The 57,671-nt window shown below is 39.3% G+C and carries 60 protein-coding genes (1 of these 60 cut by a window edge); 5 read left to right on the top strand and 55 right to left on the bottom strand.

The window, feature by feature from the left end; genetic code table 11:
- Positions 1-18 precede the first annotated feature (18 nt).
- The 21 genes from K7887_RS11375 to K7887_RS11475 all read right to left on the bottom strand — a co-directional run bounded on the left by K7887_RS11375 (position 19) and on the right by K7887_RS11475 (position 19,364).
- Positions 19-693 carry a hypothetical protein gene (locus K7887_RS11375; RefSeq protein ID WP_223489283.1) on the bottom strand — a complete coding sequence of 225 codons (675 nt, stop codon included), beginning with the start codon at positions 691-693 and terminating at the stop codon, positions 19-21.
- Positions 694-931: 238 nt separating this feature from the next.
- Entirely contained in the window at positions 932-1,639 is a 708-nt protein-coding gene (locus K7887_RS11380; protein WP_223489285.1) for an MBL fold metallo-hydrolase, read from the bottom strand.
- A 109-nt stretch (positions 1,640-1,748) separates the two neighbouring features.
- Positions 1,749-1,910, bottom strand: coding sequence for a hypothetical protein (locus K7887_RS11385; protein WP_223489286.1), 162 nt, complete (start codon positions 1,908-1,910; stop codon positions 1,749-1,751).
- Between the two features lie 173 nt (positions 1,911-2,083).
- Positions 2,084-2,635: a nucleoside/nucleotide kinase family protein gene (locus K7887_RS11390; protein ID WP_223489287.1), complete on the bottom strand. Its 552-nt coding sequence runs from the start codon at positions 2,633-2,635 to the stop codon at positions 2,084-2,086.
- A 14-nt stretch (positions 2,636-2,649) separates the two neighbouring features.
- Positions 2,650-3,432 carry an alpha/beta hydrolase gene (locus K7887_RS11395; protein ID WP_223489288.1) on the bottom strand — a complete coding sequence of 261 codons (783 nt, stop codon included), beginning with the start codon at positions 3,430-3,432 and terminating at the stop codon, positions 2,650-2,652.
- 82 nt (positions 3,433-3,514) lie between these two features.
- On the bottom strand, positions 3,515-4,273 hold the full coding sequence (locus tag K7887_RS11400; protein WP_223489289.1) for a serine hydrolase: 759 nt from the start codon (positions 4,271-4,273) through the stop codon (positions 3,515-3,517).
- Positions 4,266-4,913, bottom strand: coding sequence for a nucleotidyltransferase domain-containing protein (locus K7887_RS11405; protein WP_223489290.1), 648 nt, complete (start codon positions 4,911-4,913; stop codon positions 4,266-4,268). The genes K7887_RS11400 and K7887_RS11405 overlap by 8 nt, the downstream gene beginning before the upstream one ends.
- A 148-nt stretch (positions 4,914-5,061) precedes the next feature.
- The gene (locus tag K7887_RS11410; RefSeq protein WP_223489291.1) at positions 5,062-5,928 is read right to left on the bottom strand and encodes a protein kinase family protein; all 867 of its coding nucleotides are present in this window, start codon (positions 5,926-5,928) and stop codon (positions 5,062-5,064) included.
- Between the two features lie 73 nt (positions 5,929-6,001).
- Positions 6,002-6,559 carry a GNAT family N-acetyltransferase gene (locus tag K7887_RS11415; RefSeq protein ID WP_223489292.1) on the bottom strand — a complete coding sequence of 186 codons (558 nt, stop codon included), beginning with the start codon at positions 6,557-6,559 and terminating at the stop codon, positions 6,002-6,004.
- Positions 6,560-6,685: 126 nt separating this feature from the next.
- Positions 6,686-7,120, bottom strand: a complete 435-nt coding sequence (locus K7887_RS11420) for an NUDIX hydrolase (RefSeq protein ID WP_223489293.1) — start codon at positions 7,118-7,120, stop codon at positions 6,686-6,688.
- 249 nt (positions 7,121-7,369) lie between these two features.
- Entirely contained in the window at positions 7,370-8,386 is a 1,017-nt protein-coding gene (locus tag K7887_RS11425; protein ID WP_223489294.1) for an RES family NAD+ phosphorylase, read from the bottom strand.
- Positions 8,387-8,601: 215 nt separating this feature from the next.
- Complete coding sequence (locus K7887_RS11430) at positions 8,602-9,054, bottom strand: hypothetical protein (RefSeq protein WP_223489296.1); 453 nt, start codon at positions 9,052-9,054, stop codon at positions 8,602-8,604.
- Positions 9,055-9,299: 245 nt separating this feature from the next.
- Positions 9,300-10,502 (bottom strand): toxic anion resistance protein, encoded by a 1,203-nt coding sequence (locus K7887_RS11435; protein WP_223489298.1) that lies wholly within the window; start codon positions 10,500-10,502, stop codon positions 9,300-9,302.
- An 18-nt stretch (positions 10,503-10,520) separates the two neighbouring features.
- Positions 10,521-11,159, bottom strand: a complete 639-nt coding sequence (locus tag K7887_RS11440) for a 5-bromo-4-chloroindolyl phosphate hydrolysis family protein (protein ID WP_223489300.1) — start codon at positions 11,157-11,159, stop codon at positions 10,521-10,523.
- A 195-nt stretch (positions 11,160-11,354) separates the two neighbouring features.
- Positions 11,355-12,770 (bottom strand): NAD-dependent succinate-semialdehyde dehydrogenase, encoded by a 1,416-nt coding sequence (locus tag K7887_RS11445; RefSeq protein WP_223489301.1) that lies wholly within the window; start codon positions 12,768-12,770, stop codon positions 11,355-11,357.
- Positions 12,771-12,865: 95 nt separating this feature from the next.
- Entirely contained in the window at positions 12,866-14,071 is a 1,206-nt protein-coding gene (locus tag K7887_RS11450; protein WP_223489302.1) for an MFS transporter, read from the bottom strand.
- 309 nt (positions 14,072-14,380) lie between these two features.
- Positions 14,381-14,851, bottom strand: a complete 471-nt coding sequence (locus tag K7887_RS11455) for a YusW family protein (RefSeq protein WP_223489303.1) — start codon at positions 14,849-14,851, stop codon at positions 14,381-14,383.
- A 59-nt stretch (positions 14,852-14,910) separates the two neighbouring features.
- A complete protein-coding gene (locus K7887_RS11460) occupies positions 14,911-15,558 on the bottom strand; it encodes a phosphatase PAP2 family protein (protein ID WP_223489304.1) in 648 nt (215 codons plus the stop codon).
- 64 nt (positions 15,559-15,622) lie between these two features.
- Positions 15,623-17,548, bottom strand: coding sequence for a vWA domain-containing protein (locus tag K7887_RS11465; protein WP_223489305.1), 1,926 nt, complete (start codon positions 17,546-17,548; stop codon positions 15,623-15,625).
- A 10-nt stretch (positions 17,549-17,558) separates the two neighbouring features.
- Positions 17,559-18,431, bottom strand: coding sequence for an ATP-binding protein (locus K7887_RS11470; RefSeq protein WP_223489306.1), 873 nt, complete (start codon positions 18,429-18,431; stop codon positions 17,559-17,561).
- A gap of 150 nt (positions 18,432-18,581) precedes the next feature.
- Entirely contained in the window at positions 18,582-19,364 is a 783-nt protein-coding gene (locus K7887_RS11475) for a TerC family protein (protein ID WP_223489307.1), read from the bottom strand.
- Positions 19,365-19,785: 421 nt separating this feature from the next.
- Between K7887_RS11475 and K7887_RS11480 the strand changes: the two genes are divergently transcribed.
- Both K7887_RS11480 and K7887_RS11485 read left to right on the top strand, forming a co-directional pair.
- Entirely contained in the window at positions 19,786-21,150 is a 1,365-nt protein-coding gene (locus tag K7887_RS11480) for an MATE family efflux transporter (protein ID WP_223489308.1), read from the top strand.
- Between the two features lie 90 nt (positions 21,151-21,240).
- On the top strand, positions 21,241-21,618 hold the full coding sequence (locus K7887_RS11485) for a hypothetical protein (protein ID WP_223489309.1): 378 nt from the start codon (positions 21,241-21,243) through the stop codon (positions 21,616-21,618).
- Positions 21,619-21,659: 41 nt separating this feature from the next.
- Here K7887_RS11485 and K7887_RS11490 read toward each other — a convergent pair whose 3' ends face one another.
- The 16 genes from K7887_RS11490 to K7887_RS11565 form a co-directional block, all read right to left on the bottom strand.
- Positions 21,660-22,580 (bottom strand): CAP domain-containing protein, encoded by a 921-nt coding sequence (locus tag K7887_RS11490; RefSeq protein WP_223489311.1) that lies wholly within the window; start codon positions 22,578-22,580, stop codon positions 21,660-21,662.
- A gap of 379 nt (positions 22,581-22,959) precedes the next feature.
- Positions 22,960-24,111 (bottom strand): homogentisate 1,2-dioxygenase, encoded by a 1,152-nt coding sequence (locus K7887_RS11495; protein WP_223489312.1) that lies wholly within the window; start codon positions 24,109-24,111, stop codon positions 22,960-22,962.
- Between the two features lie 23 nt (positions 24,112-24,134).
- Complete coding sequence (locus tag K7887_RS11500; protein WP_223489313.1) at positions 24,135-25,046, bottom strand: fumarylacetoacetate hydrolase family protein; 912 nt, start codon at positions 25,044-25,046, stop codon at positions 24,135-24,137.
- A gap of 19 nt (positions 25,047-25,065) precedes the next feature.
- A complete protein-coding gene (locus K7887_RS11505) occupies positions 25,066-25,674 on the bottom strand; it encodes a flavin reductase family protein (RefSeq protein WP_223489314.1) in 609 nt (202 codons plus the stop codon).
- A 19-nt stretch (positions 25,675-25,693) separates the two neighbouring features.
- Entirely contained in the window at positions 25,694-26,782 is a 1,089-nt protein-coding gene (gene hisC / locus K7887_RS11510; protein WP_223489315.1) for a histidinol-phosphate transaminase, read from the bottom strand.
- Positions 26,783-26,840: 58 nt separating this feature from the next.
- Positions 26,841-27,959, bottom strand: a complete 1,119-nt coding sequence (hppD, locus tag K7887_RS11515; RefSeq protein ID WP_223489316.1) for a 4-hydroxyphenylpyruvate dioxygenase — start codon at positions 27,957-27,959, stop codon at positions 26,841-26,843.
- 118 nt (positions 27,960-28,077) lie between these two features.
- Positions 28,078-29,514, bottom strand: a complete 1,437-nt coding sequence (gene lpdA, locus K7887_RS11520) for a dihydrolipoyl dehydrogenase (RefSeq protein ID WP_223489317.1) — start codon at positions 29,512-29,514, stop codon at positions 28,078-28,080.
- Positions 29,515-30,765, bottom strand: coding sequence for a dihydrolipoamide acetyltransferase family protein (locus tag K7887_RS11525; protein ID WP_399209697.1), 1,251 nt, complete (start codon positions 30,763-30,765; stop codon positions 29,515-29,517). It abuts the gene before it with no gap.
- A gap of 21 nt (positions 30,766-30,786) precedes the next feature.
- Positions 30,787-31,749 (bottom strand): alpha-ketoacid dehydrogenase subunit beta, encoded by a 963-nt coding sequence (locus tag K7887_RS11530; protein ID WP_399209699.1) that lies wholly within the window; start codon positions 31,747-31,749, stop codon positions 30,787-30,789.
- A 32-nt stretch (positions 31,750-31,781) separates the two neighbouring features.
- Positions 31,782-32,846, bottom strand: coding sequence for a pyruvate dehydrogenase (acetyl-transferring) E1 component subunit alpha (gene pdhA / locus K7887_RS11535; protein ID WP_223489322.1), 1,065 nt, complete (start codon positions 32,844-32,846; stop codon positions 31,782-31,784).
- 16 nt (positions 32,847-32,862) lie between these two features.
- Complete coding sequence (locus tag K7887_RS11540; protein ID WP_010193997.1) at positions 32,863-33,999, bottom strand: Leu/Phe/Val dehydrogenase; 1,137 nt, start codon at positions 33,997-33,999, stop codon at positions 32,863-32,865.
- A gap of 36 nt (positions 34,000-34,035) precedes the next feature.
- Positions 34,036-34,419 (bottom strand): thioesterase family protein, encoded by a 384-nt coding sequence (locus K7887_RS11545; RefSeq protein ID WP_223489324.1) that lies wholly within the window; start codon positions 34,417-34,419, stop codon positions 34,036-34,038.
- A 508-nt stretch (positions 34,420-34,927) separates the two neighbouring features.
- A complete protein-coding gene (locus K7887_RS11550; RefSeq protein ID WP_223489326.1) occupies positions 34,928-35,722 on the bottom strand; it encodes an ABC transporter ATP-binding protein in 795 nt (264 codons plus the stop codon).
- Positions 35,700-36,722: an ABC transporter permease gene (locus K7887_RS11555; RefSeq protein WP_223489328.1), complete on the bottom strand. Its 1,023-nt coding sequence runs from the start codon at positions 36,720-36,722 to the stop codon at positions 35,700-35,702. Before K7887_RS11555 ends, K7887_RS11550 begins: the two co-directional genes overlap by 23 nt.
- Positions 36,723-36,755: 33 nt before the next feature.
- A complete protein-coding gene (locus tag K7887_RS11560; protein ID WP_223489330.1) occupies positions 36,756-37,754 on the bottom strand; it encodes an ABC transporter substrate-binding protein in 999 nt (332 codons plus the stop codon).
- 267 nt (positions 37,755-38,021) lie between these two features.
- Positions 38,022-38,969: an NAD(P)H-dependent flavin oxidoreductase gene (locus tag K7887_RS11565; RefSeq protein ID WP_223489332.1), complete on the bottom strand. Its 948-nt coding sequence runs from the start codon at positions 38,967-38,969 to the stop codon at positions 38,022-38,024.
- A 79-nt stretch (positions 38,970-39,048) separates the two neighbouring features.
- Between K7887_RS11565 and K7887_RS11570 the strand changes: the two genes are divergently transcribed.
- Positions 39,049-39,564, top strand: coding sequence for a gamma carbonic anhydrase family protein (locus K7887_RS11570; protein WP_223489334.1), 516 nt, complete (start codon positions 39,049-39,051; stop codon positions 39,562-39,564).
- A 482-nt stretch (positions 39,565-40,046) separates the two neighbouring features.
- Here K7887_RS11570 and paaX read toward each other — a convergent pair whose 3' ends face one another.
- From paaX to K7887_RS11650, 16 genes are all read right to left on the bottom strand, one after another.
- On the bottom strand, positions 40,047-40,922 hold the full coding sequence (paaX, locus tag K7887_RS11575) for a phenylacetic acid degradation operon negative regulatory protein PaaX (protein WP_223489336.1): 876 nt from the start codon (positions 40,920-40,922) through the stop codon (positions 40,047-40,049).
- Positions 40,923-41,073: 151 nt separating this feature from the next.
- Positions 41,074-42,285 (bottom strand): 3-oxoadipyl-CoA thiolase, encoded by a 1,212-nt coding sequence (pcaF, locus tag K7887_RS11580; RefSeq protein ID WP_223489338.1) that lies wholly within the window; start codon positions 42,283-42,285, stop codon positions 41,074-41,076.
- A gap of 21 nt (positions 42,286-42,306) precedes the next feature.
- Entirely contained in the window at positions 42,307-43,152 is an 846-nt protein-coding gene (locus K7887_RS11585; protein ID WP_223489340.1) for a 3-hydroxyacyl-CoA dehydrogenase, read from the bottom strand.
- Between the two features lie 81 nt (positions 43,153-43,233).
- Positions 43,234-44,751 (bottom strand): aldehyde dehydrogenase family protein, encoded by a 1,518-nt coding sequence (locus K7887_RS11590; RefSeq protein ID WP_223489342.1) that lies wholly within the window; start codon positions 44,749-44,751, stop codon positions 43,234-43,236.
- Between the two features lie 24 nt (positions 44,752-44,775).
- Entirely contained in the window at positions 44,776-45,549 is a 774-nt protein-coding gene (locus tag K7887_RS11595; protein WP_223489344.1) for an enoyl-CoA hydratase-related protein, read from the bottom strand.
- Between the two features lie 12 nt (positions 45,550-45,561).
- Positions 45,562-46,341, bottom strand: a complete 780-nt coding sequence (locus K7887_RS11600; protein WP_223489346.1) for an enoyl-CoA hydratase/isomerase family protein — start codon at positions 46,339-46,341, stop codon at positions 45,562-45,564.
- On the bottom strand, positions 46,334-46,642 hold the full coding sequence (locus K7887_RS11605) for an EthD family reductase (protein WP_010193977.1): 309 nt from the start codon (positions 46,640-46,642) through the stop codon (positions 46,334-46,336). The genes K7887_RS11600 and K7887_RS11605 overlap by 8 nt, the downstream gene beginning before the upstream one ends.
- Positions 46,643-46,734: 92 nt before the next feature.
- A complete protein-coding gene (gene paaD, locus K7887_RS11610; protein ID WP_223489348.1) occupies positions 46,735-47,226 on the bottom strand; it encodes a 1,2-phenylacetyl-CoA epoxidase subunit PaaD in 492 nt (163 codons plus the stop codon).
- 42 nt (positions 47,227-47,268) lie between these two features.
- Complete coding sequence (paaC, locus tag K7887_RS11615) at positions 47,269-48,090, bottom strand: 1,2-phenylacetyl-CoA epoxidase subunit PaaC (RefSeq protein WP_223489350.1); 822 nt, start codon at positions 48,088-48,090, stop codon at positions 47,269-47,271.
- A complete protein-coding gene (paaB, locus tag K7887_RS11620) occupies positions 48,087-48,434 on the bottom strand; it encodes a 1,2-phenylacetyl-CoA epoxidase subunit PaaB (RefSeq protein WP_223489351.1) in 348 nt (115 codons plus the stop codon). Before paaB ends, paaC begins: the two co-directional genes overlap by 4 nt.
- Before the next feature lie 17 nt (positions 48,435-48,451).
- Positions 48,452-49,420 carry a 1,2-phenylacetyl-CoA epoxidase subunit PaaA gene (gene paaA / locus K7887_RS11625; RefSeq protein ID WP_223489352.1) on the bottom strand — a complete coding sequence of 323 codons (969 nt, stop codon included), beginning with the start codon at positions 49,418-49,420 and terminating at the stop codon, positions 48,452-48,454.
- A gap of 88 nt (positions 49,421-49,508) precedes the next feature.
- Positions 49,509-50,828, bottom strand: coding sequence for a phenylacetate--CoA ligase family protein (locus K7887_RS11630; protein WP_223489353.1), 1,320 nt, complete (start codon positions 50,826-50,828; stop codon positions 49,509-49,511).
- A 155-nt stretch (positions 50,829-50,983) separates the two neighbouring features.
- Complete coding sequence (locus tag K7887_RS11635; RefSeq protein ID WP_223489354.1) at positions 50,984-52,165, bottom strand: DUF2812 domain-containing protein; 1,182 nt, start codon at positions 52,163-52,165, stop codon at positions 50,984-50,986.
- A gap of 401 nt (positions 52,166-52,566) precedes the next feature.
- Entirely contained in the window at positions 52,567-53,232 is a 666-nt protein-coding gene (gene bshB2 / locus K7887_RS11640; protein WP_223489355.1) for a bacillithiol biosynthesis deacetylase BshB2, read from the bottom strand.
- Between the two features lie 18 nt (positions 53,233-53,250).
- Positions 53,251-53,592, bottom strand: coding sequence for a YojF family protein (locus K7887_RS11645; protein ID WP_223489356.1), 342 nt, complete (start codon positions 53,590-53,592; stop codon positions 53,251-53,253).
- 129 nt (positions 53,593-53,721) lie between these two features.
- Complete coding sequence (locus K7887_RS11650) at positions 53,722-54,315, bottom strand: alpha/beta hydrolase (protein WP_223489358.1); 594 nt, start codon at positions 54,313-54,315, stop codon at positions 53,722-53,724.
- A gap of 149 nt (positions 54,316-54,464) precedes the next feature.
- Here K7887_RS11650 and K7887_RS11655 point away from each other — a divergent pair, with 149 nt between their 5' ends.
- The gene (locus K7887_RS11655; RefSeq protein WP_223489360.1) at positions 54,465-54,968 is read left to right on the top strand and encodes a hypothetical protein; all 504 of its coding nucleotides are present in this window, start codon (positions 54,465-54,467) and stop codon (positions 54,966-54,968) included.
- A gap of 41 nt (positions 54,969-55,009) precedes the next feature.
- On the opposite strand, the gene K7887_RS11660 is transcribed toward K7887_RS11655, so the two are convergent.
- A complete protein-coding gene (locus tag K7887_RS11660; RefSeq protein WP_223489362.1) occupies positions 55,010-56,137 on the bottom strand; it encodes a hypothetical protein in 1,128 nt (375 codons plus the stop codon).
- A 127-nt stretch (positions 56,138-56,264) separates the two neighbouring features.
- Between K7887_RS11660 and K7887_RS11665 the strand changes: the two genes are divergently transcribed.
- Positions 56,265-56,996, top strand: coding sequence for a ZIP family metal transporter (locus K7887_RS11665; RefSeq protein ID WP_223489364.1), 732 nt, complete (start codon positions 56,265-56,267; stop codon positions 56,994-56,996).
- 256 nt (positions 56,997-57,252) lie between these two features.
- On the opposite strand, the gene K7887_RS11670 is transcribed toward K7887_RS11665, so the two are convergent.
- A protein-coding gene (locus K7887_RS11670) for a M15 family metallopeptidase (RefSeq protein WP_223489366.1) crosses the window boundary here: on the bottom strand, positions 57,253-57,671 show its final stretch. The gene runs 436 nt beyond the window's last position; only the last 419 of its 855 coding nucleotides appear in the window; the start codon falls outside the window, past its right edge; it ends in the stop codon at positions 57,253-57,255.

The following is a 57,671-nucleotide window of genomic DNA, read 5'->3' on the forward strand; positions in this document are numbered from 1 at the left end:
GCCCGTTAGTTGAACAAATCATAAATTTGCTGGTTGAAATTCAATTGAATTGGCTTGAAACATGTTATCTAGATATTCATAAACAATAACAATTTCACCAATATAACCAGCTGGAGAAATTCGACAATCAACCCTCACAATAAGTTTATTGTCTTTTACTTCGTATTTAGTAATACTGCCAAACGCTACATTATCAAATAAGTTTGTCGGTGGTATTTCTAAAGGGGCAATATCAACTGTATATACCTTTTCTCCCACACTAATTTCGGCTCTTTCAGTCGACAGCTTTGTTTTTACGTTTTTATATATAATTGCCAAAGGATTATCAACAAGAACATCAATCAATCCATTTGTATTTCTATATACGTAAACCTCTTCCTGTACCACACTAGTACCATAACCTTTCGTCAAGATTATAATTAACTCTTTCTTTTCATCTTTGTTGATGTCTTCGTAATACATCTCCGGGGCGTATGTAGGGTTAGTAACGTTCCTCCAAAAAGGTCTTGAGTAAACTTCCCCCTTGAAATTAATTTTGAAGTCTTGATATAAGCCGTTCATTTTTTTAGCATACAAGGTTATGTTATCTTTGCTTAACTCAGAAACAACATCATATCCCTCAATCGTAGAAGCTGCTTTATTAGGGGCAATCATAAGAACAAATGCCAATATAAAAATAATGTATTTTTTCATTAGTTGAACACCTCATTTTTAGTGTTCCCTAAGATAATTTCTTATTATGCTAATCAGACATGTTACTTTTAAGTACACTCTTTTCACAATTTTTATTTTTTTAGCTAAATATCAAATTAACTATCCCAGTGTTATTCAATTATCTGGCCCTAAAATACAAAATGAGCACCGATTCTTCTTCAAGAATGGCGCCCGATTGTTGAAGACTCGATTTCAAGAAAATTATACATTTCTTCAACTATACAAACTGGCCCTGGATGAGGTCTGATAAGAAAGAATCCACATCATCCCTAATCACAACCCCATGCCCTGTACAAAGGATACTTGGTCTAATCTCCCTAAGTTTCTTAAGCCCTTCCATAAACAACTCAAAATGGTGCTTTCTTCTCATCTCCTCGTTTTTTGCCCACTCCGAGATGAACTTTACATATTTATCCTTCATTTCTTTCCCATTGCCCGCAACTTTTTCATTTGGCAAAGGCTCACCAAAGAAACAAAGGTGGTCCCCACAAAACAAAACACCACTTTCTTGATGAAAAAGAGCAACAGAGCCTGGAGTATGATGACCTAGGAAGATACACTCCAACCCGTTGATAGCCGCACCATTATCAGGGAGCGTTCCTGTAAGAGTGGTTTTCAGATTTTCCGGCACCAGGCTGAGATCTTCACTATGAATATAACTTTTTATGTTTTCTAAAAAGGAAAGTCCACCGATGTGGTCTTTATGACCATGCGTAGCTATGAATGCGAAAATCTCGTCTTTATTTAGATTGATTTCTGTCAAGGAGGCTTCTAGGTAATCAAAGTGCTCCTCTTTACCCGAATCAATAAGTGTGTAGCCATTATCTCCCTTCACTAAATAACAGTTATTATAGGAATTCCACGATTCATCCCATAAGAGAAAGCCATACACATGATCCGATATTTTTTCAAAGTAGTATTTCAAAAAAATCCCCTCCCTGTTTACACTCCGGAAAACTCCTATTTCAACAAAGAATACATTTATCGCTCCAGTTACCTAAAGATGAATTTCATGGATTAATATTTTCATTAACTTATAACCTATCTAAAAGTCGGTCTATTTTCTTTGAAATTCTTATTGGTAATACGATTATATGAATTAAAAAACCCACTACAATTCCAATTAAAGGTGCGAAAAATCCAATAAAAAATGCTGCTACTATTGTTGGTACTATGTACCCCAAAAGTACTATCATTTTGTTTATCCCCCCCTTTTAATTTAGTGCATTCTTTATATTGATTGCTGCCATATTGTTTTAATACCAATTATTTCATATTCTAAAAATTCCTACAATAAGTTATTTTTCATCCTCGAAAAAAAAAAGAGCTCTAATCCTTGTTACAGGATTGCGCCTGATTGTTGAGGATGTTATAAACCCCTATATCTTATTTCTTTGATTATAAGTTCAACTATTTTATCTGGAGGTAGAGTTCCGTCAATCACTATATCTGAATTCGTTTTAATACTATTTTCCATTTCTAGATAAGCCACTCTTCCATATTGCAAATAAAATTTTACGTCATTATGAACATCGTTAATGTTGCTTTTTGTGTGATCTCTAAGTATTCGTCTGGCCATTGCAACGTCTAAAGGAGTATCTATATAGATAGTTAGGCCAATGTATTTTTTCATCTTTTCGTTCATATATGAAAACGGATAGTCTAGTAATATGTATGTAGGTACTTCGCTAGAGGATTTTATCCTCTCAATATCTGAAACCATTGGGTCTAAATTCCAAAGATTATAATCAGCTCCCTGATCCACCCATCGAACAATGTTATCTGGTGCGTTTTCAAAGTCATAATCATCAAAAAACAATTCTTTTGCATCATCTAATTCTAAACCCAACTTTTGGGTTATAGTAGTTTTTCCTCCACCTGAAACAGCTGCAATTGAAATTATCATTGGTTTAACACTCATATATATAAAGCTCCTTATTTATCACTTTTTTGTAATGAGAGAAATAATTCTCGCTTTCTTCTTTTGAAAAATCTATAAGAATGTTCAGCATATGGAATAACCACAAAATTTGTATTTAGGATTTTATCTTTTAATTTCCTATAGATGATTTGATTAGACTTAATAAATTCATCACTTAATTGGGTGCCTTCACCAGCCTCATTTGTTCCACAGTCTAAATATATGGATTCAATGAGAGTAAGATCACTATCATCAATAAGTTTTTCTATTTCCTCCTGATTGGACCAAAATGAAGAAGATAAGCAAATAATAGTACGGAATAAATGGGGATATTTACAGGCAGCGTAAATCGTGATTAATCCACCAAGTGATATCCCTGCCATCAAGCTATTATCGCTAATAGTGCGGTAATTACTATCAATGGTTGGTTTCAGTTCATGGACTATAAATTCGATATATTGCTTACCTTTTCCACCATAAGAATCCCTATTACCGGTTAACTTTCTTACAAATTCTCCACTCTCCCATGGACAATACTCATTTTTACGTTCGTCAACAACTTGGTCAATGGCGACTATAATTACATCGATCTCATTTTTTTCTGCATATTCTTCTAGACCTAACGAAACACCGCCAATTGCATCCTTATCTTGAAACACATTTTGACCATCGTGCATATATAAAACTGGATATCGCTTGCTTTCTGATTTTGAATAACTCTTAGGAAGATATACCCGAACAAATCTATTGTTCTTTAATATTGAACTAACCATCTTAAAACTTTCCAGTTCAATCACCCCTTTTCACCATATTTTACATAATCCTGTACGATTCTTAAACATGTTAAAAGCTTCTCTCTTTATAATTAAGTACGGCTTTCTATTGCTTTAGGTATTCCTCATAAAGCAAATTCATAGCTTCCATTATTTTGTTGTCAGCAGCCTGATTTGTAAATCTATTAGGTAAATTAATAGCCCCTACTGCAAAAATGAAAGGGTCTTCATTGAAGTCACCGATTATGCCAATATCAATCACAACATTGTCTAAGCCACCTGTCATATGATTTAGATGGTGTGTTGGAATGTGGTTTATATCTCCTTTTTGTCTAATCAGTCCATTAATGATTGGTGTCCAAAGGAGAGGTTGTGTTTTGTAGCCTTGAAAGATATGTATCATTATTTCAAGCATTTGGTTTAGTTGACCCTTGTTTTCAACATCTCTTGGGTTTTCAGCAATACTTATTGTCGGAAAATAAGATTGGATAGAATTGTTTAACTCTTCCCATCCACCACAATAATTTACAATACATTTAGCAACATAGCTATCATGGCAAGCAATCATTACTTCAACCGCCTCCCTTAAAGGAAGTGATTTTCTATTATGTAGATGAGGATAAAGTTCCTTGCTATCTTCTTCTGGATTAAATGAAATCTTATTAACTAGGTCTTCCCAATTATATGTATTTTCCTCTACCCATTTTGCTACACAAAATGCTATTGCTACTTTTGCTGCTGATGCAAGGGGGACTGTGAGTTCACTATTTAAAGCAGTATCATATCTTTGTTCTTTGCTGGAAAATAATATGATACCTATTTCTCCGTTATCTATTTCTTTAAGTTTATCAATAATTTTATTCAAGCATATTCACCTTACCTAATTCTTTGGCATAAGAATCTATTAGTTCAATCCATTTATGTCCATGAGGGTACTGTATTTTCAAGGCTTTTTTTAACCAATCACGGTTGCTAACATTTAATTTAGGTAATATATTTCCTAAATCAATAACGTCTTTCTCTCTAATGACAGAACTTCCACCTTTATAAAGAAGTTGTATTTCTGGTTTTAAAAATGGTATTCCGGATAAAGATTCTAACCCAATATCTTCAATAGGCATTCTTATTGTGTTGTTTCGTTTGTAGATCCAATTCTTCTCCTCTATATCCAATAACATTACTTGGAAAGCCCATGTTGATTCATCTTTTTTCTTTACCCAGATATTATCAAAATGAGAGTCTAGCAATTGATTCTTGTTCCAGGGTATTAACTGACCTTTAAATGCTATAAACATTTCCCAATCTCTACCCAGATGTCTTTGTAAAATTAAGTGGTCTGGTCTTAATATAACAATGTCAATATCCTCGTGAGCCCTTGTGATTTTTTGTAAATAAATATCTAAAGCCCACCCACCAGCAATCCACCATTGGATAGGAATTATGCTGAAGATACTTTGAATTTCAGTAATAGAAAGAGGTTTCCAGACTTCTTCATTTTCTCCCAACTTTTCACCCCATTTTTATTTTCGATCTATCCGTCACAGACTTTTATCTTAGTACCAATTTATAATATATAAATTCCTACAATAAGCTATTTTTCATCCAGTCTCATAAAAATGAGCGCTAATCCTGATTAATGTATTGAGTTATTGATTAATAAAGATACTCTCTCCATTCACTCCAAGCTTTCATATAGCTACTTAAGTCCTGAGGGTGTACTTTAATGCATACACCAATACGGGTATAAAGTTGAAAAATCACTTCATCTATAAGGCGTTCTTCAGTGAAGGGTGTATTATCTTTCCATATTGCGAATATTGGCAACAGCGTTTCTAAATTAAGGCTATCTGGAGATGAGCAGAATGCATACGTAAAATCATAAATCCTTGGACCAATTAAAGGTGACGGATCTATAACCCCGACTAGTTTGTTTGAATTATAGACGAAATTGTGGACCCCTGTATCTCCGTGAAGATAATATCTTTCTTCTTTATTATGAAAATCTCTAAGTTTCTCTACTAACTCTTTGACTTTTCTATGGTCTTCATTAGGTAGATGGTTTCCTATGCTTTCATAAGCAAGCTGAAAACTAATATTGTTAAAATCTGACCAGGTACTTCTATGTATGCCATTAACCCTTCCCCATGATGTATCATTATTTATCTTGTTGTATTTAGTAAATAATTCTCGAATTAAAATGGTCATCCACTCTAATTTAGAACCACGATTATTGTGAGTTTCTCCGGGGATATATGTATAAGCTATGTAGTTATCATTTTCATCCGCATAAATAACATCAGGTATTACACTTATTTCTTTGTACGCCAGCAGGAAATCTTTAGTTGAACTTATTATTTTCGAATCATCTATTTTGATAACATAGGTAGGGTTTTTATCTACTAAAAGAGTATATAAGACTCCATTGGTAGTACCACTATTCATGCGTTTTAACTCTATTTCAGCATTCCTTAACAATCCTTTACTTTCTAAAACATCAATGATTTTATCATTTTCTTTCATACAGCAGCTCCAATAGATTAATTAAACTTAACTACATTTATTTTTAAACTACCGCTCCCTGATAGTGGGAGAATCAACTTTTAAATCCTTTCCATTCCTTTGCTAAGATTGAATAAATGATATGATCTACATAACGGTCATATAGCCATTCTGCTTCTCTTAATTTTCCTTCCTCTACAAAACCTACCCTTTCAGCTAATAATCGACTCTTTTTGTTTTCAACTGCTATACTAACCTCAATTCTATTTAACCCAAGTTCTCTAAATCCGTAATCAACAATTGCATTTAATGCTTTTGTCATTATGCCCTTCCCTTGAAAACCTTCTCCTAGCCAATACCCAATTATACCAATCTTATTTCCTTTGTTTATTTCATTAAAGCCAATAGTTCCTGCAATTTGACCTTTATAAATTATTGCTACTGACTTTGGATAACCCCCATTTTCCACTAATGCACTTAATCGTGCTTTAATGGTTTCGATAGTATCCTCTACCGTTTCAACGTAATCAAGCCACCCAAGCCATTCCTTTAAATAAGGCTTTGAACAAATAATTAAGTTAAAAAACTCTTCAGCATCACCTACATTGAACAACCTCAGTGATGTTTCGTCATCCAACCTATGTATAAACATATCTCCACCAAGCCTTTACTTAGATATTGGTACCACTCTTTTTTCAAAATACCTGTACTATTCTTATATAAAGAGAAAGAGCAATCCATTGTGCTACAATCGCTTACAGTTTGCTGAAGAAAAAAACTAAATTTCCTCTTTCAATAACTCTGTTAACCCATATGGGTAAAGCACCTTTTTCCCAGAAAAAATTTCTTCTTTAGAAATCCATTTAGCATAAGTAATTTTATTTCCTTCAGATACTGTAAAATATTCTTGCTGATATAAATTCCTATCTTTAAAATCCACTAAGTATATCTGTGTTATTTCGTGTCCTACCACTTCGTCAATTTTAAATATATTTTCTATGCAGGAAATATATCCTTTGACTACAACATCAACGCCTAATTCCTCAGTAAACTCTCTCACCAATGTCTCATTTGACCTTTCGCCGAATTCGATTGTACCGCCTATGGGACGGTAATAAGAACCTATTCCTTTTGAATGCTTTCCTTCCTGTTCTTCCAAAAGGATATAGTTGTCCTTCACAATTATTCCTAGTGTATTTGCTCTTGGATACATCAATGAACCTCCCCTGAAAATAATGCTATCTAGTAGTTTCTAATGAGAGTATAAAAATCTTTTCTTCTCATACCTGCCTGTTTGCTTGATTCCAATTATTTCATAATCTAAAAATTCCTTCAATAAGATATTTTCTTTGGCCAAAAAAAACGAGCGCTGATTCCTGTTACAGGAAAGCGCCCTTTAATTGAAATAATAGTTACCAAAAAATCAACCTATAGGCATTGTTCTAATTGTTGGTTAAACCTACTAAAAAGTAAGTGTTATATCATTCATGTCCTCTATTAAACCTTTTTTAGGTTCATAAATATATACTTTTGGGTTTTCTACAGGTTTTACTGCCGGTTCATTGGGATTGAATAGAATAAGATTACTTCCAATAGACCTACTTGAGGAGTATATAATTCCTTTAAACCCGGCTTGTCTTGCACAATCAGCTATAAATGTAGTTAGGAAATATTGTGGTCTCCATTTACTTGATCTATCTACTACTTTATCGAATATATAACGTGAAGCTAGAAGGGCCTGAATCACTTCGTTTTCTGAGTAACCTAAACCTGACCACTCATGCCTTAAATCTAAAATCCCTGTTAACTCCCTTTTCTGAGAGTACTTCTGTATCCAAATAAGAGAAGAAATATCTGGATTATCAAGTGTTTCAATCATTGCGAGTTCATCGGTTTCTGCTAGATACAAAACGCTTTGTCCCTGGTGATGAAACCTTCCACCTGAGGATAATCCAACCTGAGGTGCAGTCATATCTGTTTGTTCAAACACCTTAGACTGGGAAACAAGTCTAGCCCTTGCCCACATCTTGTGTTTTACTTTTATTGAATCTAGATTGCTATTTGTTATCTCCTTGTATATTTTCTTTCCCATCGGATGTGCAAGCGCCAAGGATGGGTATTTTTCTATATGTGAACGAAAATTGTCTAGTTTATCAGCAAATCGAGTAATTATATATTGATATTTTCTTTCTTCTGCCAAAACAGCAACATCCTCTGTGCCTGCCACATCAAATTGTTCAAAACCAGATTTACCACAATTAGGACAAATTAGGTGTGCAGCAATATCCACCCGGTAATGTTCTGGACATTTAACGCTTTCAAGAATTTCATCGATGGTAGTTTCGTTTCCAGCTATCCAAATATAATCACCACCATCATAAGGCTGACAAGTTATACAATATTTTAATTCTTGTTGTGCTTTATCTTTATATTTCTCTGCTGTCTTATTAAGTTTAGGCAAATAATCTTGATATTCCATTTCTATCTCCTTTTAACGATGTTTATTAGAAAAAATTCACCCACATGCTTCAATTAATTTCTTAACAAGAGTAATTATCCAGTAATTTCTAAATCTCTTCAACACTCTAATTCATTAAGGTGCCCTCAAAAAATGAGCGCTTATCCTTGTTCTAGGACCGCGCCAGATTTTTAAGTAAATATAATTCTCGATATTTACTTATGTATCACTCGGTTTTATTGACTGTAGTAATCAATTTCCTGTTCTTTTCGTAGCTTTATTCCATTAGTTTCCTCTCTGGTTGATAGGAAATGTTCTACCTCTTCAATATTTGATGAACTAAAAACTAATTGCTCTGAATCAAAAATAACAAATGCTGGATAATCGTCAAATTCAAGTGTTTCTATATATTTATAAGTCTTATAATTATCCACTGGCATTAACCAAAGATAAGTACCAAAATAAAGTGTATCTAAACTGTCGTTACTTAATAATTTATTAAAGTCTAAATTATAATAATCTTGCACTTCTTGTACGTCTATAAACTCTTTATCTATTTCTGGAACTGCATAAAGCATATAAAAATCAGGATCTTTAGAAACTAAGTTCTCCAAAAGCTCTTTCTCCGATTTAGAATCGCAACCAGTTATTACTAACAACAAAAACAATACTGTTATTATTAATCTCAAATAAAGTGCCTCCTAATAACTCGCTAAACGGAGCCAATAGTTTATATACATTATTTCATAATATTACCAAAAAATATATAGATTTCTTAAAGACATTGTTCAACAATCTGGCCCGTTTGTTGAATAAGCCATTTAAGTTTACAAATGTACAGACTAATGAACTAAATGAAGTTAAACTATGCCGTCCATTAAAAAACAGGTCTAATCCATCAAAGGATCAAACCTGTTTTTTTGATATGTTTCAATCAGTCCCGTTTCGCTTTGGAACGGACTTCTAGTAGTTTGTTTTTGAGGTCGTTTTCCATTTGGACGAGTTCTAGTTCTACTTGATGGCGTTTTTCTCGTCCTTCTTGTTGAATTTGTAAGGTTTCTTCTAGTGTTTCGATTAGGTTTTCTTGTGTTTTCTTCAGCGTTTCGATGTCGACAAGACCTCGTTCGTTTTCACGTGCTGCCGAAATCGTGTTTTGTTTAAGCATTTCTGAGTTTCGCAATAACAGTTCATTGGTAGTCTCAGAAACATTTTTCTGTGTATCCACTGCCTTTTGTTGATTGTATAAGGAAACTGCAATAACCAGTTGGTTCTTCCATAGTGGAATTGCTGTAAGAATGGAAGATTGAATTCGTTCCACCAGAGTCTGGTTCGTATGCTGAATCATCCTTATTTGGGGTGCCATTTGCAGGGTGATTTGACGGCTGATTTTCAGGTCATGGGTACGCTTTTGAAGGCGGTCTGCAAACTGCATCATATCACTAACGGCCTGTACATCCATTTGATTATTCGTTTGCCTTGCTTTTTGTTCTAGCTCTGGAATGATGGTTGCTTGAATTTCATCAAATTTATGTTCCGCTGCTGCGATATAGATATTTAATGCCTGGAAGTAATCTTTATTTTTGTCGTATAAAGATTCAAGCATGATATTGTCACGCTGTAACACTTTTTTAAAGCTTTCCAGTTGATCAGAAATTTTATCGATTTCAAAACCAATTTTACGGTATTTTGCAAAAAGTTGTTGTACTGAATTATTGACACTTCCAAAAAATTTACCAAAGAAACTTTTTTTCTGAGGTTCCAGTTCTCCAGGTTTCACTTCTTTGATTTTTTTCATTAATTCAGAAACCACTTCTCCTACAGGGCCTGCGTCCTTTGCCTGAACATGGGACAATATGGAATTAGAAAAAGTGGACAGTTCGTTTTGAGCCGTAACACCGTAGGATGATATAGCGTGTTGATCATTTGGATCAATTTGTTTTGCAATATCGATGGCTTTCGCTTTGTACTCTTCAGAAAGGGTATCCATTACTTTTTCTTTCTTTGGTTCTGATTGAACCTCATTTGGATCTTGCGTCACCATTTCATTTTCCATTTTCGGCGTCGCGAATGGATTGCTTAATAAGTCATTCAGTGTATCTTCTTTTACTTGGTTTTTTACCCGGTCATTGTTTTTCATTGTCACTCACCCCATAAGCTACTTCTTCTCAATTATTCTTTTATCTGTATCAAGCTGTTGATAATTCATTAGTTTAATTTCTGTCGTAAGATTATTCATATCCCCTGACAGCACTGCCATCATCTCTTTTTCCATATTGCGTTCTAATTGTTTTAAAGCACTTTCTGTTTCTCGAAGCGCTTGAGAAACTTCATGAGTCCGCACTGGTTGATTTAATAGGTGCACATATTTTTCAGTAATGATAGCAGAGGAATCGAGATGATGGTGAAAGAAATTTTGAGCTGTACGATACCGTACCGGTTCCTTTTCCACCATTTTAATGATCTTTGTCGAGATCTTTGATAATTTTGTTATCGTTTGATAAACAAAAATCGAGCGCACGCGAAACCTTGAACTATTAATCTTCTTTGCTTTTTCTTTCGCTTCCTTTAATTGAGCAGTAACATATTTTTTCTCTTTTCGTTCTATCTTTTCCAAGTCGTTATTAGGTAGCAATTTTCTCTTCAATGCCCAATAGCTTCCAAGAAAGCCACCAAAAGCGCCAAGGATACCAAGTTGAATTTGATTACCTGTTAAAAGGAATACTATTAAAAAACCGATGGCAGCTAAATTAAACGATAGTATGATAATAAAACTTTGCAGTAAAAACCGTTTCATAACTTCACTCCTCACCTTTTTAAAGGCTTAAGATAAACTATACCTTTCTTACGTAATCAACAAGAGAAAGGTTTCAATTATTTATAGTTTTATTATAAGGGATAGAAGTCGGAATACGAAATACTTTATGTATCAGCCAATAGAATAAATGAAAATAGCCCTTGATTATGTTGATATCAAGGGCATTAAAGTATATTAAATTCCTATGGAAACGTATTTCACTTCCAAATATTCTTCCATTCCGTGATGTCCGCCTTCTCTCCCGATACCACTTTCTTTCAAACCGCCAAATGGGGCCTGAGCCACAGATGGTGCCCCATCATTAACACCAATAATGCCATAATCCAGTCCTTCTGTAACTCGATAAATTCTTGACATTTTCTCCGTGAATACATACGCTGCCAATCCGTACGGAGAATTATTAGCCCTCTTGATTGCCTCTTCTTCCTCTTTGAATGTGGTGATTGGGGCAAGAGGACCAAATGTTTCTTCATTCATGCAAAGCATTTCATCTGTTACACCCGTGATTACTGTCGGTTCCATAAACGTTTTATCCTTCACTTCACCTCCAAAAGCAACAGCTGCACCTTTCTCTTTGGCATCACTTAAATGCTCTTTCACTTTTTCTAATGCATCTTCATCAATCAGTGGTCCAAGATCCACTCCGCGCTCCATCCCGTTTCCAACTTTAAGTTTAGAAACCTCTTTGACGAAAAGTGAAGTGAATTCTTCAGCCACACTCTCCTGCACATATATTCTATTGGCACAAATACATGTCTGGCCGGCATTTCGAAATTTGGACTGAACAAGTCCTTTCGCTGCTTTCTCAAGGTCAGCATCCTCAAATATGATAAACGGAGCATGCCCGCCAAGCTCTAATGATAGTTTCTTGACTGTATGGGATGCTTGTTCCATTAATTTCTTACCAATTTCCGTAGATCCTGTAAAGGTAAGCTTTTTCACATTTTTATGTTTCATTAATGACTCGCCAATAACGGAAGATTTTCCGGTGATGACTTGCAGAACACCTTTAGGTACCCCTGCTTCGTCTGCATATTTTGCCAGGAGTAAGGCAGTCAGTGGAGTCTGTCCGGCGGGTTTAACGATTACCGTACATCCTGCAGCTAGGGCTGGAGCAACTTTCCTTGTAATCATTGCGGCTGGGAAATTCCATGGCGTAATGGCTGCAACAACACCAACCGGCTGCTTTTGGATCAGTACTCTTTTGTCCTTGGAGGAAGATGGAATGGTCTCTCCGTAGATTCTCTTGCCTTCCTCTTTATACCAATCTACAAAACTATTCGCATAGCCAACCTCTCCCAATGCTTCTCGGAACGGCTTGCCTTGCTCCTTTGTAAGAGTTTCTGCAATAAGCTTTTTATTTTCCTCCAATAAAAGGAACCATTTATTTAAAATATCTGCACGCTCATATGCCGTATAGTTCCTCCATGTTTGAAACGCTTCTTCTGCATGTTGGACCACTTTTTCCAGCTGGTCCTCGGAAATGCTTGGTACCGTACCGATCACTTCTCCTGTTGCTGGATTTGTCACTTCAATTACTTCTTCTGTATTCACCCATTCACCGTTTATGTACATCGAATATTTTTCCATTGTGTTCCCTCCATTTAAAAAGTTTTCAGGACATTCTCTTTAATATATTCACTCTTTATGGGACATTCCCTTTATTGAATACAAAAAAACACCAGTTAAGGTGTTTTTTGTTCGGCAACTGCAACTGGGTGGCGAAATAGTCTTAAACCATATATCAAAATTAACGTCAAAGAGAGCATTCCAAAAACGATTGCCATCATTTGAAGTCCTATCGTATCAAGGAACAACCCAGTTCCAAGAAGAACTACCTGGAATAACACGCGATCAAGCATATTTCGGAATGAGAAAAAGCGCCCGTGGTACTCTTTCGGTATTTTCGTTTGAAAAATGGTTGCTGCAATCGGGAAGAAACACCCAACCGCCAAGCCGAATAAACCAAAAGAGAATAATGTCATCCATTTAATGTCTGCAAAATACAAACTCAAATGGGAAATGGCTATTAATGTTACAAATAAAAACATTAGCGGAACCATATTGTTATCGTTAGATATACGTTTTACGGCAAATGCTCCAATCATGAAGCAGACACCTTCAATCGTGTAAATCCAGCTTTTAATCGCTTGATCATCTTGAATTTCACTGATGTTAATGACCATCAGGTTGAAGCCCCCAATGAATAGAAATGGGATAAACGTAAGAATCAATACGGTAAGAGCAATCGGCGTTTCCTTTAATACCGGCAGGACCTCTTTGAAGTCTCCGGATTTTTTGTTTTTGCCATCTAGTTCATTGTTATGATTTGGTTCTTCAAAGTTCAATAAAAAAGTAAGTAAGAATAAAATTCCATAAGCAACCATGGATGCCATATACAATGAAGATAAACTCATGATCACAAGCATGGCTCCTGCAAGTGCTGTCCCTGCAATTCTAGATACAGTGGATACATTCATATGTACCCCGTTCATTTCTAATAAATCTTTGTCTTTTACAATCAAAGGAATGGATGATTGCAACGCCGGAAAATAAAATGCAGCAGACAACTGAATGGCAATCATGAAGATAATCATGAAAAGAATAGATTGATATTCAATCGCTAGAAACATAAATACTACACTGATCATCCGACCGAATCCTGAAATTAACATTACTCGCTTTTTACTTGTTGAGTCGATGATTTTACCGGCTAACGGTCCTACCATCACACCTGCAAGGAGGCCTGCAAATAGAATAAGAGACTTGGCAAAATCTGAAGGCACCAATGCCTGCATAAACTCTAAGTTTCCTATAATACCAGTCCATAACCCTAAACCTGCAATAAATTCACCTATTAAAATAATCCATACATTCCGGTTTTTCCACATGATAGTTTCTCCGATCACTTGTGTTGTTGTAAGAAAACTATACCATGGAATGAATTAATTCGCCACTCGAAATTTCTTTTTATAAGCTTTCACTTTAGTCCTCATTCCGGCGATGAGGACTTCCCTTCTCCTTTCTCCTTGTCACTAAGGTCTTCATCACGCTGATGAGGACCTCTCTCCTTCTTTTTTCTAGTAACTGAGGTCTTCATACAATCCATTAGGCCCCCGTCCTTCGGAAAAGCGGAGAGTCTGAAAAAGAAAGCAATAAAAAATTGGCATAGGGAGTCCCTTTGCCAATTTTTTAATGGATTATTTCTTCTCTTCATATTTCTTAACAGTACCATCCTCAAACGTTACTTCAAGTTCAAATTCTTTGTAGTCATCTTTTAATTCGAATATTTCCAACACCTGCGTCATTACTTCTTGCTGATCTGCGTTGCTGTCGAATTTCAATTGTTCCAATCGAGGAGAAAGCTCCGTATATGCCTCGTCACCTTTAAGAGAAACTTCATTAACATTGTCCTCAATCTCTGCTTCTCCATTACCTTCTGCTTCATACTCAGCCTCATATTTCACTCTGTTTTCGTACTCCACTTCTAGGTCAAACTTGGTAAACTTATGACCAGTGGTACTTTGTTCGTTTTCTACATCTGTTGTTGTCCCCTCATTTTGAGGAGCATTTTCCGGAGGAGCAGATAAATTATCATTATCCGTTCCACAACCTACCGCTAATCCCGTAGTTAAGGTCATTACAATAGCTGTCATAATCCATTTATTCATATAAATCATCTCCTTAATAATTAGTAAGAGTATTTTTTCCTATTGGAAATTATTTACCCTCAATTATGAAAAGAATTCATTTTCTTGTTATGTACAACTTTTAAATACATCCCACTCAAAAATAGTAACCAAGAAGCACCCATTGCAAATCCGCCCAATACATCCAGTGGGTAGTGAACTCCTAAGTAAACTCTGCTAAATCCTATTAGTCCTATCAGAACATAACAAACAGCCATCAGTGTATTTCTTAGCCAGCTTTGCTTAATTATTAGGTAACACAAGAATGCAATAGCCCCGAAGAATGCCATGGAATTCATCGAGTGTCCACTAGGGTAACTATAAAATCCTGCCTCTACTACATGATCCAAGCTTGGTCTGTCTCTTGAAAAAATTGTTTTTAACAATGTATTTAGAAATCGCACGCCTATAAGATTAGCCCAAAGAAATAATGCCAAATACCAGTTCCGTTTGAATAGAATGAAGATTGTCAAGACAACAAGTGCCGGGTAGAAAAACAGCTTTGACCCTATATAGGATAAAAAGATAAAAAAACCATCAATTTCACCTATTCTATAAAGGCTTTCACCAATCATCCTGTCCCATGTTTCAGTTACTTCTACATTAATCAATAATGCTACAATGAGAAATACCAAAAAAAGAATACCGCTTGCTTTAAACATGGTGTTTGTTTTTATGTACACATTCATGATGTCACTCCCAACGAAAAAAAGGCTAACTCCCTGTATCTTAGAGTTAGCCTTAATCCTTGTTTTATAAGCTTTTTAACAGTAATTTTTTTAATAGTGGAAAGAGCACGTCTGGTAACTCTTCAATATCTGGAACTAAAATACTATACTTGCCATACATATTTTGAATGGTTTTCACTTGTCCTTCATCAATTTCACCGTTAGCTAAGAATACGTTGATTACTTCAAGTCCATTTTTTCGTGCTTCCATAACGGCTTGATGTGTATCTACTATCCCGTTCTTTTCGTAGTCCATCGCTGCAGGTTCCCCGTCGGAGAATACGAGTAGAAATTTTTGTTTTTCACTGCGGTGTACAAGTCTTTTAGTCATATGTCTGATCGCATAACCATCCCTGTTATCTTCTTCAGGTTCAAGCTGAAGAATCTCTGGCCCAGCAGCAGGTCTGAGACTTGAGTTGAAATCTATCACAGTTTTAAAATAGTTCGGTTGGCTTGTCTTTGTTGCATCATTGGTATCTTCCCAGAATCCTACCACTTCGTGAGGAACAAATACAGATTTTAACGCTTCATGAAAAAGAGTGATTCCATATTTGGTCTGTTCCATTTTATCAAACATGGACGCCGAGCAATCAACCAATAGGGAAAAAACAGCATCGATTTCGATAGATGGATTATCCTTTTTATAAAATACTCTTGGGTTTTCTTCTGTAAACCAAGGTAAAAGCTTTTTACTTAATCTGCCGAATGGAAGATCACTTCTTGGCATGATTTTTTTGTGCTCCAATGTTTTTTGAATTAACTGTTTTAATTTCTTTTGATAAGAGGAGACAAACAGCTTATATTCGTCATATCCAGCATAATGTTCTGCTGATATATTCTCAGGCTTTAAGAAGACAGGATAGGCGTATTTGTTCTCTTTCCCAAACTCCGCGCCGCTTCCCCCTTCTTTTTTTGTATCATTTAAAACATCCAACGCTTCAAGCTTGGAATAATCATTTTTATTTGTCTGTTGACTCTCGCCTTGGACAAAGCCCATTGCCTGGTCTCCATCTTCCCCTTCTCGTACGCCTTCCCCCATTAGATCGGTTTTTGTACCTTGTTCCATATCAAATTGAAGGAAGCTTTTATTGTTGCTTTCTGATTCACGGTGCCAAGTTGGGAGCTTGTCTTCATGAACGTCTTCTTCGTCGTCTTCATTATCCTTTTGTTTTATATCGTCATTTTTCAGTTCGCTTTTTCTTTTCATCTCATCGAAGGTTGGAGTTTCGTCTTCTTCGGGCGTATCTGAAAAGTCCGGCAGGAAAAAATACGTATTAAGCATATCTTTCTCTAAGAGATCTTCTAGTACTTCTACGATGGTTGTAACACTTCGAAAAATATCTTTCGTAGTTTTTGCTTCATAAGATTTAGCAATTTCGTCCCGAAGGAATGGGAGTGCAAGGTCTAACTCCTCATTTAATGAAGGTACATCCTCCAAAGGATTATCTGTGGTCAATAGTAGATACAACAGATTGTAAAGCGCATCTGTCATAATATTTCTTTCTATATTGACTGTAAGTTGGCTTCTGAAATATTTGCGATACTCCACTCTTCTCACCATAAAAGTTGTAGTGGTGCCTGGCCGCTCTCGTTTGCAAAGTTCCTCAAGTCTTATGTCTTCCATCAGGATGAACAGTTGTCTGCTTAAGCTAGATAAGTGTGTTCTTTTCATAAAAGCAAAAAGTTGTTTAATCACTTTATAGTCTGTATGCACAACAGATCCGACGCTACGCAAATACACATCGCTTTTCATACCATGAAGTTTTTCGAAAGTAGGATGGTTATCCCAGAATAAACTGATATACATCTTATTCATATATGGGTCATAGTAGGACTTGAACGCATATTCCACTTCAAGGTCTTTCTTTTTAGAAAGGGAAGTCGCTAAGTCCGATAGCTCCATAAATAGAAAGGAATCAATTTTTTTATCATTAAAAACGATAGGTCTCAAGTTAATCTCCTCATTCAAACAAAGTTTGTGCGATGTTTAAGATAGCCGCTTTTTCTCTATCATCTTCCAACTTTTCTATAATACCGCGCTTAATCGCTCTAAGCGGTGGCAAGTAAACACTAAGATCACATGTGTCTAATAGGGCGCGCACAGATGCAGCCTCTTCGGATAGATTTCCGTTTTCAACTAAAGCTATAAGGTCAGAAGATAAAGTTACATATTTACTAAGCAGTTTTTCGTCTTCCAATTTGGATTGATTTTTCAGGACTTGAAGTAAAACCTCTCCCTGCACATATGGCACATCGATGACAACAAATCGATTTTTCAGTGCTTCATTTAATGGTACCGTTCCCACATACCCTTCATTGATGGCAGCAATCACACCAAAGTCCTGATTTGCTCTCACTACTTCACCTGTAAAAGGATTCGTAATGGTTTTACGGTAGTCTAGTACACCGTTTAGAATTGGCAAGGTTTCAGGTTTTGCCATGTTTATTTCATCTATATATAGAAGGTTTCCTTGTTTCATTGCATTAATAACTGGACCTGGTACAAATTCTATCGTCGCTTTTCCATCATTATTGTGAATCGTTTTAAAGCCAAGTAATGCCTCAGCATCTAAGTCTACGGAGCAGTTAATACTATGCATCGGCTGATGAAAAATAGAAGATAACGTTTCTGCCAACTTCGTTTTTCCTGAGCCGGTTGGCCCTTTTAATAGGACGTTCTTCCCCATAGATAAAGCAATAATACAATCAAACAAAACATCATCGTCTGCTGATGTATATCCTGCCGACCCAATAAGGGAGCTGGTACCTTCTTTTTCTTTATTTCTTTTTATCTTTTCTTGAATAGCTGTAGGTAATTGATCTATAGCAAACATCTTTCAGTCTCCTTTTATCTTATTCCATGTAGTATCCCACAATATGGGCGTAGATATCGTTTTATTGAAAAAGGCTGCTGACAATAGATTGTCAACAGCCTAGTACATTATATCAACTATTTTGTTTTACTTGAAGTAAAAAGAGTTACTTTACTTAATGCTGTCCACTTCTTGAACTACTTTGTTCTTTCCGGAAACAATCCAGCCACCAACAGCGATTCCAATCAAGACGATCCAGAACATCGCTTTAAAGAGCGGACTGTGTGGGAAGTGGTATGGAAGCACGCCAACACTTGGGTGTGCCAATGTGTACATAGCAAGTTTGAAACCTACCCAACCAACAATTAAAAATGCGGCTGTTTCCAAACTTGGTCTTTCTTTTAACAGTTTCACGAAAAGCGTAGCAGCAAAACGCATGATAACTACCCCGATAAATCCACCAAGGAAAATGATGATGAATTGTCCTCCATCTATTCCTCCTATTTGAGGCAGATTAGTTTTTGGCAACGTCATGGCCAATGCAAAAGCCGCTAAAATAGAGTCCACTGCAAACGCAATGTCTGCAACTTCTACTTTGAAAACTGTCATCCAAAAACCGGACTGTTTTTTGGGCTTGTCAACGGTCGCAGCATGTTCCACTTTCGCCACTGCAAACCTTCGCCATATATGGTTAAGTGCGATAAACAGCAAGTAAGCAGCTCCAATCGCCTGTACTTGCCAAATAGTTACTAGGTATGAAATTGCAAATAAAGATCCAAGCCTGAAGACGAGTGCCCCTGCCAGACCGTAAAATAAAGCCTTTTTACGTGCCTCTTCCGGTAGGTGCTTAACCATAATTGCTAGTACTAGTGCGTTGTCAGCCGCTAAAATACCTTCAAGTGCAATCAAGACAAGAAGAACCCAGCCGTATTCCAATAATAATGATAATTCCATGGTTTCCTCTCCTTTTTACATAACAAAAGCCTTTCCTAGAAACAGGTAAAGGCTTTTATGAACACATAAAAGACCTTTACCTAGAACTGTCCAATTTCCAGTTTAGGCAAAGGTCTTGCTAACAACATCAAGGTTGCCGATAAAGCCGGTGCTGAATATATCAGTCACGTCATGACGGCAATATCGTTCTCATAGCTACTCCCCTTTGATTGGGCTTGTGCATATGTAGTTTTAATATAAACCTATTCTAGTAGCTTTATAGAAATGTGTCAACAAAATATTTCATCCACCTCTTGAAGCTTTAGGACATTCATTGTCGTAAATTTCAAATAGTTTATTTCTACACTCTAAATAAATGTTTTATGATATAATCCATACCATTATTACATAATTACTTCAACTAAAAGGTCGTGGCATTGTTATGCATCAGGTATTTTCCTATAAAGATCGTCTTCAGCTTTTCATTAAAATTGTCGTTCCCATTCTTATCACCCAACTCGGTTTATTTTCCATGAATCTCTTTGACATCATGATGACCGGAAACGTAGGGGCAAGCGACTTAGCCGGTGTGGCAATCGGTTCTGGACTTTGGGTCCCAGTCTACACTGGTCTGAGTGGAATACTACTCTCCATTACTCCTATCGTGGCACAATTGGTTGGCGCGAAAAAAACGGAAGGTGTCCCGTTTTCAATCACACAAGGCGTGTATGTCGCATTTGCCATGAGTATACTTGTTATCTTAATGGGTGCTTTGTTGATTAACCCGATACTTTCTGGAATGAATTTGGAAGAGGGAGTTAGACATGTAGCTAAGTATTACTTGGTTGCACTTGGATTTGGAATTATTCCATTGTTTGTCTACACCGTAATTCGATGTTTTATTGATGCGTTAGGACATACAAGAACTTCTATGATCATCACATTGCTCTCCTTACCTATTAACGTCTTACTTAACTACCTATTGATCTTTGGAAAACTTGGACTCCCTGCCCTTGGGGGAATCGGTTCTGGAGTGGCATCTGCGTTGACCTACTGGCTTATCATGATCATTTCTTTATATATAGTCCTGAAGAAAAAGCCTTTTACCAAGTATCCACTTTTCAAGAAGCTATATCCCGTTTCCTTCTCAAAGTGGAAAGAGATCCTACTAATCGGAGTTCCGATAGGACTTTCGATTTTCTTTGAAACCAGTATTTTTTCAGCAGTGACGCTCTTGATGAGTTCTTTTGATACAGTGACGATCGCTTCCCATCAAGTAGCACTGAATTTTGCTTCCCTGCTTTATATGATTCCGCTCAGCATTTCAATGGCCTTAACCATATTGGTCGGGTTTGAAGTTGGAGCAGGACGCATTCATGATGCCAAACAATACACCATCATGGGCGTAGTTTCGGCAGTCTTACTATCTTCCATTTGTGCAGTCTTCCTATATTTCTTTAGAGCAGAAGTTGCTTATCTTTATACAAAGGATCCAGAAGTGATTGCACTGACTACCGCTTTTCTCTTGTACGCAATTTTCTTCCAGCTTTCTGACGCGATTGCTGCACCGATACAAGGGGCTTTAAGAGGATATAAGGATGTCAACGTTACGTTTATGCTAGCTTTTGTATCCTATTGGATCATCGGTTTGCCGATTGGATATCTACTCGCTAACTTTACTGAATTTGGAGCATTTGGCTATTGGATTGGCCTAATATGTGGGTTAGCCGCAGGAGCAGTAGGACTTTCTTTCCGTTTAAGCATTCTTCAAAAAAGATATATGAGAACAAATGTACCTATAAAATAAATATAACTATTCTTATAGGAATAAAAAAAGGACTTATGTAGTAAATTGTCGAAAAAAGTCATATTATAATTCTTAAGTGAGGTATTACCTATGAATGATTATGATATGGAAAAAGTCCGTGCTTCTTTACACTATTTTCGCCATGAGCTAAAAGTCCTTCTTGATTTACTTGAAAGCTATGAAATATCAGACTATGAACAGAAAGCAAAATTGCAGGAAGATCTGATTATACGGTTCAAAAGATACAAAGAAAAATTGAAAAGAGAAATCAAAATTTTGATTGAATACGATGCTAATCTTCTGAGTTCAGACTTCCTATTACCCTCCTTGGCTGTTGCGTTTGCCTATCTGCAAGATATTGGAGTTAATCGCATTAATCCAAACAGCATTCAAAAGGTTGTCCAACAAATTAAAAAGGCCTACTTTTTTATGGAACGTTGTGACCAAAACATAAATACAGGAACATAGTAAAAGGCAGCCGAGCGGCTGCCTTTTATTTACTGCCTATATTATTTTCCGATAAACATTTGAGTCCAGTAGTTACCTTCTTCCACATGACCTACACCAATGTGAGTGAAGTTCTCATTCATGATGTTTGCACGGTGACCTTCAGAGTTCATCCAAGCATTCACAACTTCTTCAGGGCTTTGTTGACCTTGTGCAATGTTCTCCCCTGCAGTGTTGTATTGAATTCCGTATTTCTTCATCATATCAAATGGAGATCCGTGTGTCGGGCTGTTATGAGAGAAATAATTGTTTTGTTGCATGTCTTTAGACTTGTCTTTCGCTACTTTGCTTAATTCTACATCTAATTCAAGTGGTGCTAAACCTTGTTTTTCACGCTCAGCGTTAGTTAATTCTACAACTTTCTTTTCAAACTCACTTACAGCGCCAGCAGTTTGTTCAGTTGCTGGTTTTTCAGCATTTTGTTGTGGTGCTTGTTGTTGTGGTGCTTGAGTTTCTTGCTTTGGTGCTTCCTGTTTAGGTGCTGGAGCTTCTTGCTTTGGTGCTTCCTGTTTAGGTGCTGTAGCTTCTTGCTTTGGTGCTTCCTGTTTCGGTGCTTCAGCAGGAGCTTCAGCAGGAGCTTCCGCTTTTTCTTCCTTAGGAGCTTCTACTTTTTCAGCAGGTTTCTGCTCAGCTTGTTTTGGAGCTTCTTTTTCAGCTGCTTCAGCAGATGGTGCGCCATTTAGGTTTACTTTTACGCCATATTTTTCTTCAAGTTCCTTTACATAACCATCTAAGAATGCTTTTGCATCTTCTTGGTTTGTGAATGCTTTATTACTATTAAATGAAGTGACTTTGTTTGTTAAGTCACATGTTGGTTTTGTTGGTGCGTTTGATTCTGCCTTTGCATTCATTCCGAATGGTGCCGCAGTTAATACAGCTGCAGTAGTTACAGCAGTGATGATTGACTTTTTGTTGATTTTCATAGGTGTGTTTCCCCCTTGAAAGTTTTTTATGTTGCTTTCTTGCTACACGAAAATCATATCATGGGTTTTGTGTAATATTAGAGGAATAATGTGGATAAAAAAAATGTATGTTTTCTATAATTATCCATATACTCCGAAAATCTATATGTATCAACGGATTTCAATCAATGGTTAGTTCTATCGCATTTGAAGCATTTTTCCAGTAAAATGAAACACATTAAAATTATACTAAAAAAATGGTGTTGACAAGTTTTGATACAGTCCTTTTTATTACAGAATTGTACTGTTATGTTACATACTTTACAGGAAATCTTACTTTTTTGGATAAAAAAACCATAAAAACACCAAACTTTTTGAAAGCCTGGTGTTTCACATAGATTTATTTTTCTATCCAAGTAAACATATACTTTTTATCTTCTATACTGTGAGCTTTTTTAACCACCTTCAATGGCTTGAATGTATCTATCATGACTGCTAGCTCCAAGGTCTCCTTCTTTCCGATACTAGCTTCTGTGGTACCAGGATGCGGACCGTGCGGAATCCCGGATGGGTGTAACGTGATAGATCCCTCCTCAATTCCTTTGCGGCTCATGAAGTTTCCTGCCACATAATACAGCAGTTCATCACTGTTCACGTTACTATGATAATAAGGAGCCGGTATTGCTTCTGGGTGGTAATCGTATAATCTTGGCACAAAGGAGCAGACAACAAAGTTATGTCCTTCAAACGTCTGATGGACTGGAGGTGGCTGATGAACCCTGCCTGTTATTGGCTCAAAATCTTCTATATTAAATACCCACGGATAGAGATAACCGTCCCAACCCACTACATCAAGCGGGTGATGTCCAAGTACATGTGAATGCAGATAGCCCCTTGTTTTGGTGATTACTTCATACTCACCTTTTTCTGTATATGTTTCTAACGTTTCAGGTCCTCTAAAGTCTCGTTCGCAAAATGGACTGTGTTCCAACATCTGGCCATATTCATTGCGATACCTTCTAGGTGTAGTTAGTTGACTAAAAGATTCAATGAAGAGAATTTTTGTTTCTTCATTAGGGATGACACGGTAAATGGTTCCGATTGGGATGGTTACATAATCTCCAGGACGGTAAGTAATAGTCCCGAACATGGTTTCTACTTTCCCTGACCCGTAATGGATGAATAGCAGTTCGTCTCCGTCTCCATTTCGGTAATAGTTCTCCATTTTCTCCGTGACCAGTGCTGTTCCTATTAATAGATCACTGTTTCCTAATAAATACTCTCTGGCATCTAGTGCGTTTCCTTTGGTCTCTAATGAAGTGGTTAGTAGGTGGCGATGATTCAGGGCATCTTGTTCTTCATATTCCGGCATATAGCTGCCAAGTACCGTGGATTTTACCACTTCTGTTGGCAGGTAGTGATGATAGAGGATGGATTGTGTACCTGAGAATCCTTTTGTACCCATTACTTGTTCTCTATATAATGTCCCGTCTTCCTTTTTAAACATCGTGTGGCGTTTATGCGGTATTTCTCCCATTTTACGATAATACATGAGCTCACCTCATATCTTAGTAGTTATCTAATTGTGTTTTTCAATGTGCCTAGACCTGTTATGGATAGTTCTACTTCATCGCCGGGTTGCAGCCAGCGGTGTACTTCTGTACCTAGTTCTAAGATACACCCGCTACCAACTGTTCCCGATCCAATCACTTCCCCGGGGTATAAGGTAACATCGGCTGAAGCTCTTTCAATCATTTGAGCAAACGTATAGTGAATCTGCTCAAAGTTCCCTTTAGAAAGTAGGCTTCCATTAACAGAAGCAGTCATTTCTAAGTTGTACCCTTTATTTGTCTTAAACGATTCAAGTTCGTCAGGTGTCACAATGACAGGTCCTAAAGATGTGGCAAAATCTTTTCCTTTTGCCGGGCCCAAACCGACCTTCATCTCTTTTGCTTGAAGGTCCCTTGCACTCCAATCATTCATGATGCAATAGCCGAAAATGTATTCCTCTGCATCCTGAGCTTTAATATTTCTGCCTTCTTTTCCAATGATGCAGGCGATTTCCAGCTCATAATCAAGCCACTCACAGGTTGATGGTTTATCAATCCCTTCCCCAGGGCCTTTAATGGCCAAGTGGTTGGTAAAATAAAAAACGGGAATCTCATACCATTCCGGAATTACATCCAGCCCCCTTCTGGCGCGCGCAGTCTTTACATGCTCCTCAAACGCGTAGAAATCACGAACGCTTACAGGTCTAGGTAAAGGTGCAAGAAGGGTGACTTCTTCTATTTTGTACCTTCCTTTATTGCTATCACTGCTTAAATGAAGTGTTACGATATCTCTATATTTCTCATACTGGTTTATCAATGTAAGAAGGTCGCTTGGTAATAGACCATCTGATGCTTCGTTCATATCGACAACAATGTCATGATTTATCCAGCCGGCTTTTATTTCACCAGAGCTATTTTTAAAGGTAATATATTTCATGACAAACCCTCACATTTCCTTATTTACGTTGAAGTTCGAACATATCACTAATGGCCTTTGTGTACATGCTTCCTGCCATTCTTCCTACTGGATTCAATTTCTTTGTATCAATTTTCCCTTCATAATAAAGGTCATCTGATATGTGGAAACTCTCTACTTTTCCGATAACAAGGCTGCCTGACCCTGGTTTATCTCCGAAATGCAGTACTTCATGTAGAGAACATTCCATTTGTACAAGACTTTCCTTCACACGAGGCGGTGTAACTACAGAACTAGGTTCTTTCGTGAAACCTGATTCTTCAAATTCATCCACTTCGCTTGGAAATTCAGTTGCTGTGATATTCATTTGCTCCACTATTTCCTCACTGACAATATTGATGACAAACTCCTTTGTACTTTCAATATTTAATAAGGTATCTTTTTTTGACCCATCTGTCCCTCTACGCATAGGAGAAAAGCAGACTAGCATCGGCTCTGCGCTGATAGCTGTAAAAAAACTGAAAGGAGCGATGTTTGCAACTCCTTCGTTATTAATAGAAGAAACTAGTGCAATGGGTCTTGGCAAGATTGAACCCACCATCAGCTTGTATGCATCTTTCCAGGCCAGATTGCTTGGTTGGATATCCATTTTTGTCACCTGCACTTTGCTACAAATTTTTTAACGTCTCGATAAAATAACGATTATCTTCCATGGAGCAAATGGTGACCCTGATACTGTTTGGATACCCTAAAGCTGTTCCAGATTTAACCATGATCCCTTTTGCAAGTAATTGTTGAGTGAGTTCATTTCCATCTTTGCCGATATGTATCATCATGAAATTTGCTTGTGTAGGAAAATAGGTATAACCTAGTTCGACTAGTTCTGCTTCCAAGTATGCTCTCCCTTCTTCATTGCGAAGGATGCACTCTCTTCTGAATTCCTGGTCTCTAATTGCTTCCATCGCAGCTGCTTGAGCAAGCTGATTTACATTGAAAACCTCTTTCACTTTGTTCAATTCTGCTGATATGGAAGGATCCATAATGCCATAACCAATTCTTAATCCAGCCAGGCCATATACTTTCGAAAAAGTTCTTAAAATAACAAGATTAGCATGTTTCTTTAATAGAGGAATGGATTGAAGATATTCCTCACTTGTTGCGTATTCATAGTACGCCTCATCTAAAACAATCAAGATATGCTCTGGTACTTTTTCCATGAAGGCAATAAGTTCATCCTTATTTACGATTGTCCCTGTTGGATTGTTAGGATTGCAGACAAAAATCATTTTTGTTTGTTCTGTGATATTAGCAAGCATCGCAGTCAAATCATGTACACCATCTTTTAATGGAACGATTACCGGTTTACCACCTTCAATGGAAACGTTAGTTTTATATCTTGGAAATGTAATATCAGCCATAATGGCTTCTTCTTCACTATTCAGAAAAGCTCGGATCAGCAGCCTGATTATTTCATCTGAACCATTTCCAATGAACAGTTGATTTTGATCAACCCCCAAGAAATCACCTAGTTTCATAGAAAGAGCTCTAGCGGAACCGTCAGGGTATGTAAATAAATGATCTAACCTTTGCATTAATTGCTTCTTTACAAGCGGTGAACATCCGAACACATTTTCAATTTCAGACATATTTCTTATAAGTGCGATACCTAATTCCGTCTGTATATCCTGCAAGCTTTTCCCTAAAGGGTAGGCAGCAATATGCTGGAGAATTTCTCGGCTTTTTACTTTTACCGCCATTTGTTCATCTACCTCCTATAAAAAAGGGAGGAAACTGGTCCTCCCCTTAGTGACTTGCTTACAGATTTCCTCTTAGTTCTTGCTCTCTTTCAATGGATTCAAATAACGCTTTGAAGTTTCCTTCCCCAAAGCCTTTTGCACCCTTACGTTGAATCACTTCAATGAAAAGAGTTGGTCTGTCTACAATTGGTTTTGTGAAAATCTGAAGCAGATAACCTTCATCGTCTCGGTCAACGAGAATGCTCAGCTCGCGAAGCTTTGCAATTTCTTCATCAATTTCCCCTACTCTTTCAGACAACATTTCATAGTATGTGTCAGGAGTATTTAGGAACTCTACCCCATTTTCTTTTAGCTTGCTTACTGTCTGTACAATATCTTCCGTCAAAATTGCAATATGCTGAACACCGGCACCATTATAGAACTCCAAGTATTCTTCGATTTGTGATTTTCTTTTTCCTTCAGCAGGTTCATTGATTGGGAATTTGATTCTGCCGCCATTGTGCATCACTTTAGACATTAGCGCGGAATATTCTGTGTTAATATCTTTATCAGTGAAATGAGTCATTTCTTTAAAGCCCATCACTTTTTCGTAATAAGCAACCCATTCTTCCATTTGCTCTACATTTCCTACCACATGATCGATTCCAATAATTCCTGCGTCTCTAACTGGAGTGGAGTTCGTGTATGCTTTGAATCCAGGCATAAATACTCCATTATAATTTTTACGTTCAACCAAAGTGTGAATGGTATCTCCGTATGTACCAATTACCGCTTTTTTCAATGTTCCGTTCTCGTCTGTCAGCTCTTGTGGAGGCTGGATGGCAATTGCTCCTCTTTCCACCGCTCCGTTGTAAGCACTTTCAACATCGTCCACAACAAGTGCAATATCCTTTACTCCGTCTCCATGCTTTTTAACAAACTCAGAAATTTTTGTATCTTGCTTAAGTGAACCTGTGATGACAAGTCGTACATTACGTTGCTTTAATACATAGGAAACCGTCTCCCTGTTTCCTGTTTCTAAACCAGAATAAGCTATAGGTTGAAAACCGAATGTGGTAGCAAAGAAGTGTGATGCTTGTTTAGCGTTGCCTGTGTAGATCTCCAAATAGTCAACATCTTTTACTGGAAATACTTCTTCCGCTTGATCTTTTACTTGCATCGTTTTTTCTACGTTCATAAATACCCCTCCTGATTTTTACTAAAAAATATTATTATTCTGAATATAATATAATCTATAGTTTTCATAGTCTGCAAGAGTCTCGTTTAAAGCTAGAATGCTTTGACGCGACAACGTGTCATGACGAAGTTACTTTTTGTTTTGTCACTCTAGGGGCCTTATGAATTGCTTTTTCCTCTAAATCTTCCACCGACTCCCACATGCTTTCATTTACACTCGGGTGCGGGTAGGAAGGAAACAACAAATCCTCTTGTCTTGCAACCATTTCTAATGCAAGCGTACCGGTACTGATCATTTCTACCGCTTGGGCTCCCATCATATGAATACCCAAAACCATATCTGTTTTCGCATCTGTTACCGTTTTACTGAAGCCTTCTTTTTGCCCCAGAATGCTTGCATACCCATTTGTTTGGAGGGTGCTTTCCCCTATCTTTACTTCAAACCCATTTTCAATCGCAGATGCTTCTGTCATTCCGACAGTTGCAATTGGAGGTATGGTTTGAACGATTCTAGGAAGAAAAGTAAAATCGCACTCGGATTGATGGCCTGCAATGTTTTCAGCCGCCACTTTTCCCTGTTTAATGGCTTTAACTGCCAAGGCAGGGCCTTCTGTAATATCACCGATTGCATAAATGGAAGCAATATTAGTACGGCATGCTTCATTAATATTGATAAAGCCTTCTTCATTCAAATGAATGCCTGCACGCTGAACTCCAAGTGATTCTGTTGACGGTTCTCTTTCTTCCGCACAATAAAGATGTGAACTTTCTAGAATAACTGATTCATTCTTACCGAGTTCAAGTGCCACTTCCCACTGATTTTCATCGAATTTGAACTGAGGAGTTGTATGAGTCTTATAGACCTTTATTTTTTGCTTTTTCAACTGTCTCTGCAATTCTTTATTTATGGAAGGATCAAATGTAAATTCATGCTGTTCTGGCGGAAAAATCAATGTCACAATTGAACCTAAACTGTTAAATGTTGTTGCAGCTTCAAGGGTAAAATCATCGTTTCCATATAAAATAAGCTCATTTGGCAATTCTTCAAGGTTCCAGATCGAAGTGGGTGTTAAAGCATGATGATGCATTTCTGCGATTGGCTTCTTATTGCAACCGGTCGCAATAATTACATCGTTAAAAGTGAACGTATCATATTGGTGCCCATTCTCCACCCCTATTTTAGTGGGAGATATAAAGGATGCTTCTCCCTCTATGATCTCAATTTTATTAGCTTTACATAATGCCACAACACCTTGAAGCAGTTGCTCGACAACCTTCTTTTTGTGTTCCTGTAATCTCGGCAAATCAAATGTGACACCGCTTGTATCCAACCCGAGCTGCTGAAAAGATCCCATCCGTTGGAAAGATTGGGCTGCTGTAGTATGTACTTTAGATGGGATACATCCTTCATTTAAGCAGACGCCGCCAAGCTTGTTTTTTTCAATGATGGTAACCTGTCGACCTAACTGGGCCGCTCTGATTGCAGCGTGATAACCACCCGGGCCGCCTCCGATCACCATTACATCCCGTTCCTGAGTAAGTTCGCCAACAACCATTTAAACCAGCTCCAGCATTAATAATTTTGGTTCTTCTAAAAGTTGAGTCAGCCTGTTGGTAAATGCGACAGCTGTAGCTCCATCTGCCACACGATGATCGAATGACATGGAAATGTTCATGATGGACCGAATAACAATCTCTTCCTGCTCATTTACAACCGGACGCTTTTTAGTTTTATGGAAGGAAATCAAGCCTACTTCCGGCTGATTGATAATCGGTGTAGCGCCAATACTTCCACCAAGAGGACCGACATTACTGATGGTAAAACTTCCACCAGTCAATTCCTTCATGGAAAGCTTATTGTCCTGAGCCTTTTTCGTTAACTCTTTTAAGTTGGCATGTATTTCTTTTAATGACTTCCTTTCCACATTACGAATCACAGGGACAATTAGGCCATCTTCGGTATCTGTGGCGATTCCCATGTGATGCTCTTTTATCAACTCAATCGTCTCTTCCTCTTCATTCAATCTCGAATTAAAGATTGGATAATCTTTTAAGGCGATGGAGATGGCTTTAAGGAATAATGCAGTAGCTGAAATGCTTTGATTGCTTTTTTTCCATATTTCTCTTAGTTCTAATATATTAGTTACATCTACTTCTTCAAAGTGTGTACAATGTGGAATGGTGAACAGGGATTGTGACATTTTTTTGCCTATTTGTTTTCTTCGACCTCTGAATGGAATGGTCGTTGCAGGTTCTTGATGTTTAGTAGATTCTGTTTTTGTTTGGGTTTGCTGGACTGACTGTTCTTCCACTTGAACTTTAGGTACAGGCTGCTCTTTATTTTCTATAAATCTATATACATCTTCGTCTGTGATTCTACCAGCAGGGCCGGTCCCCTCAATCTGTTCAATATCAACCCCGGCGTCCCTTGCAATCTTTCTAGTATAAGGGGCAGCCATGATTCGAAATGACTTTATTTTTGTTGGTGGTTGATGTTCACTTGTTGAATTGACACTTTCTGTGGAAGTGTTTGTATGTGTAGGTTTGGGAGAAGTTTTTGCCTCTTTCCCAGCTGATTCAGCTTCTAATAGAAATAAGGTGGTCCCAACAGGAATGGTTTCCCCTTCTTTGACCAAAATTTCTTTAATGACTCCTGCATATGGTGCTGGTATTTCAGCAGTCATTTTATCTGTCTGAACCTCAACTAGAGGCTCATCTGGCTTTACTTTATCTCCTTTTTTAACAAAAAAAGATAAAATATCAGCCTGTGTCATGCCTTCCCCAATGTCATGAAGTTTGACCTCGATCATACGTTGAACCCCCTTTCACTAAAACTTCATCACTTTATTTACTGCCGCAACCACCCTGTCAGTAGTTGGCAGATAGTAGTCTTCAAATCCAAAATATGGAACAGGCACATCAAATCCCGTCACGCGCTCCACCGGCGCCCTTTGATAAAGGAACGATGTTTCATTGATGATGGCAAGAACATCCCCACTTACACTTGTTGCCGCATGGGCTTCGTGCACAATAACCGTTCTCCCTGTTTTTTGGACAGATTCTGCAATAATATCTTTGTCAATCGGGTAGAGGCTTCTCAGGTCGATCACTTCGCAACTTACACCCTCAGACTCTAGTTTTTTTGCTGATTGAAGGGCAACCGGAATCATCGCTCCCCACGCAATAATGGTGACATCCTCGCCTTCCCTGCAGATCTTCCCTTTCCCGATTTCAACTGTATATTTCCCTTCTGGCACTTCTTCTCTGACAGAACGATAACAACGCATCGGCTCCAAAAATAGTACCGGATCAGGATCCTCAATTGCAGCAATCAATAAACCTTTAGCGTCATATGGGTTAGACGGACAAACCACTTTAATTCCCGGCATATGGGTAAAAATTGCCTCTGTACTATCTGAGTGGATCTCCGGGGCCCTTACTCCAGCCCCATATGGTGCTCGGATGACCATTGGGACGGTGTAATGTCCCATCGTTCTTGCCCTGATTCGTGATGCATGCGTCATGATTTGTTCGTAGGCAGGATAAATGAATCCAAGAAATTGAATCTCTGTAACCGGACGGAAACCATTTATGGCCATTCCGATTGCGGCTCCGATGAAACCAGCTTCACTTAAAGGGGTATCCAATACACGATCTTCGCCATATTTTCGTTGCAGGCCTTCTGTAGCACGGAAAACACCGCCATTTACTCCAATGTCTTCACCCATGAGAAGGACATTTTCGTTTTCACGTAGCATGGTGTCTAGTCCGTCCGTGATCGCTTGAACCATTGTCAATGTCTTCGTTTTCAATGCCGTTTCCACTATGCTTCACCTCTCATCAGTTGAAGAAGTTCCTTTTTCTGCTGCTCAATTCCCCATGTCGGTTTTTCAAAAACGTAGTCGAACATGTCTGCAGGGTTTGCTTTTGGAAAATTCTCCATTTCCTCTATTGCTGTATCGACTTCTTGAGAAAGCTCCGCTAACATAGATTCTTTCCAGTCTTCTGCAAACCAGCCTTGATTTTTCATAAACCGTTCCAAGCGAAGGATCGGGTCATTCTCGCGTCTCTTCTCATTTTCAGATTGGTCTCGATATTTGGTTGGATCATCAGCAGTGGTGTGGGCTCCATATCTCCATGTTACCGCTTCAATTAATGTTGGCCCCTCGCCGTTTCTTGCTTGTTCTAATGAATCCAACGTATGAAAATAAACGGCAAAAACATCATTTCCGTCAATTCTGACGCTTCTCATATCATAAGCAAGGGCTTTCTGAGCAATTGTTTCGGTATTCATTTGTTTGGATAATGGTACCGAAATGGCAAAATGATTGTTCTGGTTAAAAAACACAACCGGCGCCTTAAGAACACTTGCAAAGTTTAACCCTTCATGAAAATCCCCTTCAGATGTTGCTCCATCCCCAAAATAAACAATACTTGCATTTTTGGTTCCTTTTCTTTTCTCTGCATAGGCCGCGCCAACAGCATGTGGCAGTTGGGTTGCAATTGGAATCCCCGGCGGAAATACTTTCTTCCCATTTGCCGGAATACATCCTTCATTTCTTCCATTCCAAAATAGGAGGATGTTGCGAAGGGAGTGTCCGAACGTCATGGTTGCCCCGTGATCCCTATAGGAAGGAAATAACCAATCATCTTCATTCAGTGCCATCGCACTTCCAACCTGGGATGCTTCTTGCCCCTCATAAGGTGCATAGGTCCCTATGCGGCCTTGGCGTTGAAGACTTATACACTTTTTGTCAAAGGTGCGAATTCTGAGTAAATGCCTATACATGGACTTTGCCAGTTCTTCATTGATTCTTTCTTCGTACGCTTTATCAAGGAAATTCCCCTGATTATCGATAATTTGAATGATAGGAAATTGATCGTTCAACTTATTTCCCCCTCTATTAAACTCGTACTGACCATTTTGGTCGCTTGGAATGTGTAAAGAAGCTGTTTCTTCTGCTTCTGTCTACTAATCTCTGTTCACAGAAATTATTTGCTGCTTCCACTGTCGTAATATTCATTTTCTCTGCTTCTTTATATACATCCATCAAAGAGTTGTAGATAGCCATTGTTTTGCGAAGAACACGCTCTTTGTTCGGTTCATATAGTTCATCTGCCACTTGAATCAGTCCACCGGCATTGACAATGTAATCTGGAGCATAGAGGATTCCTTTTTCCTGCAGCATCGCACAGTGATGATTTTCGATCAGCTGGTTATTGGCAGAACCTACTACTGCTTTTACCTTCAACTGTTCTATTGTCTGATCGTTAATGATGCCTCCAAGGGCGCACGGTACAAATACATCTGCATCCACCGAATAGATTTCATCTCCGCCAACCACTTTGATACCAGCTCCAATTTCTTTCGCTTTGGACACAAGTTGGTTAATGGCGAATTCATTGATATCAGATACATAAATGTCCGCTCCAGCATGCATTAGCTGCTCTGCCACTTTTGCCCCGACCTTCCCAAGTCCTTGGATTGCATAACTTTTTCCGTAAAGGTTTTTTGAACCCCATAGTGTAAGGTTTGTCGCTTCAATTCCGTAGATCACTCCTTGAGCTGTTGGAACGGAGGAATCCCCACTTCCGCCATACACCTCATCTACTCCCACAATACAATTTGTTTCTTTTAAGGCATGCACAAAATCCTCTGGTGATGTTCCCATATCTGTGCCAGTATAAAAACGTCCGTTTAACGATTCGACAAATTGACCGAACGCTCTAAATAGTTCAGGCGTTTTGTCTTTATTAGGGTCACCAATGATGACCGCCTTCCCTCCGCCAAAGTCTACATCAGCTGCTGCACATTTATAGGTCATCCCTTTTGAAAGACGAAGAACATCATATAATGCGGCATCCACTGATTGATATGGTTGCATCCGGCATCCGCCTAAAGCAGGCCCTAAAGTTGTGTTATGTATCGCAATAATGGCTTTTAAACCTGTATCTGGATCATTACAGAATACAACTTGTTGGTGTTGTTGAATTTTATCGAACATTTCCATTCCCCCGACTTCAGAAGTAAGCGTTTTCATATTTGTCAAAGCAACCACCCTTTTTCCATTATTCTTTTAGTCTATCATTGTTATGATTTTACTTTTTGGTAATATAACTTGCGTAACTTCCCCTTCGCCAACAACACGATATTCAGAAAATATTAGGACTTTTGTGATGATGAAGTTCTTTTTAAGACCCACTACCGTTGCTTCTAACGTTAAAATGGTTCCCTCTTTTGCCGGTGCCAGATGCTTCACTTTAACTTCTGCACCCATTCCTTCTTCTGTCTCATCCAAAATCCCTAAAATTATTTGCCGTGAAACCCACTCCATGTGATAGACCATCATTGCTGTGGAGTACACGGGATGCACTAGTTCTCCTTCAAACTGGGCAAACATTTCATTGGTAACGGTGATTTGAATGGAATGTTTCGTACCTAAGGTTAGTTCCGGCTTCATGTGCTCACCTCAAAACGTATAACGTTTATTCAACGCTATAATAACATTTCGTTAAATGAACAGTCAATAAATTGTAGAAATTTTATAAATAGTCAATCATAGATGGTGAGAAGTTATGTTGATTGGAATGACAGACGCGCAGACGCCTTGCGGGAGGAAGGATAACGGCGATGAAGACTTCTCTTCTACTGATTTCAAGTCACTGCGGTCTTCATACGCGCAATGAGGACCTCTCTTCTCCGGTTTCCTCGTCACTGAGGTCTTCATAAGCGTGATGAGGACTTCTCTCCTTCTTTTTCCTCGTCACTGAGGTCTTCATAAGCGGGATGAGGACCTCTCTTCTCCATTTTCTTCGTCACTGAGGTCTTCATAAGCGTGATGAGGACCTCTCTTCTCGGGTTTCTTCGTCACTGAGGTCTTCATCACAACGAATCCAGCATTCCATAATTTTATAATTTCTTAAACAATAAAAAAGAGGAAATGACCAGGTCATTCCCCCCTTCTACTATCAACTTAACAATGCTCTGTCGTTGGTCATTGCTTGACCGCGAATTCGCTGGAATTCAGCTAACAATCGTTCAATGGTAAGAGATTTCTTTTCTTCCTCTCCCACTTCAAGAATGATTTGCCCCTTATCCATCATAATTAAGCGATTCCCCAGATCCAAAGCCTGCTGCATGTTGTGGGTCACCATCAGTGTGGTCAACCCTTTTTCTGCAACGATTTCTTTTGTGATGTTGGTAATCAATTCTGCACGAGAAGGATCAAGTGCAGCAGTATGCTCATCCAAAAGCAGAATATCAGGTTCTGTGAATGTTGCCATCAAAAGTGACAATGCTTGTCTTTCCCCACCTGAAAGCAATCCAACCTTTGCACTCAATCTATTTTCCAAACCAAGGTGCAACGTTTCGAGCACCTCTTTGAAATAGGTTTTTCTCTTTTTTGTCACACCCATCTTTAAGGTGCGATTTTTATCTCGTGAATAGGCCATTGCCAAATTCTCTTCAATCGTCATCGTAGGAGCCGTTCCTGCCATCGGATCCTGGAACACCCTTCCGATATATTTGGCTCTTCTGTGCTCTGCCATATAAGTGACATTGCGTCCATCAATCTCTACCTTTCCTGTATCAGGCGTCAGCACTCCTGAAATCATATTCATCAAAGTGGACTTGCCGGCACCGTTACTACCGATGATGGTAACGAAATCGCCTTTTTTCAAGGAAAGGTTGATGGTATCAAGCGCATTTTTTTCATCTAATGTTCCTTCATTGAAGATCTTGTTAATCTGTGTTAAATGTAGCACGTTGATCCCCCTTTTCATTGGCAGATTGTAAAGATCCCAGTTTTAGCATCTTCTGTTTTTTCCTCTTTCGATCTTTGTAGCCATCAATGAATTTAGGGGTGATAAGCGCCAAAATAACAATGGTTGCCGTAATGGCTTTCAAGTCACCGGTTTCTAAAAATTCCACCCTCAATGCAAGCGTCACAACAATACGATAGATGATGGCACCGCCGATAACGGCAAACGTGGTCCATGCAATCGTTTTAGTACCAAAAATGGCCTCTCCGATAATAACAGATGCCAAACCGATGATAATCATCCCGATCCCCATTCCAACGTCTGCATACCCGCCATGCTGAGCGATCAATGCCCCTGAAAATGCAACCATGGCATTGGAAATCCCTAGACCAAGAATAACCAGTCCACTTGTATTGGCAGAAAGGCTTCGAATCATCCGCTTATTATCACCTGTAGCCCTGATTGCCAAACCGATTTCCGTCTTCAAGAACAAATCGGTTATGATTTTAATGGCAAACGTCACTATCAACATGATGAAGATGATTCCCCATGTTCTAGGTACAAATGCACCTAAACCGATAGTGGAGAAAATATTGTTTAAAAATTCATCTATCCCGGTATTCCCCCACCAAGAACGGATGTTGGTGAAAAAGGTATCACTATTTAATAATGGAACATTCGACCTTCCCATAATTCGCAAATTGATGGAATATAGGGCAATCATCATTAAAATACCAGATAATAGTGGATTAATCTTTCCAAACGTATGTAAGGAACCGGTAATGCACCCTGCGATAAATCCTGCGACCATCGCCACCACTGTAGCTGTGACGGGACTATAGCCACTTACAATCATTGTCGCAGCAACTGCAGCGCCAGTTACAAAGCTACCATCTACCGTCAAATCGGGAAAATCAAGGACCCTAAAGGAAAGATATACCCCTAGGGCCATGATCGCGTAGATGATTCCCAATTCGACTGAACCAAAAATTGCTGTTACCATGTCAGAATCATCTCCTCGTTGTCTTAAAATTTCTTATTTTTCATCATAGAACTCTGCAAACTCCGTCCAAGCATCTTGCACTTCCAAGCCTTGAGCTTCTGCAGCTTCTGTGTTAATAGTTAATTTCAAGCTTTGAGGGTAAGAAACAGGAATTTCAGAAGGATCTTTTTCTCCTTTAAGAACTTGAACAGCCATTAAGCCAGTTTCATAACCTAAGTCGTAATAGTTGAATCCACTTGCCGCAACTGCTCCTGCTTCCATGGAATCAAGATCTCCTGCAAACAAAGGAATCTTTTCATTCGTTGCAACTGTAATGAGTGATTGTATAGCTGAAACAACCGTATTATCTGTAGGCATATAGATAGCATCTACTCTTCCAATTAAAGATTCAGCAGCCTGCTGAACTTCTGCAGATGTAGAAACGGATGCTTCTACTAGAGTTCCGCCTTTTTCCTCAACAAGACTTTTCACAGTTTCGACCTGTACAACGGAGTTTTGTTCACCAGTATTATAGATAACTCCGATATTTTTCGCACCAAGCTCGTCTACCATGAAATTGATCGTAGTAGCAATTGCATCAGGATGTGTATCTGAAGTGCCTGTGATGTTTTCACCTGGCTTTTCAAAGGATTCTACCAGCTCTGCACCAACAGGATCTGTTACAGATGTAAAAATGATAGGAATATCTTTTGTTGCCTGCAAAGCACTTTGCGCACTTGGAGTAGAGTTAGCAAAGATCAAATCCACCTCGTCTGCAACAAACTTGTCTGCAATAGGCTTATTGTTATTCGGATCTCCTTGGGCATTTTGAACATCATATTTGACATTGTCGCCTTCTTTGTAGCCATTGTCCTCTAGCGCCTTCTTGAACCCTTCAAACGCAGCATCCAATGAAGGATGCTCAGCAATTTGGGTTACCCCTACAACCACTTGGTCCTTTGCATCCCCGCTTGTTGAATCGGAACTACAGCCAACTAGTAAAGCTGCGCATGCCATACTTGCCAAAATAGATTTCATCTTGAACTTTTTCATACTTATCCCCCTTATATATGTTTTTAAGCTACATAAAATTATGTAAGCTTTTGAAACCGTTTACATTATGTGATGGTCTATGATGGATAAAACGTCATTCGTTTTTTCAACGTTATATTAACACCAAAAAACAAATAGTGTCAATATATTCGAAAAATTTAAATAAATTTATTATTTTACAATAAATACGCCATTTTTCCCTAAAACCCTTTTTCTTTTTGTAAATAAAAAAAGAAACCTCTGAATGCATAAGAGGTTTCTTGACATTTATAATTGGGCAACTGCTTTTTGTAGTTGCTCTTTTGCTTCCGTCACCATTTGCTCAAAAAGTTCACTTACACTTGGGATTGTTTGGATGATACTTGATATTTGTCCGCCGTTAATAAACCCTTGCTCGAGTTCACCTTCTACTGCACCTTTAATGTGGTGATCCTCAGTAGTTAACAAATTAAACTCTTCAAGTGTAATCCCTTCCTGCTCTTTTTTAAGAAGCAGGTCTGCATATGGAGTACGAATAACCCGTCTCACTCTTCCGACTGTTCTGCCAACAATGACAGTCCCCTGATCGTCAGCCGCTAAGATGGAATTCTTGTAATGATGGTGAAAAGGTGCTTCTTTCGTAGCTATCAATCTAGTCCCCATCTGCACTCCAGAGGCACCAAGGGCGATAGCTGCAGCAAGCCCTTTTCCATTCCCTATTCCCCCAGCTGCTACAACAGGAATGGACACAGCCTCTACCACTTGTGGAATCAATGTCATAGTGGTTGTTTCAAGGTTAGAATTAATACCGGCAGCTTCATAACCTTCTGCCACAATAATATCAGCGCCAGCATTTTCTGCTTTCATCGCCTGCTTAGGAGAAGCTACCACACAAATGATCGTTATCCCATGTTCTTTTAGCATAGGAATAAAAGGAGCTGGATTCCCGGCTGATAGGGAGACAACCGGTACCTGGTGCTTAATAATGAGCTTCAGAACTTCTTTTGTATATGGAGAAACCGACAAAGCAACATTCACTGCAAAAGGTTTTTCCGTGAGTTGTTTCGTTTTTATGATGATCTCTTCCACATCTTCGGGCTTCAACGTTCCTGCCCCTATTGTACCGAGGCCGCCTGCGTTCGAGACAGCTGCAGTTAATGTAGCATTACTGATATTTCCCATTCCGCCTTGGATGATTGGAAAATTTATTTTTAGTATTTCTCGTAGTTTATTCATCAATTATTTCACCCCTCGTAAGAATAATGTTATACTAATTTTAATATTTAGACAATAATATTTAGGGAGTGAGTAATAAATGATTTATCCTTTTGGTGGAAAAAAACCTCAACTTCATGATTCTGTATTTGTAGCACCAGGCGCTCGAATTATCGGTGACGTAACGATTGGAGAAGAATCGACTGTTTGGTTTAACGCGGTTCTGCGAGGGGATGAAGGACCGATTACAATTGGTAAAAGATGCAGCATCCAGGATAATGTAACTGCACATTTATACGAAGGATTCCCGTTGGTGGTTGAAGATGAAGTAACCGTCGGGCATACTGCCATTCTTCATGGCTGCACGGTTAGAAAAAGATGCATCGTAGGTATGGGTTCCACAATCTTGGATGGAGCTGATATTGGGGAAGAAAGTATCATAGGTGCCAATACATTAATTCCTTCCGGTAAAAAGATTCCTCCACGTTCGTTGGTTGTAGGGTCCCCTGGTAAGGTTATTCGTGAATTAACAGACAAGGATTTGGAGCTCATACAGTTGTCCATTGATACATATGTGCAAAAAGGGAAGGATTATCAGGGGGAATTGGGAGAATAATAGACGGAAGTTACGTGCAGGACCGAGCTGGATAAATGGCTCGGTTTTTTGTTTGTTGAATCATCATTAGTGTAATTCTTGATTGTCGTGATGAAGACCCCAGTGACGAGGAAATAGGAGCAGGGAGGTCTTCATAGAGGTGATGAAGACATCAGTGACGAGAAAATAAGAGTAGGGAGGTCTTCATCAAGATGCTTTGATTCGATATTTGGTGAATTGGTCTTTATCGATTCTGGCTTTTTATATTTAATTTGTTAGGTTCTACAACTTTATGATGATCTTCGACATTAAACTATGAACCTTCTACACTTTCTAAAAGCCCTTCTACCATAAATAACAAACCTTCTACACTTTTCGGCCCACCTTCTACCTTTCAACAAAAAATCGACATAAGTATAATGTACCATAACAAAGTTATGTAAACTGATTTTCTCCACCAAAAACAAAAAGCACTTCCACCATCTAAAGTGGAAATGCCCCCATCATTCCATAATATAAGGATGATTCATCACATCATACTTCTTATCCTTCAATTCCAGCTCATTTCCATCCTCAAAGACACCTTCAAAAAAGCGGGAAGCAGGCTCCGCCAACTCTTTATAATACTCACTAAATAAAGAAGCTGCATGACTGCCAAGCCACATATCCGGCAAAAGCTCTTCAGGCAGACCCGGATCAACGAACAAAAACTTTCTGTATTCATGGACAAGCTTCGTCCGCTCCACGAAACATTCGGCGTCGGTCATTTGACCTTTTCCAATCTTATTCTTATCGATGATATACTTCTGACTATACTCTTGAATAAATTGTTGGTACCTTCCATTTATCTCATTCAGATCCCAACTTTTCATAACAAGTCGTTCATTTTCGTATGGACCATGATATTCAGAAATAAAGAAGTCTACATACTCCTCTATTTCGTATTTGGCAATAAGGTCTTGTACTTGTTTTTCCAACGAGTTGGGCGAAATCCAGCAACTGTTTGATAACGTTCCAAAGCCACTCCATACCAACTCTTTACGCAGTTCATCCCGGACACTTCTGATTTCTTCTGGAATGGTATACATGAGCATGCGCCATTTTCCATCCCAGCTATCCGTCTTCAGCTTGAAAATACGTTTGGCAGCTTCATCGATTCTCTTAACGCCTCGTTCTGTTAAAAAGTAATAACTTTTGTTTCCCTTTTTCTCCGCTTGGACCCATCCCTGCTTATTCATGCGTGATATTGCCGCACGCACGGCTTGATCATTATGACCAAATTCATTTAGTAATTTGATCAAACTTCCGATCCAAATTTTATTCCCATAATGTCTAACATAGTCACCATATAAAGTGAAAATCATTGATCTTGTATTCATTTCCTGCATCCTCTTTCTACCACATAAGATAAATCGCTATATTACAGTAATTTCATTTTATCAGAGTAACGCGTTATAGAAAAGACGGAACGGAAAACTTATCCAAGCATCCTCCAAAAAAACACCCCAAAGAATCATAGAGTATCAAGCTCTATGATTCTTGTGGTCTCTCTACTATCGTCGCGATCCCCTGACCTACACCTACACACATTGTCGCAAGGCCGTATCGCACTTCCCGCTTGTTCATTTCATGCACCAGCGTAGTCAGAATCCTTGCCCCGCTGGCACCAAGAGGATGGCCAAACGCAATCGCCCCCCCGTTTACATTCACTCGACTAGGATCTAATTCCAGTTGGCGCATACATTCAAGTGATTGAGATGCAAATGCTTCATTCAACTCAATGAGGTCTATCTCTCCAACAGACAGTCCTGCCCGACCGAGTGCCTTCCTGGTAGCGTAAATTGGCCCTATTCCCATTATAGAAGGAGTAAGCCCTGCAGCGGCAGAAGTAATATACCTCGCTAAAGGCTTTAAGCCAAGCTCCTTCGCTTTTTCTGCACTCATCAGGAGCAATGCCGATGCACCGTCATTGACACCGGACGCGTTACCTGCAGTGATTGTCGTGCCTTCGCCAAAAATTGGCTTTAGTGTACTCAGTTTTTCCAGACTCGTCTCAGGTCGTGGGTGCTCGTCGCAGTCAACAATTGTTTCCTTGCCTTTTCTATCCATAATAGTAACTGGTACCATTTCTTCCTTAAAGCGGCCCGACTCCATTGCCTTTTTTGCTTTTTGCTGGCTTTCAAAGGCAAATACGTCTTGATCTTCGCGGGAGACGGAGAATTCTCTTGCCACGTTTTCTGCTGTTTGAGGCATCGTGTCGACACCGTACATTTTTTCAAGCTTTCTGTTGGTGAATCTCCAGCCGATGGTTGTATCCACTAACTCCATGTTTCCTCTAGGATAGTCCATTTCGGGCTTTGCCATGACAAAAGGAGCCCTTGTCATGCTCTCTGTCCCTCCAGCTATGAAAATGTCGCCTTCTCCCACCATGATGGCGCGTGCCGCATAATTTACAGCATCGAGACCGGAGCCGCATAAACGGTTGATAGTTGTTCCTGCCACTTCTACCGGAAGACCAGCCAATAGAGCACTCATCCGTGCAACATTGCGGTTATCTTCTCCTGCCTGATTGGCGTTTCCGAACACGACTTCTTCAATTTCATTTACGGGCACACCTGGATTTCTTTCGACAAGGGCCTTGATTACTATTGCCCCAAGGTCATCTGGGCGAACGGCCTTTAACGCACCTTTATACCTTCCAATCGGTGTTCGGCAAGCATCTACAATTACAACTTCCTTCATAATGGACACCTCTCTCGTTGTTTATTGGTAGTCATAAACTCCTTTTCCACTTTTCCTGCCCAGTCTTCCGGCTTTCACATACTTTTCTAGCAGCGGTGCCGGGCGATATTTTTCGCCTAACTTTTCATGAAGATACTTCAGGTTATTTAGCCGTGTATCCAATCCCACCAGGTCTCCAAGTTCGAATGGCCCCATCGGATAATTAAGTCCAAGTTTGATAGCTTTATCAATTTCTTCAGGTGTACCCACACCTTCTTGCAACATGTAAAAGGCTTCGTTCCCGACAAGCGCACTGATTCTGCTTGTCACAAAGCCAGGAAATTCATTGACAACCACCGTTTCTTTCCCCATTCTTTCTGCAGCATTACGGATAAATTCTGCCGTCTCATCGCTTGTTTCCAAACCACGGACTATTTCGACAAGCTTCATTTTATGTACTGGATTAAAGAAGTGCATCGCTATTACTTTTTCCGGTCTCGATGTGAAGCTTCCTATTTCAGTTGGACTCATGGTAGAGGTATTGGAAGCAAAATAACAATGCGCAGGTGCAACCTTGTCTATTTTTTCGTAGACAGATTTTTTGATTTCCATATTCTCTGGTACCGCTTCTATAATAAGGTTGGCTTCCATCACGGCTTCTTCAAGTTTGGTAGAATAATATAGACTATCTCTTAATTCCCCTGCAACGTGCTCTGTTAATTTTCCTCTATCCAACCCTTTGGTAATGATGGCTTCTATCTCGTGTCTGGCTCCTTCAAGCTGTTCGTCCTTCACGTCTATTAGTGTTGTATGATACCCGCCTAGCGCACTTACATAGGCAATACCGCGTCCCATAACACCTGAACCGATAACAACTACTTTTTCCATCTAGACTCTCCTCCTTCATCATGCTGTAAAAAAAGCAAAGAGGACCATGCCTCTTTGCTCCAGGATTAAGATTTATTCTATTTATACACCGAACGGATTAAGCGGGCGATTTCCAAAATAGGAAATGATGCTCTTCGTTTCTGTGTAAAGATCAAGTGTTTCGATGCATAGCTCACGGCCGAATCCGGATTGCTTATATCCACCGAACGGCGTGCCAGGGAATGCGGAGAATGGGCAGTTGACCATCACGATTCCAGCTTGAATTTGTTTTGCAACACGGGTTGCACGGCCGTGGTCTTTCGTCCAGATTGCTGAACCTAGTCCATATTCACTGTCATTCGCAAGTTTAACCGCTTCTTTCTCATCGCTAAATGGCATAACAACCACCACAGGACCGAAAATCTCCTCTTTTACTACTTTCATTTCGTGTGTAACACCTGTGATAATGGTTGGCTCATACCAGTAACCATTTTCATAACCTTCTACTTTAGCCACTTTACCGCCTAAAACGATGTTAGCTCCTTCTTCTTTTGCAGATTGAACATAGCCGTCAATTACATCTAACTGAACTTGGTTGATGATTGCACCAATATGAGTTTCTTTTGCAAAAGGATCTCCAAGGGAAAGCTTTTTCGCTTTTTCTACGAACTTCTCCATAAACGCGTCATAGATATTTTCGTGGACATATAGACGCGAGCGCGCTTCACAAGATTGACCTGTGTTATAGAAAATTCCAAACAAAGATCCGTCTACTGCTGCATCAATGTCTGCGTCTTCAAATACTAGATTAGGAGACTTCCCGCCAAGTTCCAATGTTACTCGTTTAAGTGTCTGGGAAGCTTTCTCCATAATGTCTTTTCCGATTGGAGTTGAGCCAGTGAATGCTACTTTGTCTACTTGAGGGTGTTCCACCAAGTAGTTTCCAACTTCAGACCCAGCACCTGGGATGATGTTGACAACTCCTTCAGGAACTCCTGCTTCTACGCATATTTCACCTAATACAATGGCAGTTAGCGGAGTTAGGGTAGCTGGTTTCACGACAACGGAGCATCCTACTGCTATTGCCGGGGCAATCTTCCATGCTGCCATCATTAATGGATAGTTCCATGGAATGATTTGCGCACAAACGCCTACCGGTTCTTTTTCAGTGAAGTTGTGGAATTGTCCTGGAACATTATTAACAGACCCCCGGTGTCCAACGATAGCGCCTGCATAGAACTCAAAGTCTTCGATAGCTTGCATCACTTGCCCTTGTGCAGCTGCAAGAGACTTACCAGTATCTAAAATCTCTAACTCTACCAACTCATTGAAACGGGAACGCATGATAGATGCAATTTTATTTAATGTTCTTGCACGCTTGTTTAAAGGAAACAGCTTCCATTTTCCTTTATCAAATGCTTGACGCGCTGCTTGGACCGCCTTTTCCGCATCTTCTTTAGAAGCTTTCGCGATCGTTGCAACCGCTTCTCCTGTTGCAGGGTTGTACGTGGTAAAGGTTTCTCCTGTGGAACTGTCCATGCGTTGTCCTGCGATAATAAGTTGATAAGTGTCTCGTTTCATATCAAGTTGCTCCATTTTTTGCTCTTTAACTGTAGACATACTCTCATCTCCTCTAAGTTTTTATTATCTTCCTTTAAAAGCCGGTTTCCTTTTCTCTATAAAGGAAGTTACCCCTTCTTTATGATCTACAGATAGACCGGCAATTCTCTGACCATACGCTTCCTGTTCTAAATATTCCTCATACGACATGTTCCAACTAGCTTGTATGGAACGCTTAATGAGTCCTATTGCTTGAGTAGGCATGTTAGCAAGTTTGTTCGCAAAAGCTTCCACTTCTTCGTTCCAACTGTCTACTGGGACCACTTTGGTGACAAGCCCGAGTTCTTTTGCTTGTTCTGCTTTTACCTTTTCTCCTAATATAGCTAACTCCAATGCTTTTGCAGTTCCTATTAATTTAGGGAGAAAATACAGATTCCCAGAGTCAGGGATTAACCCGACATGTATAAACGCCTGGACAAAGCTTGCTTTTTCAGAGGCAATACGAAAATCACATGCTAAGGCTAGGCTGAAACCTGCACCGGCAGCAACCCCATTTATCGCAGCAATGACAGGTTTTTCACAACGGGACAACTGTTTCATCATTGGCCCATATCTTGTACGCAAGACATGCCCGTGATCCATATTTTCATCCACTTCTGCAAGGTCCTGACCGGAGGAAAATGCTCTGCCTTCCCCGGTAATGACAATGGCCCGAACACTTTCATCCGAACTTGCCTGCTTTAATGCTTTCGTAATATCTTTGTTCATCTGCTCTGTAAACGCATTCAATTTATCCGGCCGGTTCATGATGATCCAGGCAACCTGGTTCACTACTTCATATTTAATGGTTTCAAACATGGTATCTCCCCCTTATTCCCCTTCAAATTTGGGCTTGCGCTTTTCCTTAAATGCACGCATACCTTCTTTTTGATCGTTGGATGCAAACAAAAGATAAAAGTTCTTTCGCTCGTATTGCATCCCTTCATAGACGGAATAGTCCACTGCCTTATGGACAGATTCTTTGATCAATCGAAGGGAAAGAGGCGGTTGTTTAGCTATTTTTTTTGCGAAATTCATAGTTTCTTCCATTAATAGTTCTTTCGGGATGACCCGGTTGATCACTCCATAGTGCAATGCTTCCTTTGCACTCATTCTGTCACCGGTAAGCAGCCATTCCATTGCTTTTGATTTCCCCATTAGTTTCGTCAATCTCTGGGTTCCACCGGCTCCGGGCATGACTCCGAGGCTAATTTCAGGAAAGCCGAATTCGGCATCTTGAGCTGCAAATAAGATGTCACAGCAGAGGGCAAGTTCAAATCCTCCCCCAAGGGCAAAGCCTTGAACAGCACCGATAATAGGTTTCTTTACCCAAGCAAGTCGATCCCATTCAGTGAATTGATTTAACAGTTCAAGCTCGATCGCTGTTGCTTCTGCCATTTCATCGATATCTGCTCCTGCGGCAAACGCACGGCCGTTTCCAGCCAGTACCATAGCTTTGACTTCATCGTTTCGATCAAACTCTTCTAAAACGGTCACAATTTCTGAAACCATCGGACGATTGATTGCGTTCAACACTTTAGGTCTATTGAGTTTGACGATGCCGATCGAGCTTTCGATGGAAACTTCGATATATTCGTACGTTTTACTCATTCACTTCTTCACCAATCATCAAAGTAACAAGATTGCCGGCGAAGCTCATTAAATCCTTTCCAGATGCTTTCGCTTCATCCGTTCTCATTGCTTGCTTTAGAGCGTCATGGCTATCGTAATACATTTCACACATTAAATAGTACTTGCCTTCTCCGCCCATTGGACTGCCTACTACTTTCGTTACTTCCATCTTGCGTAGACCAGGGATCTTAGCAGTGATAGGTGCATGCGTGTCAAAGTAGTGCTGATCGAAAGCTTCCTTGTTTTCCGGGTGTTTGTAAAGCGCGATTAATTTTACCATTCTAACTCTCTCCTTTTATGGGCTCGGGATTTCTTCAGAGCCGTTAATTATGTAATTGCCGAACAGAAGGTTTTTCTGTAAGGCATTGGTACTTACATCATGGTTGATACGGGTTTCATTGCTTCGAAAGGATTTTTGCATCCTTTGCAGTAGAGAATGCTTCTACAGGCGGTCGGCCCGAAGATGTTATCTAATGTTGTATAAGTCGATCCGCAATAAGGGCAATCTACATGCCATTCTCCGGAGTCATCCAGTGTCGGCGGTGGTGCAATCCCGAATTCTTGTAAATGGATTCTGCCTTGTGCAGTAATGCGGTCAGAAGTCCATGGTGGCTGGTAGATGAATTCCACCTTCACTTTCTCGAATAATTTTAAGCTACTAATCTCGTTTTCCACATTCTTTTTTATGATATCAAGGGCTGGACACCCCATGAATGTAGGCAACATCTGAATAGTCACTTCCTGATTGTTTACATCAATTGCTTCCACCATTCCGAGATCCACAACACTGACAGAATCTATTTCAGGATCTTTTACATGCTGCAGGGCATCCCAAACCTTCATGATATTTACTTCTTCCTGCATGATGTCATCATTCCTTTTTGTTGGGCTAAAAGGTGTATATGATTACCACACGGCTGCCGGATTGCTATTATAGACTTCGCTCAGCGTTAAGAGGGCATCATCTAAATCCTTGGTATGTTCACCTTTTCTGCCGTTACCACTTTTCATTCCCATATTGTTAGAAAAAGTCAATCCGACATTTTCAAATACAGACGTTAGTTCATCAATAAAGCGGCGGCGAATATCCTCTTCAGAATCTATTAATTGGTGCTGTGTAATCTGATCACCAGTTGGGCCCATTAACAATACGCCGTCAAAGTCTTCCATTACTCTATCAATGGCTGCTTTCATTCTAGTCTTAGCCTCGCCATTAGCTGTGCACAACTGTCTGAACCAGGTTCTCCAGTGTAACAAGTGATAGTAAAGCTCCATATTCACTTTTACAGCCACATGTTTCAGAGGTTCATAGGAGGAATTTTTCAATGCCTCGACCTTAATTTTTTTGGCCTGTGTGTAAAAATAATGCCTAACAACTGTATATGCCCAGTCATATTTAGGTTCTGTCAGATAGGTTCCGGATCCGTTCACTATTTCCAATAGAACCGCATTCACTCTATCTGTTGCTTTTCTTCCATGGGCAAGGGCATCCATATCCCCTTCGCCGAGATCCTCAAGCAGTTGATAATACATCGCAGCATGCCCCATTGTATCTTGGTTTATGGAAGAAAACGCCACGTCCTCTTCAATATGCGGAGCAAGGCCTAGCCATTCAGATCCCCTGTAAGCAATAATAAAATCGTCATCGGCAAGTTGATATAATAACGCGGTAAGGGCCTTGTAATAGGATGCATCCCTTTTGGCTTCTTCTATCGTTGCTATATTCATCCTTTTTTCTTCCCTCCCCAAGACATGATTTCCTGCTCATCAAGCATCCCCTGTTCATAGTGGCGCCATTTTTTCTTCAAATATCCATAGCCTTTCGTGTTTCGGTAGTCCTTATTGTCAATTCTCTGCAAGGATTGACGTTCTTCTTGAGACATTTTCCGAATATCACCGCGTTGCACCACCCAAATATCCACGGCAGGTTCCCGTCTCATAAAGTTTTCCTGTGCCATGACAAGCGCAATCTCTTCATTGGGTGCAAGTAGACTGAACTGATATTGCATCGGAGCTGTGTGGGTTCTCTTACTGAACACTTCAAATTCTTTGTAAAAACCTTTTGTAGTCAACTTTTAAGCTCCTCCCCTCACCCTGCTGTTGTTTCGGAGCTTAACGCTTCGCGAACCCATGCATTATTTTCGTGTGCAATTATTCTCAATCTCAGGCGATCCTGTGATTTAGGACCTTTATTTCTGATAATATCTTTAAAGTTGTTCCAATTCGGCTGTTTATAGATCCATTTATCTTCTTTCTCATCATAATGCATCGTTTCATCCGGCAATGTTAGGCCAAGCGATAACACTCTAGGGATGTATTTCGTGAAAAAGTCTTGGCGAAGTTCTTCATTGCTTTTGGTGCGGATGTTATATTTCATCGTAATGTCTTGCTTTGATGTACCAGTTGTGGAGGCATCTGCCGGTCCGAAGAACATCAATAAAGCTTCCCACCAACGATTAATGGAATCTTGTATCATATTTCTTTGTTCTTCTGTTCCTTCTGCAAGTGCCATAATAATCGCTTCGCCGTGTTGAGCATGAAAAACTTCTTCTGCACATATCCTCTTTAGCGCTCTCGCATAAGGTCCATAGGATGCATCTAGCATATTCGTCTGGGATATGATGGCCGCTCCGTCAACAAGCCAGCCGATAAGACCTGCATCGCCCCATGTTGGTGCTTCCATATGAAACACATTATGAAACTTTAAATCTCCTGAAAATAAATCTTGCATTATTTCTTCACGGGATTTCCCGTAAGGTTCCATCAAATCTTCCGCAACTCGCAACAGAAGCTGTCCATGGCCCATTTCATCCTGAACTTTAGCCATGATCCCGAGCTTTCTTTTTAAAGTAGGAGCTTTTGGTACCCATTCCTTTTCTGGAAGCGCTCCCATTATTTCGCTGATTGCATGCATCGAGATCAGTTTAATTAATGTTTTACGATATTCTTCCGGCATCCAATCGTCTGCTTCAATCTTTTCCCCAGCTTGGATACGCTGCATAAAATGCTCATGTTTCTCTTCTTCTGTCAAGCGGTCAAACGATAATGAGTTGGTCATTTTCGCCGCCTCCTATTTCTATAACGTTTATTTAACGTCATTATAATATAATGTTATACGTTTTTCAACACAGAAAGTTCTGAACTTTTTAAGCGTGAGAAAACCTTGTGTCGACAATACGTACCGCTTTCCCTTCAGAACGGGGGATTGTTCGAGGTTCCACCACGCTTGCTTTCACATTAATCAAGCATTTTGACTTCAAATCATATTCCACCTTTTGTGCGAGGATCTTCATTTCTTCCTGCCTTTTGGCTATGTCAGTTTGCAAAAATACATCCTCTTGCATCTCTACGTGTACTTCAACAGTATCTAACCTTTGATCACGCGAAACGAACAGCTGATAATGTGGTGCTAAATCTTTCATTTGCAATAATGTATGTTCAATCTCGGAAGGGAAGATATTTACACCTCTAATAATTAACATATCATCCACTCTTCCTTTGACTCTCGACATTTTCGTAGTCGTCCTTCCGCAAACACATGTCTCTCTTTTTATAGAAGCTATGTCACCGGTTCTGTAACGAATGATTGGCATTGCTTGCTTTGTAAGGCTCGTGAATACAAGCTCTCCTTCTTCCCCCTCTGGCAGGACTTCCAAGGTTTTGGGATTAATCACTTCTACATAAAAATGATCTTCTGCAACATGCAGTCCATCCTGCGCCTCATGACATTCCATTGCCACACCAGGCCCAATTACTTCACTTAATCCGTAAATATCACAGGCTTTGATAGCTAATTTATCTTCTAAAGTTTTTCTCATCTCTTCCGACCAAGGCTCTGCTCCAAAAATTCCGTACTGTAAAGAAGTCTCTTTTGGATTAATACCTAAATCTATCATTCTGTCAGCTATGTTAAGCACATAGGAAGGTGTACCACAAATGACAGTCGGCTGGAAATCCTGAATTAATTGGATTTGCCTATCTGTGTTCCCGCCAGAAACCGGAACAGTGATCATCCCAAGTTTTTCACTGCCATAATGAAGTCCGAGTCCTCCTGTGAAAAGGCCGTACCCGTAGGCATTATGAAGGATGTCTCCTTTCTTACCTCCAGCCATTGAAATGGCACGAGCTGCAATATCACTCCACATGTTGATATCTTCTTGGGAATAGGCAACAACTGTAGGCTTCCCGCTGGTTCCAGATGAGGCATGAAGTCTCGTTATTTGGCTTCGAGGGATAGCAAAGAGTCCGAATGGATAGTTCTCACGCAGTTCTTTTTTGGTTGTAAAAGGTAGTTTGTGAATGTCTTGGATGGTTTGAATATCAGAAGGTGTAATAGTTAAGCTAGTTATTTTTTGTCTATAAAAAGGAACATGTTGAAAGACTTTCTGTACGGTGTCTCTCAACCTGGAGGATTGAAGGAGTTGCATCTCTGATAAAGATAGAGTTTCAGAATCATGTAAGATCATCGATATTTCCCCTTTCACTTTTTTAATATAACGAATATATTCCGACATCACACAATATGTAATATTGTTCAACATCATAAAAATAACCCTGAAGGGAAGAAATGTCAACTGATAATTCTGAAGATTCTATTTTCGCGATTAAAAAGCAGAGGCTTTTAGCTCCTCTGCTTTTTCTCCGTTATTTTTAGTTCCATTGCGTCAATAATCTTTTCAATAGGTTCTTTGCCGTAATAGGTTACATAATAGATGATATGGTCTTTTCTGGAGAGAACAGAATTCTCTAAAACAACCATTTCATCAAATGCAGCTGTCTTGTAGACTGTAGCATCTCCTCTATGGAGTTCTTTTTGCCTATCTATTAAATTTCGGAACAGCCTTTTGGCTAAAACCTCGTTCAGTACAACATATTGACGCGATGTCAAAGAAGGACGATAAGGCCTGCTTCCATCTTCCCATTTCTCTCCTTCTACCTCGACAAGTTGATTAAGTTCGTACTGCTCAGGCACAAGGATGCTAGAATTTACAAAGTAGAAATTGTCACGATTAATGTTTTCTTTATAAGAATATGGCTCATGGAAATTACTATCAGTAAAATCTTCAATCTTGACGACAGGTAATTCCTCTTTTGGAATAGGCGGAAAACTTTTTGCCAATGGTGTATTGCCTGATTTACTGATCTCATATATGAAAACGACTGCAAAAAAAGGAATTACGCTTAATCCTATAATCATATTCAGCAAATATTTTTTTCGATAGTCAGTTGCAGGTTGGATTCTTTTGTTGGATTGGAGCTTTTTTATTATCTTATTTAAGTGGATTAGTCCCTTTAAAATGATGAAATTTATACCAACGAAAATAAAAATCTGTATGAAGGGAAACAAAAAATCATCATTTAGATAGTTACTAACAGGATCTAAAGTAAGCATGAATACAGCTAAAGCGATACCTATCAAAGAAATTAAAAAAATACCATATGCTCTTACCTTTAGAGTTCTTTTTAATTGGTTAATAGTTTCTGCTTGGTGGACTGGATCTGTATGTGTATCTTTTACGGAGCTATCAGGATTGTTCCGGAAGAAATGCAGGGGACCTCTTGAAGCGATATATTTCCAGCCGGCTTGTTCATATTGTTCGAGTTGGTCAGGATTTTGTTTGATGGGTTCCTTGAAAATGTCTGTTTTAAAGGTAACAGTCTGAGGTGCGGCTTTTTTAAAATGAGCCGTCAGCCTGTTCATTTTTGATAGTTCCCAGCCTTTTGCAGCCATATCAGAGAGCCATGCTTCTTGTTCGGCTATTTGCCATAAGTCCAGCCATAAAATCTTTTTCTTTGTTTTCACGTGTCTGTCATCCTTCCCCAACCGATCTTCACTCTAACCTTAATATTATATTAGAACGATTTGGGGGTAAAGGGAATATTTTCAAATAAGTGATCAGTTAACCCGGGATGAAGACTTCTCTCCTCATTTATTCTCGGCACTGAGGTCTTCATCATGGCGATGAAGACTTCTCTTCTTCTTTTTTCTCGCCACTGAGGTCTTCATAGCGTTAATGAGGACCGCCCTCTTCCTTTTTTCTCGTCACTAAGGTCTTCATCATGCCTATGAGGATCTCTCTCCTCGTTTTTCCTTGTCACTGAGGTCTTCATACCCACCATGAGGACCTCTCTCCTACTTTTTCGCCGTCACCGAGGTCTTCATCAGCAATAAAAAAACCAGGAGACCACATCTCCTGATTTCTCTTACACTTTATACGTCCAGAATGTTTCTCGGTATAACCAATCCTCTATTTCTGGGGCATTTTCCTTCAATTGTTTCTCCATCAGCTCCACCCATCCGCTCGTTTGGGATTTGTGTGCTTTGATGGCTTTCAGCTTTTCTTCTGCAACGGAACGAATATCAATCGTCACATCCGGTTCGCCGATTAATTCTACACTGTTTTTCAGAATGGCTTTTCCATAAACAGTTGGTCTGTCCTGTTCAGGAAGTCTTTTGACCGCAATAGCGACCGCATTGCTCATGGCATCATGGTCAGGATGGACGCCGTGCTCTGGGTAGAAAGTAAGTACCAAACTTGGGTTCAACTCTATGAGCGCTTCATGAACAATATCTGCAAGGTATTCTTCATCTTCAAATTCCAGTGTTTTATCATGAAGGCCAAGCATGCGCAAGTCCTTTATTCCCATGACTTTGCACGCATCCAATAATTCTTTTTTGCGTACTTCCGGCAGTGTCTCACGGTTGGCAAATAGCGGATTGCCAAGATTCCGTCCCATTTGTCCGAGTGTGCCGCACAAATAGGTAACGGGAACTCCACTTTGGGTAAAAAGTTTGATGGTTCCAGATGAACTAAATGCTTCATCATCTGGATGTGGGAATACTACCAGTACGTGTCTTTCTGCTTCCATTCTTCTCTCTCCCTTCACTCAAAATGGCTCCTGGCTAATTTGCAATGCAACCGCAAGTTTTCCTTCAGGATTTAAGCCAGCTAGTAGCAGACGATTTTTATCATCCACTTCATAATGTGTAACACCTTCTGCATAGACCCAGCCGTGTTTGAGCTTTAAACCGATGCGATATGGTCCATTTCCAACTATTTTAGCCCGCTCATATTTCAATGGGACATTACGTATGAATGCACCCACTGCTTGACCAGTATTGTGGTGGCCGGCATAGGCACCGTTAGTCGTTTCCAAATGTACGAATACTTCCACATCTATCTTTTTGTCTAATTCGGCTTGCACATGTTTTTGGTCAATAATCTTCATTCTCTTCCTCCAAAGGTATGTACAGATTTTATTTCTTCCTTCAGTTTAATATATGAAGCAATGGAATGAAAATGGTTTGCTCATTTATCCAAACGAAAACGGAGTGAAGATGATCTCACTCCGCTTTCTTCAGATGGAATCATACCATTTTTTAGACGCTTGGACTTCTGAGTGTGTCAATTGATGTCCTTGATATTCCCAGTGTACTTCGACGTTTGATCCTGCATCTTCTAGTATCTTGCTAAGTTCTTCGGTTTCTGATGCAGGACAAATCGGATCATTTTTTCCAGCCCCAATAAATACAGGTGTTTCACTTAAGTCTGGTAGGTCAACACCTCTTCTTGGAACCATCGGATGATATAAAACAGCAGCTTTTAGCGTGTTCTTATAATGGAAAAGCAGACTTCCAGCAATATTTGCACCATTGGAATATCCAACGGCTATGATATTGTTCCGATCAAATTCATACTTCTCCGCTGCTTCATCTAAAAAGTCATGGAGTTCTTTCGTACGAAAGATTAGGTCCTCTTCGTCAAACACGCCTTCTGACAAACGTCTAAAGAAACGCGGCATGCCATTTTCGGAAACATTTCCTCTTACACTTAGTACAGACGCTTCTGGATCAATCATCTCAGCCAGTGGAAGAAGATCTTGTTCAGTTCCTCCTGTTCCATGCAATAAAAGTAATACGCGCTTAGAACCTTTTTTAAAAATGTGTTTCATAATCGGTCACTCCTCACATGCTAATATCTTGAATTCGAGATTAATTTAGTATAGTAAAAAAACTGGCGAACGTCAAACAATTGGTTCTAACACATTACGGTAGAAGAGAATAGTTTAAAGTAAGAAAAGTCTTATTGGAGGGGTTCAACATGCTACCTTGGAACAAGATGTTTCCATTTCCAAAGGATTACATGAAACAGGATATATTTAAACAAACAGATGTGGAAAACTGGATGTCAAAAGCAATGAAAGGAAAACTGCCACCAAATCCACAGACCTTTGGTTCCACTAATTTTTTTGCACAGTCGTTCGACCTATTGAGATCAGCTCAAGCAAAAAAGAACAAAAAGAGGAAAAAGGATTTTGAGGCAAAAGTATTTGAAACCCATGAAGAAGTATTTGTCCGTTTTGCGGTTGCATCGGAAGAGCAACTATCACAGATCAAAACATCTCATAATACGACAACATTATTTATTGATAATATACCCTCTCCTGGGAACAAACAGACCATTTCTCTACCTTGCATGGTCAAGGGGAATAGCTCAAAGGCTAAATATCAAGATGGAATTGTAGAAATAAGGATACCAAAAGAAACAATCGTCCCTATAACCAAGGTCCCAATTGAAATTATTAAATCAAGACCGAAAAAATAGTGGGAGGCTCCTGGAATATCCAGGAGCCTCCCAACTTTTTCTTATAGCTGATGTATCAAGTTGTTTAAATCCACTGTCCACGGCTCTTCAATGGAACCTCTATAAAGTTGAAAGGTAACCTGCCTTGATTCCGTACCTGTTGTATCCCGGTGGATATATAGCTTAACGGTGATTGGATAATAAAGCTTTGTGTCAAAATCCCTGTCGGCAGGCAAGTCAGAAAGCCTTTTTACCAGATCAATTTCTTCCAGAAACTTTACTTTTTCGTTCAACAGGGCCCTGTTCTTATCATCAAGAACGGATGCAAGAATAAACCAGTCATGTTGATGGATGGATAAAACAGTTGCATCCACAATTTCTGCAGGTGACAATTTTTCTGTATGATCTAACCATTCACCTGCGGCTTTTTTTATCATAATGGAGTGGGCATGATCCATTTTCCGTGACTTATGTGTGATGCTATCCTGGAAGTGTATGCAGAAATGACCTGGAAAGCCGTTCTGCAATGCCCCTTTACCGTGAGGCATTCCATGCATGGATGCAGCATACTTATTGTCTTGAGATAAAATGAGAATCGCCCTGCGATCCCAACTCCATGTTCCCCTGTATATTTCTTTCATTATTTTTGTATCTTCGTTTGTTAAAGGTTGTACATCTGCATGATAAGAGCCTGCTCTTCTTTGAACCTCAAAGGTCCTCCCTGTGTCCAAATCCAATACGGTAAAGCTGCTATAACGAGGCAATGCGCTATTGGCTTCATTCCACGTGATCAAATCTCCATAATGAATCCTATATAGTTTTTTCATGTCTTTTGTTAATTGATGAACTGCTTTATCTGGCAATTCCAAGATTGCCTTGTTGTCTTTTAAATCATAAATATTCAATTGATGATCAATCGCATATTTCTTGTTTTTATCAAGATTGATGTATACATCTGTTGGAGGGACTGGATAGTTGATTTCAACCCACTTCCCTTTTTTTATGGCTTTCATGACTGTTTTGGGAACGGTCAATTCAGATATATATTGTGAATTCAGAGATGTTTGGGCATAATACCGTGCCGAACCTTCCCTTTCCCCAAAAGCTGAAACATTTCCGGGTATGCTCATACAAAGTAAATACAAACTGATGACAGCTGTTATCAAGACAAAAGGATAAAACCTGTTCACTTTCATTCCTCCTAACAATTGAACCAAGTACCTTTGTATTTTGTCAAAAACACAATTAAAGTATGTTGTATTTTTTTTCGTACACATTAGTACTATAAGAATTTCAATGATAAGTCAGGTGAGAGTTATGACAGGCGCTTTGTTATGGGGAGCAGTTGCAGGCGGAGCTTTATTGCTTGGAGCTATTGTTGGATTATACGTCCCAATCCCACGAAAACTAACTGGATTTATTATGGCCTTTGGGACTGGAGTACTTATTGGCGCTGCATCATTTGAACTTATGGGAAAAGTGGAAGCGAAGTCAGGATACAGCTATGTCATTTTTGGATTTCTAATTGGGGCTGCTCTGTTCACTCTCTTAGAAATGGTGATTATAAAAAAAGGCGGCAAAGAACGCAAACGCTCAAAAGAAAAAAGCGAAGGACATTCTGGCATGGCTATTTTTATTGGTTCAATTATGGACTCCATTCCTGAATCCGTCATTATTGGGGTAAGCTTGATTAAATCCAATACGGTTAGCTGGGTGATTGTCCTCGCGATTTTTATCAGTAATATTCCCGAAGCGCTATCAAGTTCGGTAGGTCTTAGAAAAGATGGTTACTCTAGAAAAAAAATATTATTTCTTTGGACAATCGTGTTTATATTAACCACATTAAGTTCTGTCTTCGGTTTTGTCGTATTTAGAGAATTAAATGAGCTTTACATATATCTTGTAAGTGGACTTGCAGCAGGTGGAATCATCGCGATGGTCGCTTCCACGATGATGCCTGAAGCATTTGAAGAAGGCGGACCCATCGTCGGCCTCCTCTCCGCTCTGGGTTTACTCTGCTCTTACGTCCTCTCAAGCGGGATACTTTAAAAAAACCTCAACCAAATCAATATGGTTGAGGTGCTATATTTTCTCGTTTATGAAGTAACTATGCTGATTGTAGTGGAAGGCACGAAGACTCATCGAAAATGCTAATGTATTTTCTTCGTGCGATGAATCGCTGTCGAAGCCTTCCTTGTCCTATGGGAGGAAGGGACAGCGAAGACCCCGCAGGGCGAATGCCCGAGGAGGCTTCCGGACCGCCCATGGAAAGCGAAGTGCCTGGAACAAAGATCAGCAGTTTACCCTATTGTTTTATCGCACGATCAAAAAATTCTTCTAACGTCAAATCATGTTCATCCATATAAGCAGCGACCTCTTTGCCAACATAACGAAGATGCCAAGGCTCATATTGATAACCTGTAATCACTTCCCCATCCTGTGGGTAGCGGATAATGAAACCATGCTCACTTGCATGCTCTTTAACCCATTTCCCTTCAGGGGTTTCTCCAAATCCCTCTGTTAAGTCAAGCGCAGCAGACCTGCTCGAAATGTCCATAGCCAACCCTGTTTGGTGTTCACTATGTCCTGGAATAGCAGAAACAGCATTCGTTTTCTCTTCTCCCCATTTTTTCAAGTAAGTATTATAAATGCCATACTGTGTTTCATAGGAACGATAGCCCGATACAGCAAAAATTTCTACGTTTTCCGCTTCTGCTGCGGCAA

Source organism: Sutcliffiella horikoshii (assembly GCF_019931755.1).
Lineage (GTDB): Bacteria > Bacillota > Bacilli > Bacillales > Bacillaceae_I > Sutcliffiella_A > Sutcliffiella_A horikoshii_E.

Bases quoted from the DNA above. Each gene is read 5' to 3' on its own strand.
- K7887_RS11420 (WP_223489293.1), bottom strand. From the start codon at position 7,120: ATGTATCCAAGAGCAAATACACTAGGAATAATTGTGAAGGACAACTAT.
- K7887_RS11565 (WP_223489332.1), bottom strand. From the start codon at position 38,969: ATGAATAAACTACGAGAAATACTAAAAATAAATTTTCCAATCATCCAA.
- bshB2 (WP_223489355.1), bottom strand. From the start codon at position 53,232: ATGGAAGCAGAAAGACACGTACTGGTAGTATTCCCACATCCAGATGAT.
- K7887_RS11555 (WP_223489328.1), bottom strand. From the start codon at position 36,722: ATGGTAACAGCAATTTTTGGTTCAGTCGAATTGGGAATCATCTACGCG.
- K7887_RS11595 (WP_223489344.1), bottom strand. From the start codon at position 45,549: ATGTTTGAAACCATTAAATATGAAGTAGTGAACCAGGTTGCCTGGATC.
- K7887_RS11540 (WP_010193997.1), bottom strand. From the start codon at position 33,999: ATGAAAACGCTTACTTCTGAAGTCGGGGGAATGGAAATGTTCGATAAA.
- lpdA (WP_223489317.1), bottom strand. From the start codon at position 29,514: ATGGTTGTTGGCGAACTTACTCAGGAACGGGATGTAATGGTGATCGGA.
- K7887_RS11480 (WP_223489308.1), top strand. From the start codon at position 19,786: ATGCATCAGGTATTTTCCTATAAAGATCGTCTTCAGCTTTTCATTAAA.
- K7887_RS11585 (WP_223489340.1), bottom strand. From the start codon at position 43,152: ATGGAAAAAGTAGTTGTTATCGGTTCAGGTGTTATGGGACGCGGTATT.
- K7887_RS11385 (WP_223489286.1), bottom strand. From the start codon at position 1,910: ATGATAGTACTTTTGGGGTACATAGTACCAACAATAGTAGCAGCATTT.
- K7887_RS11475 (WP_223489307.1), bottom strand. From the start codon at position 19,364: ATGGAATTATCATTATTATTGGAATACGGCTGGGTTCTTCTTGTCTTG.
- K7887_RS11415 (WP_223489292.1), bottom strand. From the start codon at position 6,559: ATGTTTATACATAGGTTGGATGACGAAACATCACTGAGGTTGTTCAAT.
- K7887_RS11655 (WP_223489360.1), top strand. From the start codon at position 54,465: ATGCTACCTTGGAACAAGATGTTTCCATTTCCAAAGGATTACATGAAA.
- pcaF (WP_223489338.1), bottom strand. From the start codon at position 42,285: ATGAAGGAAGTTGTAATTGTAGATGCTTGCCGAACACCGATTGGAAGG.
- K7887_RS11590 (WP_223489342.1), bottom strand. From the start codon at position 44,751: ATGTCTACAGTTAAAGAGCAAAAAATGGAGCAACTTGATATGAAACGA.
- paaA (WP_223489352.1), bottom strand. From the start codon at position 49,420: ATGACCAACTCATTATCGTTTGACCGCTTGACAGAAGAAGAGAAACAT.
- hisC (WP_223489315.1), bottom strand. From the start codon at position 26,782: ATGGCGGTAAAAGTAAAAAGCCGAGAAATTCTCCAGCATATTGCTGCC.
- K7887_RS11460 (WP_223489304.1), bottom strand. From the start codon at position 15,558: ATGAATGTGTACATAAAAACAAACACCATGTTTAAAGCAAGCGGTATT.
- K7887_RS11435 (WP_223489298.1), bottom strand. From the start codon at position 10,502: ATGAAAAACAATGACCGGGTAAAAAACCAAGTAAAAGAAGATACACTG.
- K7887_RS11455 (WP_223489303.1), bottom strand. From the start codon at position 14,851: ATGAATAAATGGATTATGACAGCTATTGTAATGACCTTAACTACGGGA.
- K7887_RS11425 (WP_223489294.1), bottom strand. From the start codon at position 8,386: ATGGAATATCAAGATTATTTGCCTAAACTTAATAAGACAGCAGAGAAA.
- K7887_RS11665 (WP_223489364.1), top strand. From the start codon at position 56,265: ATGACAGGCGCTTTGTTATGGGGAGCAGTTGCAGGCGGAGCTTTATTG.
- K7887_RS11410 (WP_223489291.1), bottom strand. From the start codon at position 5,928: ATGAAAGAAAATGATAAAATCATTGATGTTTTAGAAAGTAAAGGATTG.
- paaD (WP_223489348.1), bottom strand. From the start codon at position 47,226: ATGCAGGAAGAAGTAAATATCATGAAGGTTTGGGATGCCCTGCAGCAT.
- K7887_RS11645 (WP_223489356.1), bottom strand. From the start codon at position 53,592: ATGAAGATTATTGACCAAAAACATGTGCAAGCCGAATTAGACAAAAAG.
- K7887_RS11490 (WP_223489311.1), bottom strand. From the start codon at position 22,580: ATGAAAATCAACAAAAAGTCAATCATCACTGCTGTAACTACTGCAGCT.
- paaX (WP_223489336.1), bottom strand. From the start codon at position 40,922: ATGAATACAAGATCAATGATTTTCACTTTATATGGTGACTATGTTAGA.
- K7887_RS11500 (WP_223489313.1), bottom strand. From the start codon at position 25,046: ATGAAATATATTACCTTTAAAAATAGCTCTGGTGAAATAAAAGCCGGC.
- K7887_RS11545 (WP_223489324.1), bottom strand. From the start codon at position 34,419: ATGAAGCCGGAACTAACCTTAGGTACGAAACATTCCATTCAAATCACC.
- K7887_RS11445 (WP_223489301.1), bottom strand. From the start codon at position 12,770: ATGGAAAAATATTCGATGTACATAAACGGTGAATGGGTGAATACAGAA.
- K7887_RS11560 (WP_223489330.1), bottom strand. From the start codon at position 37,754: ATGAAAAAGTTCAAGATGAAATCTATTTTGGCAAGTATGGCATGCGCA.
- K7887_RS11650 (WP_223489358.1), bottom strand. From the start codon at position 54,315: ATGAAACACATTTTTAAAAAAGGTTCTAAGCGCGTATTACTTTTATTG.
- K7887_RS11450 (WP_223489302.1), bottom strand. From the start codon at position 14,071: ATGTGGAAAAACCGGAATGTATGGATTATTTTAATAGGTGAATTTATT.
- paaC (WP_223489350.1), bottom strand. From the start codon at position 48,090: ATGAATATAGCAACGATAGAAGAAGCCAAAAGGGATGCATCCTATTAC.
- K7887_RS11530 (WP_399209699.1), bottom strand. From the start codon at position 31,749: ATGGTTCAAGCGATCACGGACGGACTAGACACCATGCTACGTGAAAAC.
- K7887_RS11485 (WP_223489309.1), top strand. From the start codon at position 21,241: ATGAATGATTATGATATGGAAAAAGTCCGTGCTTCTTTACACTATTTT.
- K7887_RS11495 (WP_223489312.1), bottom strand. From the start codon at position 24,111: ATGTATTATCGTAAAATGGGAGAAATACCGCATAAACGCCACACGATG.
- K7887_RS11600 (WP_223489346.1), bottom strand. From the start codon at position 46,341: ATGAGTAAAACGTACGAATATATCGAAGTTTCCATCGAAAGCTCGATC.
- K7887_RS11605 (WP_010193977.1), bottom strand. From the start codon at position 46,642: ATGGTAAAATTAATCGCGCTTTACAAACACCCGGAAAACAAGGAAGCT.
- K7887_RS11375 (WP_223489283.1), bottom strand. From the start codon at position 693: ATGAAAAAATACATTATTTTTATATTGGCATTTGTTCTTATGATTGCC.
- K7887_RS11505 (WP_223489314.1), bottom strand. From the start codon at position 25,674: ATGGATATCCAACCAAGCAATCTGGCCTGGAAAGATGCATACAAGCTG.
- K7887_RS11630 (WP_223489353.1), bottom strand. From the start codon at position 50,828: ATGATCTTACATGATTCTGAAACTCTATCTTTATCAGAGATGCAACTC.
- K7887_RS11470 (WP_223489306.1), bottom strand. From the start codon at position 18,431: ATGTTTGCTATAGATCAATTACCTACAGCTATTCAAGAAAAGATAAAA.
- K7887_RS11390 (WP_223489287.1), bottom strand. From the start codon at position 2,635: ATGAGTGTTAAACCAATGATAATTTCAATTGCAGCTGTTTCAGGTGGA.
- K7887_RS11440 (WP_223489300.1), bottom strand. From the start codon at position 11,159: ATGAAACGGTTTTTACTGCAAAGTTTTATTATCATACTATCGTTTAAT.
- hppD (WP_223489316.1), bottom strand. From the start codon at position 27,959: ATGAACGTAGAAAAAACGATGCAAGTAAAAGATCAAGCGGAAGAAGTA.
- K7887_RS11570 (WP_223489334.1), top strand. From the start codon at position 39,049: ATGATTTATCCTTTTGGTGGAAAAAAACCTCAACTTCATGATTCTGTA.